At 56.2% G+C, this 56,415-nt stretch carries 56 protein-coding genes (1 of these 56 only partly in view); 32 read left to right on the forward strand and 24 right to left on the reverse strand.

Annotated elements, in window-relative coordinates; translation table 11 throughout:
- From BLR97_RS10735 to BLR97_RS10765, 6 genes are all read left to right on the forward strand, one after another.
- On the forward strand, positions 1-267 hold a 267-nt coding region (locus tag BLR97_RS10735), incomplete at its 5' end, for a methionine adenosyltransferase domain-containing protein (protein WP_170833015.1).
- 29 nt (positions 268-296) lie between these two features.
- Positions 297-641, forward strand: coding sequence for a putative quinol monooxygenase (locus BLR97_RS10740; protein WP_089706195.1), 345 nt, complete (start codon positions 297-299; stop codon positions 639-641).
- 77 nt (positions 642-718) lie between these two features.
- Positions 719-1,186, forward strand: a complete 468-nt coding sequence (locus tag BLR97_RS10745) for an S-ribosylhomocysteine lyase (RefSeq protein WP_089706198.1) — start codon at positions 719-721, stop codon at positions 1,184-1,186.
- 658 nt (positions 1,187-1,844) lie between these two features.
- On the forward strand, positions 1,845-2,078 hold the full coding sequence (locus BLR97_RS10755) for a hypothetical protein (RefSeq protein WP_089706204.1): 234 nt from the start codon (positions 1,845-1,847) through the stop codon (positions 2,076-2,078).
- A gap of 56 nt (positions 2,079-2,134) precedes the next feature.
- Positions 2,135-3,751, forward strand: a complete 1,617-nt coding sequence (locus BLR97_RS10760) for a peptide chain release factor 3 (protein ID WP_089706207.1) — start codon at positions 2,135-2,137, stop codon at positions 3,749-3,751.
- A gap of 52 nt (positions 3,752-3,803) precedes the next feature.
- Positions 3,804-5,879: a HelD family protein gene (locus BLR97_RS10765; RefSeq protein WP_089706210.1), complete on the forward strand. Its 2,076-nt coding sequence runs from the start codon at positions 3,804-3,806 to the stop codon at positions 5,877-5,879.
- Here BLR97_RS10765 and BLR97_RS10770 read toward each other — a convergent pair.
- From BLR97_RS10770 to BLR97_RS10785, 4 genes are all read right to left on the reverse strand, one after another.
- Positions 5,876-6,331, reverse strand: a complete 456-nt coding sequence (locus BLR97_RS10770; RefSeq protein WP_139172933.1) for a hypothetical protein — start codon at positions 6,329-6,331, stop codon at positions 5,876-5,878. The two genes, BLR97_RS10765 and BLR97_RS10770, sit on opposite strands and share 4 nt — an antisense overlap.
- Positions 6,332-6,377: 46 nt before the next feature.
- Positions 6,378-7,538 (reverse strand): cyclopropane fatty acyl phospholipid synthase, encoded by a 1,161-nt coding sequence (cfa, locus tag BLR97_RS10775; RefSeq protein WP_089706216.1) that lies wholly within the window; start codon positions 7,536-7,538, stop codon positions 6,378-6,380.
- A 157-nt stretch (positions 7,539-7,695) separates the two neighbouring features.
- Positions 7,696-8,556, reverse strand: coding sequence for a universal stress protein (locus tag BLR97_RS10780; protein WP_089706219.1), 861 nt, complete (start codon positions 8,554-8,556; stop codon positions 7,696-7,698).
- A gap of 18 nt (positions 8,557-8,574) precedes the next feature.
- Positions 8,575-10,065 carry a SulP family inorganic anion transporter gene (locus BLR97_RS10785; protein ID WP_089706222.1) on the reverse strand — a complete coding sequence of 497 codons (1,491 nt, stop codon included), beginning with the start codon at positions 10,063-10,065 and terminating at the stop codon, positions 8,575-8,577.
- 513 nt (positions 10,066-10,578) lie between these two features.
- Here BLR97_RS10785 and BLR97_RS10790 point away from each other — a divergent pair.
- Positions 10,579-11,592, forward strand: a complete 1,014-nt coding sequence (locus BLR97_RS10790) for an isocitrate dehydrogenase (protein ID WP_089706225.1) — start codon at positions 10,579-10,581, stop codon at positions 11,590-11,592.
- 78 nt (positions 11,593-11,670) lie between these two features.
- Here BLR97_RS10790 and BLR97_RS10795 read toward each other — a convergent pair whose 3' ends face one another.
- Positions 11,671-13,776 carry a heavy metal translocating P-type ATPase gene (locus BLR97_RS10795; protein WP_089706228.1) on the reverse strand — a complete coding sequence of 702 codons (2,106 nt, stop codon included), beginning with the start codon at positions 13,774-13,776 and terminating at the stop codon, positions 11,671-11,673.
- Between the two features lie 68 nt (positions 13,777-13,844).
- Between BLR97_RS10795 and BLR97_RS10800 the strand changes: the two genes are divergently transcribed.
- The gene (locus BLR97_RS10800; protein ID WP_089706231.1) at positions 13,845-14,309 is read left to right on the forward strand and encodes a MerR family transcriptional regulator; all 465 of its coding nucleotides are present in this window, start codon (positions 13,845-13,847) and stop codon (positions 14,307-14,309) included.
- A 14-nt stretch (positions 14,310-14,323) separates the two neighbouring features.
- Here BLR97_RS10800 and BLR97_RS10805 read toward each other — a convergent pair whose 3' ends face one another.
- The 3 genes from BLR97_RS10805 to BLR97_RS10815 form a co-directional block, all read right to left on the reverse strand.
- Positions 14,324-15,103 carry a ZIP family metal transporter gene (locus BLR97_RS10805; protein ID WP_089706234.1) on the reverse strand — a complete coding sequence of 260 codons (780 nt, stop codon included), beginning with the start codon at positions 15,101-15,103 and terminating at the stop codon, positions 14,324-14,326.
- A gap of 52 nt (positions 15,104-15,155) precedes the next feature.
- Positions 15,156-15,740: a TetR/AcrR family transcriptional regulator gene (locus BLR97_RS10810; RefSeq protein WP_089706237.1), complete on the reverse strand. Its 585-nt coding sequence runs from the start codon at positions 15,738-15,740 to the stop codon at positions 15,156-15,158.
- Positions 15,741-15,954: 214 nt separating this feature from the next.
- Entirely contained in the window at positions 15,955-16,911 is a 957-nt protein-coding gene (locus BLR97_RS10815) for a sulfurtransferase (protein WP_089706240.1), read from the reverse strand.
- 253 nt (positions 16,912-17,164) lie between these two features.
- Here BLR97_RS10815 and BLR97_RS10820 point away from each other — a divergent pair, with 253 nt between their 5' ends.
- The 5 genes from BLR97_RS10820 (at position 17,165) to BLR97_RS10840 (ending at position 21,504) form a co-directional block, all read left to right on the forward strand.
- The gene (locus BLR97_RS10820; protein WP_089706242.1) at positions 17,165-19,456 is read left to right on the forward strand and encodes a PqqD family peptide modification chaperone; all 2,292 of its coding nucleotides are present in this window, start codon (positions 17,165-17,167) and stop codon (positions 19,454-19,456) included.
- Positions 19,457-19,513: 57 nt separating this feature from the next.
- Positions 19,514-19,765 carry a hypothetical protein gene (locus tag BLR97_RS10825; protein ID WP_089706244.1) on the forward strand — a complete coding sequence of 84 codons (252 nt, stop codon included), beginning with the start codon at positions 19,514-19,516 and terminating at the stop codon, positions 19,763-19,765.
- Between the two features lie 77 nt (positions 19,766-19,842).
- On the forward strand, positions 19,843-20,394 hold the full coding sequence (locus BLR97_RS10830; protein WP_089706247.1) for a DinB family protein: 552 nt from the start codon (positions 19,843-19,845) through the stop codon (positions 20,392-20,394).
- A 109-nt stretch (positions 20,395-20,503) separates the two neighbouring features.
- Positions 20,504-21,058, forward strand: coding sequence for a DUF302 domain-containing protein (locus tag BLR97_RS10835; protein WP_211605117.1), 555 nt, complete (start codon positions 20,504-20,506; stop codon positions 21,056-21,058).
- Positions 21,059-21,069: 11 nt separating this feature from the next.
- Complete coding sequence (locus BLR97_RS10840; protein ID WP_089706254.1) at positions 21,070-21,504, forward strand: DoxX family protein; 435 nt, start codon at positions 21,070-21,072, stop codon at positions 21,502-21,504.
- Positions 21,505-21,624: 120 nt separating this feature from the next.
- Here the strand turns inward: BLR97_RS10840 and BLR97_RS10845 are convergent, their stop codons facing one another.
- The gene (locus tag BLR97_RS10845; protein ID WP_089706257.1) at positions 21,625-22,407 is read right to left on the reverse strand and encodes a YiiX/YebB-like N1pC/P60 family cysteine hydrolase; all 783 of its coding nucleotides are present in this window, start codon (positions 22,405-22,407) and stop codon (positions 21,625-21,627) included.
- A gap of 196 nt (positions 22,408-22,603) precedes the next feature.
- Between BLR97_RS10845 and BLR97_RS10850 the strand changes: the two genes are divergently transcribed.
- From BLR97_RS10850 to BLR97_RS10890, 9 genes are all read left to right on the forward strand, one after another.
- Complete coding sequence (locus BLR97_RS10850; protein WP_089706258.1) at positions 22,604-23,161, forward strand: carboxymuconolactone decarboxylase family protein; 558 nt, start codon at positions 22,604-22,606, stop codon at positions 23,159-23,161.
- A 60-nt stretch (positions 23,162-23,221) separates the two neighbouring features.
- On the forward strand, positions 23,222-23,530 hold the full coding sequence (locus tag BLR97_RS10855; RefSeq protein ID WP_089706263.1) for an EthD family reductase: 309 nt from the start codon (positions 23,222-23,224) through the stop codon (positions 23,528-23,530).
- Between the two features lie 55 nt (positions 23,531-23,585).
- Complete coding sequence (locus BLR97_RS10860; RefSeq protein WP_089706265.1) at positions 23,586-24,152, forward strand: sigma-70 family RNA polymerase sigma factor; 567 nt, start codon at positions 23,586-23,588, stop codon at positions 24,150-24,152.
- 158 nt (positions 24,153-24,310) lie between these two features.
- Positions 24,311-24,742, forward strand: coding sequence for a DoxX family protein (locus BLR97_RS10865; protein ID WP_089706268.1), 432 nt, complete (start codon positions 24,311-24,313; stop codon positions 24,740-24,742).
- A 42-nt stretch (positions 24,743-24,784) separates the two neighbouring features.
- Positions 24,785-25,003, forward strand: a complete 219-nt coding sequence (locus tag BLR97_RS10870) for a hypothetical protein (protein ID WP_089706271.1) — start codon at positions 24,785-24,787, stop codon at positions 25,001-25,003.
- A gap of 63 nt (positions 25,004-25,066) precedes the next feature.
- A complete protein-coding gene (locus BLR97_RS10875) occupies positions 25,067-25,279 on the forward strand; it encodes a zf-HC2 domain-containing protein (protein WP_089706275.1) in 213 nt (70 codons plus the stop codon).
- Between the two features lie 10 nt (positions 25,280-25,289).
- Positions 25,290-25,946: a DUF3047 domain-containing protein gene (locus BLR97_RS10880; RefSeq protein ID WP_244511288.1), complete on the forward strand. Its 657-nt coding sequence runs from the start codon at positions 25,290-25,292 to the stop codon at positions 25,944-25,946.
- 109 nt (positions 25,947-26,055) lie between these two features.
- The gene (locus BLR97_RS10885) at positions 26,056-27,324 is read left to right on the forward strand and encodes a methyl-accepting chemotaxis protein (protein WP_089706281.1); all 1,269 of its coding nucleotides are present in this window, start codon (positions 26,056-26,058) and stop codon (positions 27,322-27,324) included.
- A 71-nt stretch (positions 27,325-27,395) separates the two neighbouring features.
- Entirely contained in the window at positions 27,396-28,430 is a 1,035-nt protein-coding gene (locus BLR97_RS10890) for a sodium:calcium antiporter (RefSeq protein ID WP_089706284.1), read from the forward strand.
- A gap of 146 nt (positions 28,431-28,576) precedes the next feature.
- On the opposite strand, the gene BLR97_RS10895 is transcribed toward BLR97_RS10890, so the two are convergent.
- Both BLR97_RS10895 and BLR97_RS10900 read right to left on the reverse strand, forming a co-directional pair.
- Complete coding sequence (locus BLR97_RS10895; RefSeq protein WP_089706286.1) at positions 28,577-29,227, reverse strand: peroxiredoxin; 651 nt, start codon at positions 29,225-29,227, stop codon at positions 28,577-28,579.
- Positions 29,228-29,395: 168 nt separating this feature from the next.
- Entirely contained in the window at positions 29,396-30,448 is a 1,053-nt protein-coding gene (locus BLR97_RS10900; protein ID WP_089706289.1) for a CNNM domain-containing protein, read from the reverse strand.
- A gap of 207 nt (positions 30,449-30,655) precedes the next feature.
- Between BLR97_RS10900 and BLR97_RS10905 the strand changes: the two genes are divergently transcribed.
- Positions 30,656-32,626 carry a sensor domain-containing diguanylate cyclase gene (locus BLR97_RS10905; RefSeq protein WP_089706291.1) on the forward strand — a complete coding sequence of 657 codons (1,971 nt, stop codon included), beginning with the start codon at positions 30,656-30,658 and terminating at the stop codon, positions 32,624-32,626.
- A gap of 80 nt (positions 32,627-32,706) precedes the next feature.
- Here the strand turns inward: BLR97_RS10905 and BLR97_RS10910 are convergent, their stop codons facing one another.
- From BLR97_RS10910 to BLR97_RS10930, 5 genes are all read right to left on the reverse strand, one after another.
- The gene (locus BLR97_RS10910) at positions 32,707-33,174 is read right to left on the reverse strand and encodes an S-ribosylhomocysteine lyase (protein WP_089706294.1); all 468 of its coding nucleotides are present in this window, start codon (positions 33,172-33,174) and stop codon (positions 32,707-32,709) included.
- Positions 33,175-33,228: 54 nt separating this feature from the next.
- Entirely contained in the window at positions 33,229-33,576 is a 348-nt protein-coding gene (locus tag BLR97_RS10915; protein ID WP_089706297.1) for a putative quinol monooxygenase, read from the reverse strand.
- A gap of 61 nt (positions 33,577-33,637) precedes the next feature.
- Positions 33,638-34,315 carry a haloacid dehalogenase type II gene (locus tag BLR97_RS10920; RefSeq protein ID WP_089706300.1) on the reverse strand — a complete coding sequence of 226 codons (678 nt, stop codon included), beginning with the start codon at positions 34,313-34,315 and terminating at the stop codon, positions 33,638-33,640.
- Positions 34,316-34,424: 109 nt separating this feature from the next.
- Positions 34,425-35,858, reverse strand: coding sequence for an aspartate aminotransferase family protein (locus tag BLR97_RS10925; protein ID WP_089706303.1), 1,434 nt, complete (start codon positions 35,856-35,858; stop codon positions 34,425-34,427).
- 84 nt (positions 35,859-35,942) lie between these two features.
- Entirely contained in the window at positions 35,943-37,439 is a 1,497-nt protein-coding gene (locus BLR97_RS10930; protein ID WP_089706306.1) for an NAD-dependent succinate-semialdehyde dehydrogenase, read from the reverse strand.
- Between the two features lie 362 nt (positions 37,440-37,801).
- On the opposite strand from BLR97_RS10930, the gene BLR97_RS10935 reads away from it, so the two are divergent.
- Positions 37,802-39,028 carry a GGDEF domain-containing protein gene (locus tag BLR97_RS10935; protein ID WP_089706309.1) on the forward strand — a complete coding sequence of 409 codons (1,227 nt, stop codon included), beginning with the start codon at positions 37,802-37,804 and terminating at the stop codon, positions 39,026-39,028.
- 5 nt (positions 39,029-39,033) lie between these two features.
- Here the strand turns inward: BLR97_RS10935 and BLR97_RS10940 are convergent, their stop codons facing one another.
- The 3 genes from BLR97_RS10940 to doeA are packed head-to-tail and all read right to left on the reverse strand — an operon-like array spanning position 39,034 to position 41,757.
- Positions 39,034-39,504, reverse strand: coding sequence for an Lrp/AsnC family transcriptional regulator (locus BLR97_RS10940; RefSeq protein ID WP_089706313.1), 471 nt, complete (start codon positions 39,502-39,504; stop codon positions 39,034-39,036).
- An 8-nt stretch (positions 39,505-39,512) separates the two neighbouring features.
- Positions 39,513-40,544 carry a N(2)-acetyl-L-2,4-diaminobutanoate deacetylase DoeB gene (gene doeB, locus BLR97_RS10945; protein WP_089706316.1) on the reverse strand — a complete coding sequence of 344 codons (1,032 nt, stop codon included), beginning with the start codon at positions 40,542-40,544 and terminating at the stop codon, positions 39,513-39,515.
- Positions 40,545-40,557: 13 nt separating this feature from the next.
- On the reverse strand, positions 40,558-41,757 hold the full coding sequence (doeA, locus tag BLR97_RS10950) for an ectoine hydrolase DoeA (protein ID WP_089706319.1): 1,200 nt from the start codon (positions 41,755-41,757) through the stop codon (positions 40,558-40,560).
- Between the two features lie 263 nt (positions 41,758-42,020).
- Between doeA and BLR97_RS10955 the strand changes: the two genes are divergently transcribed.
- The 5 genes from BLR97_RS10955 to BLR97_RS10975 all read left to right on the forward strand — a co-directional run bounded on the left by BLR97_RS10955 (position 42,021) and on the right by BLR97_RS10975 (position 46,675).
- Positions 42,021-42,956: a 2-hydroxyacid dehydrogenase gene (locus BLR97_RS10955; RefSeq protein ID WP_089706322.1), complete on the forward strand. Its 936-nt coding sequence runs from the start codon at positions 42,021-42,023 to the stop codon at positions 42,954-42,956.
- Between the two features lie 80 nt (positions 42,957-43,036).
- Entirely contained in the window at positions 43,037-43,603 is a 567-nt protein-coding gene (locus BLR97_RS10960; protein WP_089706325.1) for a nicotinamidase, read from the forward strand.
- A complete protein-coding gene (locus tag BLR97_RS10965) occupies positions 43,600-44,949 on the forward strand; it encodes a nicotinate phosphoribosyltransferase (protein WP_089706327.1) in 1,350 nt (449 codons plus the stop codon). Before BLR97_RS10960 ends, BLR97_RS10965 begins: the two co-directional genes overlap by 4 nt.
- A 79-nt stretch (positions 44,950-45,028) precedes the next feature.
- A complete protein-coding gene (locus tag BLR97_RS10970) occupies positions 45,029-45,742 on the forward strand; it encodes a hypothetical protein (RefSeq protein ID WP_244511289.1) in 714 nt (237 codons plus the stop codon).
- Positions 45,743-46,675 carry a LysO family transporter gene (locus BLR97_RS10975; protein ID WP_089706330.1) on the forward strand — a complete coding sequence of 311 codons (933 nt, stop codon included), beginning with the start codon at positions 45,743-45,745 and terminating at the stop codon, positions 46,673-46,675.
- A 148-nt stretch (positions 46,676-46,823) separates the two neighbouring features.
- On the opposite strand, the gene BLR97_RS10980 is transcribed toward BLR97_RS10975, so the two are convergent.
- The 4 genes from BLR97_RS10980 to BLR97_RS10995 form a co-directional block, all read right to left on the reverse strand.
- Positions 46,824-47,837, reverse strand: a complete 1,014-nt coding sequence (locus BLR97_RS10980) for an asparaginase domain-containing protein (protein ID WP_089706333.1) — start codon at positions 47,835-47,837, stop codon at positions 46,824-46,826.
- A gap of 24 nt (positions 47,838-47,861) precedes the next feature.
- Positions 47,862-49,325 (reverse strand): alanine/glycine:cation symporter family protein, encoded by a 1,464-nt coding sequence (locus BLR97_RS10985; protein ID WP_089706336.1) that lies wholly within the window; start codon positions 49,323-49,325, stop codon positions 47,862-47,864.
- 249 nt (positions 49,326-49,574) lie between these two features.
- On the reverse strand, positions 49,575-51,758 hold the full coding sequence (locus BLR97_RS10990; protein WP_089706339.1) for an OsmC domain/YcaO domain-containing protein: 2,184 nt from the start codon (positions 51,756-51,758) through the stop codon (positions 49,575-49,577).
- Between the two features lie 186 nt (positions 51,759-51,944).
- Positions 51,945-52,586, reverse strand: a complete 642-nt coding sequence (locus BLR97_RS10995; RefSeq protein ID WP_089706342.1) for a TetR/AcrR family transcriptional regulator — start codon at positions 52,584-52,586, stop codon at positions 51,945-51,947.
- Between the two features lie 81 nt (positions 52,587-52,667).
- Between BLR97_RS10995 and fabF the strand changes: the two genes are divergently transcribed.
- Positions 52,668-53,939, forward strand: coding sequence for a beta-ketoacyl-ACP synthase II (fabF, locus tag BLR97_RS11000; RefSeq protein WP_089706345.1), 1,272 nt, complete (start codon positions 52,668-52,670; stop codon positions 53,937-53,939).
- 57 nt (positions 53,940-53,996) lie between these two features.
- Here the strand turns inward: fabF and BLR97_RS11005 are convergent, their stop codons facing one another.
- Positions 53,997-54,881: a LysR family transcriptional regulator gene (locus BLR97_RS11005; RefSeq protein WP_089706348.1), complete on the reverse strand. Its 885-nt coding sequence runs from the start codon at positions 54,879-54,881 to the stop codon at positions 53,997-53,999.
- Positions 54,882-55,003: 122 nt separating this feature from the next.
- Here BLR97_RS11005 and BLR97_RS11010 point away from each other — a divergent pair, with 122 nt between their 5' ends.
- Both BLR97_RS11010 and BLR97_RS11015 read left to right on the forward strand, forming a co-directional pair.
- Complete coding sequence (locus BLR97_RS11010; protein WP_089706351.1) at positions 55,004-56,014, forward strand: zinc-binding alcohol dehydrogenase family protein; 1,011 nt, start codon at positions 55,004-55,006, stop codon at positions 56,012-56,014.
- A 108-nt stretch (positions 56,015-56,122) separates the two neighbouring features.
- Positions 56,123-56,415 carry the 5' end (the start) of a helix-turn-helix domain-containing protein gene (locus BLR97_RS11015; protein WP_089706354.1) on the forward strand. The gene runs 511 nt beyond the window's last position, so only the first 293 of its 804 coding nucleotides appear in the window; it begins with the start codon at positions 56,123-56,125; its stop codon lies off the right edge, out of view.

Below are 56,415 nucleotides of genomic sequence, written 5' to 3' on the forward strand. Positions count from 1 at the left end.
GGCACCGGTAAGGTGAGCGACGCACACATAGTCGATCTGGTACGCGAGCACTTTGACCTGCGTCCCTACGCGATCACCAAGATGCTTGACCTGCTGCACCCGATGTATCAACTGACCGCTGCCTATGGGCATTTCGGTCGTGCACCGTTTGAGCACAGCTACACCTGGGTAGACGACAAAGGCGAAGCGCGCAAAGAGACCTTTATGGCCTTCCCGTGGGAAAGCACCGACAAAGCCGACGCACTACATCGGGCAGCCGCGCAGTAATTTACCCCGCGACGCCACAGGAGAAATTTATGTCGAGTAAGATTTACTGTATTGCCAACTTTAAACCTAAGCCTGGCAAGGAAAAAGATGTATTCAAGTCGTTACAAGTGTTAGAAGCTAACACCCGGCGTGAAGACGGCTGCTTGCAGTACACCGTCACAAGACACATTGATCACCCTAACGCCAAAGGGGCGAGCTACCCGATCGTCTTTCACGAGATTTGGGCCAGTCGAGGCGCGTTTGAGGCTCACTGCAACCGGCAGGAGATTAAGCAATTTTTTGCAGACCAGGTAGAAGCAGAAGACGGAAACATCGACCACGCCAATGTATGCGTGTACACCGATGAACCGCACAATTTTGATGCGCCTCGGTAAAAAAATACTGCTCGCCAATTTACCGCTGAAGAGTTATCAACATTTTCTACGCACACTAACCACAGGATACCCACAGCATGACCGAGCAAAAAATGAACGTTGAGAGCTTTAATCTGAACCACACTAAGGTAAAAGCGCCCTATGTACGCTTAGCCGATATTAAAGCCGGGCAAAACGGCGACCGCATTCATAAATACGATCTACGAATTTGCCAACCTAATCGTGCTCACATGGAAATGCCCGCCCTGCACTCCCTAGAGCATTTAATGGCAGAGCTTTCGCGTAATCATTCAGATAAGGTCGTGGACATCAGCCCCATGGGTTGCCAAACCGGTTTCTACATCGCAATGATTAATCATGACAACTATGATGACGTCTTAACTATTATTGAAAGAACATTGAACGACGTACTAGATGCTGAAGAAGTACCCGCTTGTAACGAAATGCAATGCGGTTGGGCGGCAAGCCATAGTTTAGACGGTGCTCAGGCACTCGCCCGTGACCTGCTCAGCAAGCGAAACGAGTGGACAAGCGTATTCGCTTGAACATCGCAAAAATAGCGGCGGCGAAAATCATCTACTCAAGAGACGGAAAAGTCATTAAGGTAATGATGTGTTAGGTAAGTAAACTAATAGCTAGCCCAATGAACCATCCCGACATCAATGCCGCAAAATGATCATACGCCTTGAAGATATTCGCGCCGCGCTTATCGAGGAACACTTCGATATAGCCACGCAATCGCCTAAAGTTATGCTTGAGGGGCCTTATCTAGGCCCGTTACTGCGTAATTCAATTGGCTTCCAGACAGCTGACATAGCACCGCAAAACAAACAGGATGTCCTACGCTCTATTGATGAAACTTTGCATCAGCTTGACCAGGGCCGATATGGTCAATGCCTGACGTGCCACGAATGGATACCCCTGGCACAGTTGCAGCTGGAGCGGCGCTGCTTGGATTGCGCGCTGGCTTGAACAGCCCAGCAAACGCGTCAAGGAACACCAATGAACAACCACGGTCTACGTAGTCTGGATACTAGGCGTTAACCCCCAGATACCTTAATTCCAAGGTCGCTGGTAACTGTAGAGGTTATTTATGATTCAGTTACAGCTCATCCCCATTACCTCCCGCCCCCATTGCCCTCCTTCACCACCCTAGACATCGTTTTTCCTTTTGCTATTTCATTTTTTGATTAAGGAAAACGCATGTATAGCCACACAACTATCGTTCCCGATGTGGGCGAGCTTTCATCTCAAGATGGATGGATTAGCGTTCATCATCATTTACCTATTGATCCGCGTGCTCACCTACTAGTGGTCTATCAAGACATTCACGGTTCGGGCGTTACCTCAGCTATTTTAGAAAAAGGTCGGTTCCTCAGCACCACTAATCGAGCACTGGTGCGCGGCGTGAAGACTTGGCGGTACATGCACGATTAGAGCAGCTTTTACCTCGTCGCATTGATGAATATTCACCCAAGCTGGTCTGATCCAATATGCCTCTAGAAAATACGAACCACAGCGATACTATTTTACAGCGTGAAGTAAAGCGTCGACGCACTTTCGCAATCATTTCGCACCCTGACGCCGGTAAAACCACTCTGACTGAAAAGCTTTTAATGTATGGCGGCGCAATACGCTCTGCGGGTACGGTAAAAGCCAAGAAAAGCCAGCAATTTGCAACGTCAGACTGGATGGAAGTAGAAAAGCAGCGCGGTATTTCTGTCGCCAGCTCTGTCATGCAATTCGAGCACCAGAATTGTGTCATTAACCTGTTGGATACCCCCGGTCACCAAGACTTTTCCGAAGATACCTATCGCGTACTTACCGCAGTCGATGCGGCGTTAATGGTGATTGATGCCGCCAAGGGCGTCGAAGCGCAAACCATTAAGCTGCTCGAAGTCTGTCGTCTGCGTAAAACACCGGTCATTACGTTCATCAATAAAATGGATCGCGAAGTTCGCGACCCTTTAGAGCTAATTGACGAAATTGAAAATATTCTGAAGCTATCGTGCGCCCCCATTACTTGGCCGGTGGGCATGGGCAAGGACTTTGCGGGTGTCTACGACCTGCAACAGGCCCAAATGCTTAAATTTACACCCGGTGAAAATCAGCGGGATCAGGAAGAAATAGAAGTGCTGGATGGTGCCGATCACCCCTATCTACGCAACCACTATCCAATCGCCCACGCCACTTTTAAAGAAGAATTAGACATTATAGAAGCCGCCGCCACCCCATTCGATCAACAGTCCTTTTTAGATGGCGATGTTTCGCCTGTCTTTTTTGGCTCGGCAATCAATAATTTCGGCGTCCGCGATATTTTAAAAGCATTAGTTGAATGGGCACCCTCACCGCGCCCTCGCCCAGCACGTCAGCGTATTGTTTATCCAGACGCCACCGATTTCACGGGCATCGTGTTCAAAATACAAGCCAATATGAACCCGCAACATCGTGATCGTATCGCCTTTCTACGTATTTGCTCAGGCGAATATCAACAAGGTTTGAAAGTTAAACATGTACGCAGCGCAAAGCCTATTCGTCTTGATCACGCCATTACCTTTATGGCCCAAGAACGTGCTCATCTTTCCAGTGCCTACGCGGGGGATATTATTGGCATTCCCAATCACGGAAAGCTGCGTATCGGAGACGTTCTTACCCAAGGCGAAATGGTTGAGTTAGAGGGCATACCTCACTTTTCACCAGAGATTTTCAAAGTTGCCCGGCTCAACGACCCCCTTCGAGCAAAACAGCTTAATAAAGCCCTAAAAGAACTTGGTGAGGAAGGCACCATCCAGGTCTTTGACCCTCTGGAAAAAACCGGCATTGTACTAGGAGCAGTTGGCCAGTTGCAGTTTGAAACTGTGGCGCATCGCTTGCTGACCGAATACAAAATTGATGCAACGTTTGAAACCGTGCCCATCAAAAAAGCGTTCTGGATAGACGGACAAGACGCTCATGTAAAAAGGTTTTCTCAAGCCAACACCAATCGTTTAGCGCGCGATGCGTCAGGTGCACTGGCCTTCATGTCACCCAACAATGCGGTACTGGAAGTTACCATGGAAAAATGGCCGGATATTACCTTCCAAAGCACACGAGAAATCGGTGCCGTATAACGATAACGGCACATGTCACACACTTAACTGACGAATCCCGCGTACAGATACCATGACGACTTCCAATGACCAACCCCAGCGCGACGCCGAGCAGCGTCATCTTCACGATATTCTGCAGCGCATCCGCGCCAATATCAGCGAGCTTGATGAGCGACTCACCGCCTACGCAGACGATATTCAGTCGCAAAAAGAGTATCTGTGGAACAGCCGCGACGAGATGGATCACATTGAAAAGATCTCGGCACGCGAATCCATTCAACAGTCGGTGATGACCGGCGACAACGCGTTAACACGACGCAAACGGCTGGAAAAGCTTAAGGATTCGCCCTACTTTGGGCGCTTCGACTTTACCCGCCACGGTAGTCAGGAACCCATTTACATTGGCGTCCATCACTTTCGCGACGATCTGGCTGGACAAAACCGCGTCTATGACTGGCGCGCGCCTATCGCCTCGCTGTTCTACGACTACGAAACCGGCCCGGCGGTCTACGCAAGCCCGGAGGGCAACGTGGCGGGGGAAATTACCCTTAAGCGCCAGTTTCGCATCAAGGGCAGCGCTATTGAGCTGATGATCGACAGCGCGGTTCACGTGGTGGACGATGTACTGCAGGACGAGCTGAGTCGCGCCTCGGACGAGGGCATGAAGAACATTGTTGCCACGATCCAGCGCGACCAGAATGCCATTATCCGTAACGACGAAGCCAATGTGCTGATCATTCAGGGTGTAGCGGGATCGGGCAAAACATCCATTGCGCTGCACCGGATTGCCTATCTGCTCTACCGCTTCAAGGATACTCTGTCGTCTGAAGACATTCTGATCATTTCGCCCAACCGCGTGTTTGCCGATTACATTTCCAACGTACTGCCGGAACTTGGCGAGGAAACGGTCAACGAAATCGGCATGGAAGACCTGGCAGACGAGCTGCTTGACGGCCAATACCGATTTGAGACCTTTTTCGAGCAGACCACCGCCCTGCTGGAAAAAAACGACGAAGCGATGAAAGCACGCCTGCGCTTCAAGGCCTCGACAGACTTTCTCGCCCAGCTGGATCAGTATGCTGCCCACGTTGAGGCAAACCGTTTCAGCGCCGAGGACATATGGATCGCCCGGCGTCTTGTGCCCGCCTGGCTGCTGGAGGAGGTATTTCGCAAGCACCGCCACCTCCCGACCAACGAGCGGGTTAAGCAGGTCTGCTGGGAAATTGAGCGAAAAATCGGCAATCAGTACAACTACGACCTGGAGCGCGAGGAGCGCAATACGCTGAAGGCAGCGGTCAAGAACATGCTTAAGCAGTCCACCCTGCGCGAGACCTACAAAGGCTTTTACCAATGGCTCGGGCAGCCCGAGATGTTCAAGACCGCGTCGCGCGGGCGGCTTGAGTATGCCGATGTCTTTCCGCTGATCTATCTGAAAATGCGTCTGGAGAGCGTGCAGTCAACGTGGCGTAACGTTAAACACCTGCTGATCGATGAAATGCAGGACTACACGCCAGTGCAATATGCCGTGATTGGGCGACTGTTCTCATGCAAGAAAACCATCCTGGGCGATGCCTACCAGTCGGTGAACCCTTACAGCGCCTCTAAAGCAGAGGAAATTCGACAGGTGCTACGCCAGGCTATGTGCGTCACGCTCAACAAGAGCTACCGCTCCAGCATCGAGATCACCCACTTCGCCCAGCAAATTGCTTATAACCCCGATCTTGAAGCGATTGAGCGCCACGGCGAGCCGCCTAGTGTCAAGCGCTATGCTAATCGCCAGGCAGAACTTGCCGCGATTGCCGACATGGCTCGTGCGTTTACAAAATCCGACCACAACACGCTGGGGATTGTGTGCAAAACCCAGAAACAGGCGCGCAAAGTGTTTGACGCTCTGAATGGCGAGTTTGACCGTTTGCAGCTGTTAAGCGAACAGAGTGCCGCCTTTGGTCAGGGGATTATCATCTGTACCGCGCACATGGCCAAGGGACTGGAATTTGACCGGGTGATTGTGCCGGACGTTAGCGAAAAAAATTACGCCACCGACATGGAACGCAACTTACTATACGTCGCTTGCACAAGGGCAATGCACCGCTTAGACCTGACCCATACCGGCCTACCAACGGCATTTCTCGCAAGAGAAATAGCCTAGCTAGACTGAAAAAGATCGTGTGCACGAATTTCATCATCAACTACTAACTGTAAGTGGCGTAAATGACGTAGATGGGGCAGCGCCTCGTCGACGCCAGCCAACGCATAGGATAATGCATCAGCGCTGGCTACTAGACCGTCAGCGCTTCCTGGCATGGAGAGCGATAATGAGACGAGTTCTTTCTGATCGGCAACAGTTAACACTCTTCGGTAACACTGCTGCTGCTGCCACTGCGCCTCCGCATCTACTGTCTCAGGAGGCGCGAATTTAATCGTTTTTGGCCCTTGCTGGAAATGTGACGACAATCCCCACGCTTCACCAATCACCTCGTTTCCTAAAGAAGCGATTTGTTGAGGTGTCGCGGGTATCGCCGTTGCCGACATTTTAGTGAACTCATGGTCTGAGGATTGAATCTCAACGTTAACCGCAGAACGTTTTAACGAAAGCATCATTTTCCTCTGTAATGGTTAATTGAGCTGCGAGGCTGACCTTCCATAACTAACTCACGCGTTCGTAACCACCCGCTACGCCTTTTTTACTGAACACAAACTGCCAAAGCTGGATTTCACGGGCGCGGAAGGCGCCCGCACAGCTAAGCAAGTAGTAGCGCCACATGCGGTAAAAGGTGTAATCAAAACGGTCACGAAACGCGGGCCAGTTGGCTTCAAAATTGGCATGCCAAGCCATGAGCGTCTTGTCGTAGTCGGCCCCAAAGTTGTGGACGTCTTCTACGACAAACAACCCTTCCGCCGCATCGGTGACTTGACCCAAGACCGGCAACTCACCATTGGGAAAAATATACTTATCAATCCACGGGTCGCACGCCGTGGCGCGTAGATTTTTACCAATGGTGTGAAGCAGAAAAAGGCCATCGTCTTTCAGGCAGCGATGAGCAACGTCCATAAATTCGCGATAGTTTTTATGCCCAACATGCTCGAACATGCCAATACTCACGATACGATCAAACTGTTCGGTTTCGTCACGGTAATCTTTCAGACGAAACTCGACGGGCAAGCCATTTTGCATCAGGCTCTTTCCGTATTCTGCCTGCTCCCGAGAGATGGTCAACCCGACGCATTCAACCCCGTAATGCTCGGCGGCGTAAGCCATAAAACTGCCCCAACCGCAGCCGATATCCAGCACCCGCATGCCGGGCTCTAACTGCAATTTACGGCAGATCAGGTCGAGCTTAGCCTCTTGCGCTTCATCGAGGGTGTTGGCGTTTTTCCAATAACCGCAAGTGTAGGTCATGCGCTGATCGAGCATAGCGGCATAAAAGTCGTTGCCTAGATCGTAATGCTTTTCGCCCACTTCCCAGGCGCGTTTAGCACTCTGACGATTAAGCAGCCTAGCCCGCAGTGCATGATAAGTTAACTGCATTGGCTTAATCCGTTGGTGAAGCTGAGCACGCATCAAGCGATAAAAGAATTGATCCAGCGACTCGGCGTCCCAATCGCCATTCATGTAGCTCTCGCCGAAGCCTAAATTACCTCGCGAGAGTGCAGTATCGATAACGCCTGGCGCTTTTAGTTGAATATCCCACGGCCGTTCGCCGTTGATCTCAATCTCCGCTTGTTTAAATAAATGAGCGAAGAAGCGATGGGAAGATAAGCGCTCGTCAAAAACCACGCGTGTTTTTTCTAAGGTTGGTAAATTCAAGGTAACACCCCTCGTATCCCCGTGAGTGAATCCGTAACACCTTTTCTTTAAGCATAGAACCATCTACGACGTTGGTGAAATATCCTGCACGATCAATGACTCCACAATGGCCAAAAAAAAGCCGGCCCTCATGAAGAGGGCCGGCTTTTGGGGAGAACTAGCGCAATATCAGTACAGGAATAGTGCTCTTACGCAGCATCTCCGTGGTGGTACTGCCCACCAACAGGTGGCGAATGCGTGAATGCCCGTAGGCCCCCATGATCATCATGTCGATGTCGTTATCTTTTGCGTAGGCGTGAAGCGTGGTTTCCACTTCACCAGCACGAATTGCTCCTTCAGCCTCATGCCCGGCGTCGCGCAACGTGGTTAATGCCCACTCCAATTGCGAGCTATGTTCGCCGGTATTCGCGCCTACGATTACCACATGGCAGGCGATACCGTTAAACAACGGGCTCTTGGCCAACATTTCGATGCCCGTACGTGCTGTTTTGCTGCCGTCGAAGGCCATCATCACCTTCTCCGGGGTTTTAAAGCCGCCCCGGGGCACCATCAAAATAGGCCGATGCATTTCGCGCACCACGCGCTCAAGGTTTGAGCCCAGGTGCCCGCTGGCCTGGTCGGCGGTTTCGCCGCGTTTTCCCATGACCAATAAGCGTACGTCTTTTTCGAGCTCAACCAAGGTTTCCACCAGCGTGCCATTACGCTGACGCGTGGCGGGGTCGGCAATGCCGTCTTCGATCGCACGCGCCTTGGCTGCGTCCAGCATCAACTTGCCTTGCTCGCGGTTAATTTTGGCCCGCTGCTCGTCAAGGTCGGAAAGCTCCTCCATGAGCTTTTCCCGTGCGCCGAGGCGCAGACTCCCTGACAGGTTGGCGTCTTCGCTGGTTTGCGGATGGTTGTCCACCACGTGGACGAACACCAGCGGTGCGTTCAGCGCCTGGCTGGCCCAGGCGGCATAGTCGCATACGCTTTCAGAAAACTGTGAACCGTCGATCGCGGCTAATACTTGTTCAGACATTGTGTGCTCCTTGCCTTGTTAGTGACCGCCCATGAGTTTTTCAACCGCGACGGGGTCATCGTGTACAGCGTAACGATCCACTACGGTGGCGCTGGCTTCATTGAGGCCAATCAACTCAACCTCGGTACCTTCCCGGCGGAATTTGATCACCACCCGATCCAGCGCTTGGACAGCGGTGATATCCCAGAAGTGAGCACGAGACAGATTGATAGTCACCTTATCGACGCTTTCTTTAAAATCGAAAGCCCCAATGAAGCGCTCAGAAGAGGCGAAGAATACTTGGCCCACGACTTGATATTCGCGCTCTGTGCCGGGCTCTACTTCCTTGGAGCCGATGTACATGATGTTGCCGACCTTGTTGGCGAAGAACATCGCTGCCAACAGCACGCCCACGAATACGCCAATTGCCAAGTTATGGGTACCCACAGTGACCACCACAGTGGCGACCATGACAAAGTTGGTACTCATCGGGTGTTTCTTCAGGTCGCGAATCGACTCCCAGCTAAAGGTGCCCACGGCCACCATAATCATGACCGCTACCAGCGCCGCCATAGGGATTTGCGAGACCCAGTCCGCGAGGAACACCACCATCAGCAACAACGCAATCCCTGCAATTAGCGTTGAGGTGCGACGACGACCGCCGGATTTAATGTTGATCACCGATTGGCCGATCATCGCACAACCCGCCATGCCGCCAATCAGGCCCGAACCAATATTGGCAATGCCCTGGCCTTTACACTCGCGGTTTTTATCGCTTTTAGTATCAGTTAAATCGTCGATGATCGTGGCGGTCATCATTGATTCCAACAGCCCGACAACGGTCAGCATCAACGCGGTAGGTAAAATAATCATCAAGGTTTCAAAGTTCAGCGGTACGTCTGGCCACAGGAAGATAGGCAGGCTATCGGGGAGCTCGCCCATATCGCCCACGCTACGAATCTCCATGCCGGTCATCATATATACCGCCGTCAGCACAACGATGCACACCAGCGGCGACGGAATCATTTTGCCGAGCACCGGTACATAGGGAAAGCCGTAGATAATCGCCAAGCCTGCGGCGGTCATCGCATAGACGTGCCAGGTAACATCGGTTAATTCAGGCAGCTGCGCCATAAAAATCAGAATCGCCAGCGCATTTACGAACCCGGTCACCACCGACCGCGAGACAAAGCGCATCAGGTCGGCAAGTTTTAAATACCCGGCGACGATTTGCAGCACACCTGTTAACAGGGTCGTGGCTAATAGATACTCAAGGCCATGCTCTTTGACCAGCGTAATCATCAACAGCGCCATGGCCCCCGTAGCAGCCGAAACCATGCCTGAGCGGCCGCCGGCAAAGGCAATAATCACACAAATTGCAAAAGACGCGTAAAGCCCGACTTTGGGGTCTACCCCCGCAATGATAGAGAACGCAATCGCCTCGGGAATCAGGGCTAGCGCAACGACGATACCTGCCAGGGTGTCACCCTTCAGGTTCGAGAGCCAAGACTGTTTAAATTTTTCGTACATGCGGGGGATCCATAGTTGAGGGTTAACCACAGGCCGCTATCGTGAGGCGTAAAACGTCCCAGGGCGGCACACGAAGCTTGTCGATTGAATAGATAGTGACGCGCGATGACGTCAAGTCACGGCGAAAGCGGTATGTAAGTATACCGTTTGGCGATGACAGCTCAGTGAAGGTGCCATGCGCACAAAATAGGAAGGGTAGCCTAGGGTGGAGTCATCAGCCCTGAGGTGGCAAATGCCGGTAACGTCATAAAAAGGTCACTGTGTGTTAACACGATTCAGCAATGTGGTCGCCATCGGCGCGCCACAGGCCATGGCAGAAAGCGCAGTATACTAACAGTAATTTTACAACGCTGCACCCGTCAGAGTCTTGTCACACAGTGTTAGGGGGCGTGTTCGACCACCGCAGGGTGCCCAAGCCCATCACTTTGGCGTACCATTATAACGTGAATATCAACTAATCAAGTCCCAACTTTCCACGTTGAAGCGGCAATCCGCCGAGTAGAGGAGCAGTAGATGAGCCAATCCATAGCAGTGATCAAAGGCGACGGTATCGGCCCCGAAATCATGGACGCCACACTCCGCGTCTTGGACGCCCTTGACTGTGGTTTGCAGTATGAATTTGTCGACGCCGGGCTGGGCGCGCTGGAGAAGCACGGCACGCTGATTCCTAAGGAATCGTTGGATGCCATCGAAAAGCACAGCATTGCGTTGAAAGGCCCCCTCACCACGCCGATCGGCAAAGGCTTCTCCTCGATCAACGTGCAACTACGTCGCCACTTTGACCTCTACGCCAACGTGCGCCCAGCCATCAGCTTCCCCGGCACGCGTTCGCGCTACGACGATATCGACATGATTACCGTGCGCGAAAACACCGAAGGTGCTTACCTCGCCGATGGCCAGGAATATACCGATGATGGCAACACCGCACTGTCGGTCATCAAGGTGACCCGCAAGGGCTCCGAGCGCATCGTACGCTACGCCTTTGAACTGGCGCGCAGCCAGAACCGCAAGAAGGTCACGGCGGTGCACAAGGCCAACATCATCAAAACCAGCTCGGGGCTGTTTTTGGATATCGCCCGTGAAATCGCCGAGGAATATCCGGAAATCGAATTCCAGGAAATGATCGTCGATAACGCCTGCATGCAGTTGGTCATGAACCCGCACCAGTTCGACGTGGTGGTGACCACCAACCTGTTTGGCGATATTATTTCTGACCTCTGCGCAGGCCTGGTCGGTGGCTTGGGCCTGGCTCCGGGCGCCAACATCGGCGAGAAAGCAGCGATTTTTGAAGCGGTACACGGCTCGGCGCCGGACATTACCGGCAAGAAAATTGCCAACCCGTGCGCCCTGCTGCTCGCCGCCGCGCAAATGCTCGACCATCTGGGCATGCCCGAGAAAGGCACCGCCATCCGCCAAGGGATTCGTACCGTGCTGGAAACCCGCAACGACATGGTCACCCCGGATATGGGCGGCACCGGCAATACCGATTCCTTCGCAGAGGCGCTGGTCGAGTACGTCGGCCGTTAACACTCAAGGCCTCTCGATCACGACCTTGCTACCTGGCCGCCCGCGGGCGGCCAGTGCTTTACGCCATGATCCGCTTGATTAACGGAACCGGTAGCCGAGCAGACGCATCGCATTGAGCGTCACCAGCACGGTGGCACCGGTGTCCGCCATGACCGCCACCCACATCCCGGTCACGCCCAACAGCGTCGACACCAGAAATATCGCTTTGAAGCCCAACGCCAGCACCACGTTGGTCTTGACGTTGCGTAGCGTGGCTCGCGATAGCCCGACCAGCTCGGCGACGCCCATCACGCGATTTTTGAGCAGCGCCGCATCGGCGGTCTCAAGCGCCACGTCGGTACCGCCACCCATGGCAATCCCCACGTCGGCGGCCGCCAGCGCCGGGGCATCGTTGATACCATCACCCACTTTTCCCACCGGCCCCAGGCCCTGCGCCTGCCAGTCCCGCACCCGCTGCGCCTTGTCCTCGGGCATCAGCTCGCCTTCGGCTTCAATACCCAACTGCTCGCCCATCGCCGACACCGTACGGGCGTTGTCGCCGCTGAGCATCACCACGCTAATCCCCAGACGGTTGAGCGCGTCGATCGCGGCGGGGGTATCCTCGCGGGGTTCGTCGCGCAACGCCAGCATGCCCAGGGCACGCTCGCCGTCAAGCAGCAAGACAACCGTTTTGCCCTGCGCCTCCAGCGCGGCGATTCGCGCTGTCTGGGCCTGCCCGCCTTGCCACTGGCGCGGGCTCATCAGGGTTAACTCCCGGCCCTCGAACCGACCGCTGACGCCCTGTCCGACCTGAGCTTGGCCCTCGGATGCTCTGCCCAGCGGCACGCCCGACCGTTCGGCATGCTCGACAATCGCCACCGCCATCGGGTGGCTCGAGTCCTGCTCCAGCGCGGCGGCCAGGCGGACAACCTCTTGTTCACTGGGCTCGTCCCAGCCTTCCACGTCGGTCACGCTGGGCGCCCCTGCCGTCAGAGTGCCGGTTTTATCCACGGCTACGCGCTTCAGTTTTCCCAGCTGTTCGAGCACCGCGCCGCCCTTGATCAGCAGCCCACGACGCGCCGCGGTGGAAAGCCCGGCGGCGATGGCGGCGGGCGTCGAGATGACCAGCGCGCACGGGCAGGCAATCAGCAGCAACGCCAGCGCCCGATAGACCGACTCGGACCAGGCCAGGTCGGTCAGCCAGGGCGGCACCACCGCCACCAACAGCGCAACGCCCACCACCAACGGCATGTACCAGCGAGCAAAGCGATCGATAAAGCGCGCCACGGGGGCTTTGGCGGCCTGGGCCTCTTCTACCAGATGGATAATCCGCGCGATGGTGTTATCGGCGGCCCCGCGGGTCACTTCGAGTTCCAGCGCCGCGTCGAGATTGACCGTACCCGCCCAGACGTTATCGTTGGCGGCGCGCTGCCGAGGCACGGACTCACCGTTGATCGGCGACTCGTCGAGGTGCGAGGTTCCCGAGACTATCCGCCCGTCGCAGGGCACGCGATCGCCCGGCCGCACCAGAACCCGCTGGCCGGGCGTTAACGTATCCGCCGGCACGTCACGGATGGCGTCACCCTCGAGCAGCCGCGCCGTGGCCGGGGCCAGATTGGCAAGGGCAGCAATGCGCCGACGCGCCTGCCCGGCGGCCACGCCCTCGAGCAGCTCGCCCACAGCAAACAGAAACACCACCACGGCCGCCTCGGCCGCTGCGCCGATGGTTAACGCTCCGAGGGCCGCAATGCTCATCAGCATTTCAATGGTCAGCGGGTTACCCATGCGCAGCGCGCGCCAGGCGGCCTGCCCGATCGGCACCCAGCCCACCAGCGTCGCCACAACAAACGGCCAGCTACCCACTTCCGGGAAGCTCATCGTCAGCAGCCCCGCGACCAGCAGCAGCGCCCCGCTAAACACCACCAGTTGCCCTTTGGGCGTGCGCCACCAGGGTGGCGACGATGATGCCTTGGGCGAGGCGTCCACCACCGGGTAGCCCAGCTTTGCCAGCGTTTGCGACAGGGTGTCGTGATCCAGCGCATGACCGGTAACGCTCACCGTTCCGTTCATGCTTGAGGCGCTGACCTGCTCCACCTGGGGCAGGCGGTTAAGCGCCGTTTCGACGTTACGTTCGCAGCCACCACAGTCCATGCCCTGAACGTTCAGGCGCAGGGTATCGCGGGGGGTATCCTGACGGGTTGTCATGGCATCGTCCTTCCCAGTCGGTTATCTTGGGAATAGCCTAATACCTGTAGTCACTAGAGGTTCAAGCCATGACCAGCACGTCCAGCCATGCCGCTATTGGCATCGGCGAACTCGCCAGCCGGACCCACTGCAAGCCGGAGACCGTGCGCTATTACGAGAAGATCGGCCTGCTGCCCGCCGCCCTGCGTAATGAGGGCAACCAGCGGCGTTACAGCGAGGCAACGGTGCAGCGGTTGATGTTTATTCGTCACGCGCGGGACTTTGGTTTTTCAGTGGACGCCGTGCGGGAGCTACTCGATATGGCCGACCACCCTACCCAACCCTGTCAACAGGTGGATAGCCTGGCACGGCGACATTTGGCCGAGGTGGAGTCGCGCATTCAGCGGCTGACGGTGCTGCGCGACGAGTTACAGCGCACGGTGGCGCAGTGCGATGGGGGGAGCGTTGAGCAGTGCCGGATTATTGAAGTATTGAGCGACCACCGTTTGTGCAGCCACAACACCGCCCACGGCGGCGCTGAGGCACTGCGCTAGCGTCTGGGGCGTCGTTACGCCCCCAGCCAAACGTCGAGAAATAACATAATGACCAGGCCAATCGCCAGGCCAAACGTAGCCTTCTTCTGATGCCCGCTACGGTGGGTTTCAGGGATAATTTCGTGGCTAATGACATAGAGCATAGCGCCTGCTGCAAAGGCCATACCCCAAGGCATTAATACCTGCGACACCGAGACAATGCTCGCCCCAAACAGCCCGCCGATGGGCTCGATTAAACCAGTAAGCGCGGCAATCGACCACGACCGCCACCGGGAATACCCCTCACCCATTAACGCAATGGCCACGGCCAAGCCTTCCGGCATATTCTGCAGGCCAATGCCAATCGCCAGTGGCATGCCGCCTTCCAGGCCATTCGCGCCAAAGCCAACGCCTACCGCCATGCCTTCCGGCAAATTATGAATGGCGATGGCAAACACAAATAGCCATACCCGCCGAAGTGCTGCGGCTTCAGGACCTTCCCGCCCTTGCTGAAAATGTTCATGGGGTAAGCGTTCGTTAAGCAACGCAATTGCCCCCATACCCAGCAAAATCGCCACACAGACGATCGCGGCGGGAATCGGGCCGCCCGGATAAAAGACTTCGGCTGCATCCAGCGCCGGGAGTATTAGCGAGAAAAACGACGCCGACAACATCACGCCGGCAGCGAAGCCAAGCGAGAGATCCCGAAACGCACGATTGGGGGTTTTACCCAGCAAGACCGGCAGCGCGCCGACGGCGGTCAACGACCCCGCGATAAGGCTGCCCAAAAAACCTAATAAAAAAGTATTTTCCATGCGTCAAGAAAGCCTTGTGTCAGTAGGGATGTCATACGCTTACAGGGGCAATCTACCTTAACCCGCGCAGAATATAGTCAACGGTATGTTGGGCTTGTTGCTTGGAGGCTCCGCTCTTCATCAACAGACGCAGCCCGGACATCGACATGGTTAAAAACTGCGCGGCGCTTTGGGGGTCGTGTGCTTCGGAGATGCTGCCTTCCTGCTGAGCGCGCTTGATGACGTCATGAAAGAAGGCGGTAACGCTCGCCACGCTGTCGCGGGCGGTCTGCGCTGGCCGCGAATCCTCACCGCCCAGTTCAGTGGCGGAATTGAACAGCAGGCAGCCAAGCGCTGCCTGTTGGCTGTCGGTATCGGCGGCTGAATATAGAAGCTGCTCGATAAACGACCAGGCGTTATCGGCGGCGTCTAACTGTTCGGAAAGCGTCGCCAACAGCTCTTCGCGGTAATTCTGCAGCGCTAACAGAAACAGCGCCTCTTTATTACCGAACGCCTGGTACAGACTGCTGCGCGACAGCGCCATGGCGTCCAGCAGGTCACGCATGGAGGTATGATAGTAGCCAGAGCGCCAGAAGGTGTTAACCGCGGCCTTTAGCGCTTCCTCTGGCTGATGCTGTAGGGGTCTGCCGATGGTCATCGTCACCACTCTTGGAATCTGTTGCCCAGTGGGGCAATCACTATCTAGGACGCTAATTTAACATGCCGCAGGGGCATTAGGGGAGCCAGCCGCCCTTCGCGACAACTGGGCAAAGAAAAAGCTGCACGTAGCAGCCAATGAGAAACAGCTACGCTCATCCCTGGCGCGGCCTAGCCGAACCAGGGGTGAGACGCATGATGAAAAAGCTTAAGGCTTAGTTCAGCAGTTCTCTAACCTGCTTGATGCCTTCACGGGCGAGCTGCACCGGGCGGGAATCGCTGATAGTCCAGGCGGCCATCGAGCCGTCATACATGGCGATGTTGTCGAACTCGGCGACTTCGCTGAGCACAAACCAGTCGGTAGCGGCCCAGTGACCGGTGTTGCAGAAGGCGATCGTGCGCTCGCTGCTATCCAGCTCCACGGCATTGATGCGCGACTGCAGACCGTCGACGTCCAGATAGTAAGCGCCGTTCTGGTCATTCAGGTGCGACTGGTGGGGCAGGCTCCGCGCGCCCGGAATCGTACCGGCCACTCGTGCCGCGGGTGATTGGTTGTCACCGGCGAAATAGTCGGCGGGCCGGGCGTCGACCAGCTGCGCCTGGCTTTCCCGGGCGGCTTCCACGTCCTCGGTTGACGCAATCAGCTCCTCGCGAAGCGTGGCATCAAATTCCGCGGCATCGTAAGGCTCGGGCTCGCCGCTTGCCACGTCAAAACCCTGCTGCTCCCAGCCCGCAAAGCCACCGTTGAGGATGGCAACATCGTCGTGGCCGAGGACTTTAAGCGTCCAATACACCCGCGCCGCACTGCCGAAGTCGGTGGCGCCGGTACCGGCGGGCACAATCACCACCGCGCTGTCGTTATCGATACCCAGGTCGCCAATCAGCGTTTCCAGATCGCTCACCTCGGGCATCAAGCCCGCAACGCTGTCGCGGGTTTCGCGCCAGCCGTCATCGGTGTAGCTTGAATAGCGGCTGCCCGGAATGCGGGCCTCGGCAAAGCTTTCAGCATCGCCACCCTCATTGATGGACGAGCGCACGTCCAATACCACCAGCTCCTCTTGATCAAGGTGTTCGTTCAGCCACTGGGCATCCACCAGCGGTGTCATTTCAAGCGCATAGGCCTGGGCGGAAAACCCCAGAACGCCGACCAGGCCCAATAGTAAGCGGGACATGAAACCTCCATCGCGGTCGCGAACAAAGCTCATCGACCTGAGTAAAACAGGTAAAAGAACGATTGGTACATTAATATGATAATGGGTGATATAAAACCATTATTAAAATGCTTTTTTGGCATAACCGTATAGATAAACGTCCCCGTGGTCGTGGCAGCGGTGCAAGGTTTGCTTTTGGCGATCGCTGAAAATTTTGTGTAAGCAATCTCGCGGATCGACCACTCACTGGTATTGACCCAATAAGGAGCCCAGGATGAGCGCGCACTCAACTCCCCCACCACGCTTTTGGCTGAGCGGCAAACGCCATGCCGAGCAGGATGTTTTTTTCCGCCAGACGCTGGAAGCCAAGGGCTGGCAGCAAGGCGACGAAGCACAGTGGCAGGCAGCCTGGGTTACCGGCATGCCGCCCAGGGCGGCATTCAAGGCAACATCCCCCAGTCGGATGATGAACCACATTCCCGGCAACGCCGCGCTCACGGTCAAAAGCCGCCTGCATGCGGTGTTGAGAGCGCTGCGCGAACGCACCCGGCGCCACTACGGTGAGCCGCATCCCAATACGGAACGGCTGAATTTCTTCCCGCGCGCCTATGAAATGCCCCACGACTACCCGGCGCTGGTCGAGGACGCCGCCGCGCATCCTGAAAAGCGCTGGATTCTGAAGCCGACCAATGCGTCCAAGGGCCAAGGGGTTCAGGTGCTGCGCGACCCAACCACCGCACCGCTGGCTCCCAACTGGCTGGTGCAGGAGTACGTTGCCAACCCGCACACCATCCGCGGCCACAAGTACGTGCTGCGCCTTTATATGCTGATTGCCAGCATTGACCCGCTACGCGTGTACCTCTACGACCAGGGCTTTGCCAAGCTAGCCTCGGCGCCGTGGAGCCCGGATGACATCGACAATCCCTTTAGCCAGTTGACCAACCCCGACATCAACGCGCTCAACGTGGACGCCGAGATTCCAGTAGAGTTTATCGACCTTGACCGCTATCGCCACTGGCTTCGCGAACAGGGCCACGACGACAAGGCGCTGTTTAGCCAGCTTCAGGATCTGGCCACGCTGACCGCGCTCTCCGGCATCGAGGCGATGCGCGCCCGTTCCCGGGAAGACGGCGCCGACCCGCGAGGCTGCTACGAGCTGATCGGCCTGGACTGCCTGGTCGACGACCAGCTCAAGCCCTGGATTCTGGAGTGCAACCTGAGCCCATCGCTGGGCACCTGCGCCAAGCCCGAGCACGGCGGCGTGGTCGAAGAAGCCGTCAAAACCGGCCTGGTGCAGGACATGATCGCCCTGACCGGGCTTGATCAACCGCCTCGCGACGCGACGACCTTCGATGCCGCGGCACTGGCGGCCGAGCGTGAACGGGCCGGTGGCTTTGTGCCGCTCTACCCGACCCAGGATGCCAATCGCTACCTGCCCTTTGTCGGGCTACCCAGCCTTGCCGATTACCGTTTGGCGGCCGAGCTCGCCCCGCTGAGCCTGTCTTTCCACGGCCAGGACGTCAGCGAGCTGATCGACGGCGAGCGGCTGGCGCTTTACCACCACCCCAGCGGGCGCTACTTCCAGCTTAACGACAGCGCGGCGCTGATCTGGCTGCTGGTCAGCGAAGGCGCGCCGATCGAGACCGTGCTCGAGCAGCTCCAGGCGGCTAGCGGCGGGCAGGTCGATGCCGACACCCTTGCCGGCGATCTGTGGTCGACACTCTCGCTATGGTGGCAGCACGGCCTGCTGGCGCCTGGGGATCACGACACCGCCGAGCCCGACACGGCGTCTCCCGCTCGCGAGCATCCCGCCACCTGGCGCAGTACGCTGTTCTTTGATCAGCGCCGCTGGTCGATCAGCGCACCTCAGGGCCCCGTGGCAGAGCGTATTGCCGATACGCTGGCGCCGCTGCTGGACGCCGACGGCAATGCCCCCGACACGTCACTGCATGTCCTGGAAAGCGCCAACGGCTATTGCCTGACCAGCGACAGCCGGGTGATTCGCTCGCGCCTACACCTCGACGACATCGTCCCCGCCATCACCCAGCACTGCTTGTCCCACGCCACCAGGGACGGGCAGTTGGTACTCGACGTTGTCCTGCTGAGTCGGCCGGAGGGACATGCCGTCTGCGTTGTGCCCATCCAGCAGTCTGCCCAGGCGATGGGCACGCTGAAGGCGGTGGCGGCACAGAACGGCCTTGCCCTGACGCGCGGGGCACGCCTCTCACTGGCCGCACCGGACACCCTGGAACCGCTTAATCTACCGCTTGGGGATGCCGGGTTCCTGCTTCAGGAACGCGGCCCTTGCGTTGGGCTTTTATGGCTTGATGCCGACCCGAGCGACAGCCCGGAGGCGCCGTCGTCACTCGAGTTACTCGGCGCCCTGCTCCCCGCGGCCCTGGAAACAGCAGAACACCCACAAGGATTAAGCCCTGACGCCTTGACCGCGCTGCAGCATATGACCCAGGGCGCGCATTGTGCGCGGCTAGCCAGCACGCAGATCAAGGCCGTAGGTCAGTGGCTTGACCGGACACCGCTTTTACCCTCTTCCCACGCCGCGGTATAGCGGCAGGAAGTCGCGCCATCTGGCGCATTTGCTTGTCACACCAAAAGGAGAAGCCTCATGTCTCAACACGAAGCTAAACGTCGTTTACTGAGCCGCCTTAGCCGCCAGTTCGGCTATACCGCCCCCGCGCTTGCGCTGGTAGCGGGTGGTCTAGCCTTTCAGGCCCAGGCCGACGAACCCACCGAAGGGTTCACCTCGATGCAGGAAGCCCCCATGATGCTGGCGGAAGGCAGCGCTGAGGGCGCCGAAGAGGAAGAAATGGAAGGTGAAGGTGAAGCGGAAGGCGAAGGCGGTGCCGAAGCCGGTTAACACCGGCCTTGCCCGCTAAGATAACTGCTTCTGTGCCGGTGTCCGCACCGGCACACTTCAAGAGGAGGCTAACGACTATGTCGACATCATCACTGTCACTACTGATTGACGAAAACGTGCAAACCCTCGCCCAGCTCGCCCAACTGCTGGGCCGCGTGTCGGCACAGGATTACCAGCGCCCGCTCGGCACCAAGAGCACCCAGTCGCTGGGCAAGCATGCTCGCCACATCCTTGAACACTACCAAACCCTGCAGGATGCCTGCGCGACGGCACCTAACCAGGCAACCTTTGACTATGAAAATCGTCAGCGGGAAGCAGCACTGGAAACCCAGCCCGGCTATGCGGTTGAGCGCGCCGAAGCGCTGCAGGCGGGACTCAAGGCATTAGCGACGATGCAGCACAATGCCGCCCTGACGCTGAGCTACCCGGTTGAGGTGGGTGACGTTGACGATTTGGTGGCACTGCCCACCAGCCTGGGCCGGGAACTGGCGTTTTTAACCAGCCACAGCATTCATCATATGGCGCTGCTGGGTATGCTCTGCGAACAGTTGGGCATCGCGCTACCCGAGCACTTCGGCGTTCATCCCTCAACGCTGCGCTACTGGGCGGGGCAGCGTTTCGCTTCTTGAAAACACTCGTCCCTTTTAACTGATAAACAATGAGGCTGTAAGGGTTGGCCCCTACTAGTCACTTATCCTCGACCAGATCAAAAAAATGCAGACTGTGGGAGGATTCCTCATGCCTACTTTGCCTACTCGTGAGTCAGGTGCCTGGCGTCGCAATCAAGGATTGCTTGCTGGTGCAAGGCAACGATTATCAACCCTTTTCATGGCGTTTTTACTGTTCAGTTTTTCACTCACCTCGAATGCCGATACGGCTGTCGAATGGCCGCAGGAAGGCTGGAACGTGGTAGCAACCGATAAAACCTATGCCGACCTGGTGGACGATCTGCGCCGCGCCGTTGAACAGGCCGATATGCTGGTGGTTACCGAAGCCAGCCCAACCGACGCCGCCGCCCGGCGCGGCGAAACGATTCCCGGCAACCGGGTCATCGGCGTGTTTCGTAACGATTTTGCCGTGCGCATTATCCGCGAAAGCGTCCCCGCCATGATTGAAGCGCCACTGCGCTTTTACGTAACCGAAAATGACTCAGAGAGCGCCACGCTGTCGTGGAAGACGCCCAGCGCCGTCTTCGCTCCCTATGGGCAGGGTGACGATGATGAATTAGCGGATATTGCCAGTGAACTGGATGAGTTATTCACACGCATAGCCAACAACGCAACCGACAACTAAGGATAATTCGAATGAAAGCACTAACGCTGCTGTTCCTGCGCATCTCACTTTCCGGGCTGATGCTATTCTGGGGCGCCAACAAGCTGCTCAACACCGAAGGTAGCGCGGCAATCAGCGAAAAATACTACCTTTCGTTCATGTCCGCAGAGGCGCTTTTGTACCTTTTCGGCGCGGTACAAATCGTGATCGGATTATTGGTACTGGTGGGGCTGATGCGCCGCTGGGTACTTCCTCTACAGGTGGCGATTAACGGGGCCTCTCTGGTTGCCGTTTTCCCCTCGATCATTGACCCGCTGGGCTGGTACCTGGAAGGCACTAACTTGCTGTTCTACCCTTCGCTAATTATCTTTGCGGCCAGTTTGTTGCTTATCGCGTTTCAGCGCGAAGATCGTTGGGCGCTGGATGCCATGCATCATGACAATCGACGTACAGTACAGGCCGGTTAGGCGCTTTTACCATCGCGTAGCGATTAACGACGCCGACTGCATCAGATCCCATTGAGCCTTTGCTCAATGGGATGGTCAACGGCTGACGCGGCTACCTGTTAGCAGCTTGCCGCTGTTGGCTCATCCAGAAAGCGATAAACCGTCATGGCGCTGGTCTCGCCAGTGCAGCCGGTGCGGGTCAAAACCACTCGCCAAACGCGGTTTAATAATGTCGAAATAGGGCGATAGGTCAAAATCGCGCGGAGTAAACAACGAATAATGGCGCTGAGTCATCAGCTGATCGCTACCATCAGCTTGCGAGGTTGACGATGGATCACCCTCCTCGATGGGCAAGATCGGATAAAGCACCGATTGAAACGCCTGGGCGATCAGCGTGGAGCAGATGGCTCGGGTAGGATCACCACTCCCCAGCGTTAGGAAGCGCTTTCGAAAGCGCTGTGGCACAGGCGGCAAGGGGAAGAAATAACGTGCCAGATCAATAATATTGTGCAGATCGTAACGCTGACCAAGACGCTGGCCAACATACGCCATCAACGCCGCTATTTCTCTGTCGTTTAAACCTACCGGACGGCAGATACGCAAATGACACCCCTTGAATTCGCTTAATCCCACCAGGCGGATGCCTTCGGCGACGTCGGCTTCGACAAAGCATTCCTGTCCTTGAGCGCCGAGGCGCCGGGCTTGCTCGGCGCCCACATATAGTGCCGCATGGGACCATGACGACTGGGTCAGGTATTGGATGACCACGCTCAGTCGTGATGAACCCTCGACGAGCAAGACATCGCCCGGCTCCAACAACGACGCCACGTGCTCATCGCTTGGCCCTGAACTCAGCTGGTCATGGCGTGGGCAGGACAACCAGCAACCCATCATGTAACCCATGCGATGCAGTATTGCTTTCATCTCAGCCCCTCCCCGCCTTATCGCCATAGAGATTGGTGGGATATCCGGTCAAAACTTTACAGTTTTTTTCAACAACGGCGACGATCAGGATTTTTCGCATTGACCATTGCCATTTTTGAACCAATTGTTCCATAATCAAGAAACACAATGCAGCGATCCTGCATCAACCGTTTTTTATCGATTCAAGGAGAGTGAAATGGCCGATTTTCCATTACACAACGCAGACAGCGCACCTGAAGCCGCACAAGCAAACCTGAAAGCCGCAGAAAAGAAAATGGGCTTCCTGCCGAATCTTTTTGCCAAGATGGCCGAAGCGCCGACGCTTCTCGAAGCGTATATGACGCTTGATGGCATTTATGCCAAGACCAGCCTGAGCCCGGTGGAACAGCAGGCGGCCCTGCTGGCCATCAGCGCTGATAACCGCTGTGCGTTTTGCGTCGCTGCCCATACCGGTGGCATCAAACAAGCCGGTGCCGACGACGAGATCGTCAAGGATCTGCGCGACCGCAAGACGCCCAACGATGCCAAACTGGCCGCCGTTACGCGTTTTGCACGTCACTTGAATGCTCAGCGTGGCTGGGCCGAGCAGCCGGAGCTAGACGCCTTTATTGAAGCGGGCTTCACCCATCAGCAGGTGCTTGAGCTGGTCATTGCCTGTGCGCTGAAAACGCTCTCGAACTACACCAACCACATTGCCGGCACACCGCTCAACGAAGAGCTCAAGCCGCTTGCGTGGGAAGCACCCGCGTCATAAACCGCGTTGACTTGTGGTCGCGAATGCGGCCACAAGCCTATTTTATAGCTGGAGAAATTGATGATTGACGTCATGGTTGCCTACCCGAACACCGACACGCTGTCTTTTGACGATGACTACTATCTGGAAAAACACGCGCCGCTAGTAAGTTCACTGCTTGAAGAGCGCGGTTTGCGCTATCTTCGTGTCCACCGCCAGATCGACCCCAAGGCGCCCTATCACCTTGTGGCGCATCTGGGATTTGACTCGGCGCAACGCTTTGAAACAGCGTTTGCAGAGGTCGGTGATCAGTTGCTGGCCGACATCGCCAACTTCACCAACGTGGAGCCGGTTCTACAGGCTAACGACGTTATCGATACACCGGTCTAGACTGGCGTATAAGATTGGCCATTTCTGCCATCAGATCTTGTCGTTGAGGACTAACGTGACAACCGCCACGCACTCACCCGATGAACATATTGCGGCGCTGCGACCGAAGCTAGTCGCCTTTGCTCGCCTACAGCTACGCGATAATGCTGCGGCAGAGGATACCGTGCAGGACACGCTGGTCACCGCACTGGAAAAGCACGACACCTTTGCGGGGCGCTCCGCGTTCGAGACCTGGGTCTTCGGCATACTCAAAAACAAGATGCTCGAAAGACTCCGCCAGCAAGGTCGTTACGTGGCGTGGCAAAGCGACGACCAGAGCGACGAAGACGCGCTGGACAGCCTGTTTCAGGACAATGGGCGATGGCAGGCGTCGACTCGACCCAAGCCCTGGGGCGATCCCGATCAAGTGCTCGAAAACAAAGCCTTCTGGAAAGTGCTGGATACCTGCCTGATTGCACTACCTGACAATACCGCCCGCGTGTTCACGATGCGTGAACTGATGGGGCTTTCAACGCCGGAGATCTGTGACGTCCTCGAGATCACCGAGGCCAACTGCTGGGTCATCCTGCACCGCGCGCGGCTGAAGCTGCGCCACTGTATCGAGAAAGGCTGGTTAGCCTAACGTTTTCCTCCCCCCTCAAAAATATTCGATCCGCTGTAAAGTTTTATGCCTCTCCACCACTAAGACCTGTAAAGCACGGGTTGATAGCTTTTGAAGGCCAGTAGCTAACAATATCTAAAAGGCCAATAAGACTTGGCATTGGGGGAGGAAACAATCAAATGCAAAACGACACTACCACACGCTCCTTAGAGGCATCTGGAATAGAACGCCATGCGCACTGGCTGTTGCGCCTGGGCCTTGCAAGTGTCTTTCTTTACATGGGGATCGACAAATTCATGGGCTCAGGGGTCGCCGCGTTTTCGACCATGATGAACCTACCGGTCTTTCTTGGCATTCTTGTGGCCTTAGGTGAGATTGGAACCGGTTTGCTTGTCGTCCTGGGTGGGCTGATGAAGAGTCGCTTGGGCGATGTTATTACTCGCCTGGGAGCGCTTGGCATGGTGCCCATCCTGCTCGGCGCAATCTTCATGGTGCACTGGGGACAATGGCACTTTATGTCCACCGATTCACACCCCTTGGGAGGCATGATGTTTCAGGTGATGCTGGCGATGGTGGCCATTTATTTGCTAGCCAAAGGTAATAGCGCTTAACAACTTAACCTAATAAACCTATGCCCTTGCGAAGGAGGCTTTATGTCGGACGATAAACGACAAACGTTACTGGATAGCCTGACCAAAGGGTTCGCCTATGCAGTCCCCGTTCTGGCCCTGGTCGCCGGTGGCTCAGCGCTACATGCCGTCTACTCTGACGTCACCACGGAAACAGGCTACTACATGATGGCTGAAGCCGAAGGTGAGGCCGAAGGCGAAGCTGAAGGCGAAGCTGAAGGTGAAGCTGAAGCCGCCTCATAACGAGTAAGCTCACCGCCCCTATACACTTTTATTTTGCTAGTTTTGCTAGCTGAGGAGTTAGCTATGCTGATGTGCCGTGAAGCGACGCGCCTGATGTCGTTAAAACAGGATAGATCGCTGACACTACGCGAGAGAGCAGCACTACGTTTCCATCTGTCCATGTGCGGCGCCTGTCGGGCTTGTGCACGTCAGTTTGACCTTCTGCACACCATCGGTGAACACCATCCCGCGGCGTTACAAACACCGCACACGCCCGACGATGACCGTACGCATTAGGAGTAACGCTATGCGCCCATTACAGCACGCGGTGGTGATCGCAGGTCTGGTACTGGTTAGCGACGCGGCCATGGCCGATATCCGCCTGACGCCCAACCAGATCATGACCTGGCCCACCCGCAACTTTGACGGCGAGAGTCGCTACGCCATCGTCGAAAAAGACGGGACGCAGGTACTCGAAGCCCAGTCCCAGGGGCAGGCGTCTGCCCGCTATCTGGAGCGCGAGATCAACCTTGACGAAACACCCTACCTTCACTGGTGCTGGCAGGTCAGCACCACCTATCCCGGGCTGGACGAAACCACCAAGGCGGGCGACGACTACCCTGCCCGCGTCTATGTGGCTCGCAAAACGGGGCTGCTGCCCTGGCAGGTACAATCTGTCAACTACGTATGGTCGTCCACGCAAGACGCCGGAAGCACCTGGATCAATGCATTTACCGACCGTGCCGAACTGATGGCCCTGCAAGGCGGCACCTCAAAGGTGGGCGAATGGGTCGCTGAAGTACGCGACGTGCGCGCCGACTTTGCCACCTTGTTTGGCGACACGGTGACCACCATCGACGGCGTGGCCTTGATGAGCGACGGCGATAACTCAGGCAGTCATGCCACCGCTTGGTTCTCCAAACTGGGATTCTCAGATAACAACACACCCCCAAGCTGCCCTTAACGGATCGACGGCTCCCATTGGCCGTATAGCTTTTGTACAAAAATTTGATTTATTTGTACAAACAGCTAATATCTCGCCAATGACAATTAAAGTAGTGGAGCTTCACGCCATGTTTTTAACCGCTCAAAAATCACCGCTTCGCCAGGCCCTGATGCAACACACGGCCTGTATCGAATTCACACCAACGGGCATCATCAAAACCGCTAGCGAGCGCTTTCTAGAGGCCATGGGCTATCGACTATCGGAAATCGAGGGGCAGCATCATCGCGTATTTTGCGACAGCGACGAGGCCTACTCACCCGAATATGCGGCGTTCTGGGACGCACTTGCCCGGGGTGAAAGCTTTCAAGGCAAGTTTAAGCGCATGAACGCCGATGGTATGGAAGTATGGCTTGAGGCGAGTTACTTTCCCATTTGCAACCGCCGTGGCCGGGTAACCAGCGTGTTTAAGGTCGCTAACGACATCACCCAGGCCCATCAGGAAGCCGAACGTAAAGATGCGGTGCTACAGGCGCTTAATAGTTCGATGGCCGTCATTGAGTTCACCCCAACGGGCGAAATCATTAATGCCAATGCCAATTTCGAAAAGACCATGGGCTATCGCAACGAACAGTTGGTCGGCACGCATCACCAACAGTTTTGCCATCCGTCGTTTTATCAGCAGCATCCGCACTTTTGGGAAGAGTTGGCCAGAGGTGAATTAAAGCAAGGCAAGTTTGAGCGACTAGACGCGGATGGCCGCAGCGTTTGGTTAGAGGCCACCTACAATCCCATTGCCGATACCGAGGGTCAGGTCTACAAGGTCGTCAAGTTTGCCACCGACATCACCCCCGCCGTACGGGAGTCCAATGCGGCGAAGGAAGCGGTGTTGGCGGCCCAGTCGACCTCTTCGCAAACCGAGCAAATTGCGCAGAATGGGCTATCCCATTTACAGCACGTGCTGGACGACGCCCAACAATCGGCCCAGGCGCTGAAAGAAGCCCAGCAATTAGTTGAATCGCTTAACGAACAGGCAAAAAGCATCAACATGATAACCGATGCCATCGCCAAGATTGCCAATCAAACCAACCTGCTGTCGCTGAATGCCGCCGTCGAGGCAGCACGCGCCGGCGAGCAAGGGCGCGGCTTCGCTGTCGTCGCCAACGAAGTCCGACAACTGGCCAAAGGATCAAACGATGCCGTGGGCGAGATCACGCGAGTGCTAAAGGAAAATAGTGATCTGGTAAACCGTACCACTCAGACCATGAAGCAGGTGATTGACCGTAGCCAGTCCAGCCAGGCAAGCGTCAGCGAAATTGAAACGATCGTGAATGAAATACTGACCGGCTCGCGTAATGTCTCGACATCCATCGACCAGTTAGCGCTTGAATCCGCTTGATCATCAACGCTTATTGAGTAAATCTCTGATTTAATAGGAATGAGACCGATGTTCTAGCAGCAGGGTGCCCGATGATTCCATCACTTAACAATATGTCGCTATCGTTAGCCCTGGTGTTGTTTGGCCTTTGTACCGTCATTATTGGTCTCATCGGCACTCGACTGGCCCGAGTTGTCGATGACCTTGCTGACCGCACCGGCTTGGGAGAAGCTATAGCGGGCGCCGTGTTACTCGGCATGGCAACCTCGCTGTCAGGGATTGTCGTTTCTGTGTCGTCTGCCTGGACCGACAAACCCGAGCTGGCAATGAGTAACGCTCTAGGCGGCATTGCCATTCAGACGCTATTTCTGACCATTGCCGATATGGCACACCGACGCGCCAACTTAGAGCACGCCGCTGCTTCGCTGGGAAACTTAATTCAGGCAACGCTGCTGTTATGTCTGCTGAGTTTATTGCTGGTAGGACACTTTGCGCCAGCGTGGACCGTTTGGCATGTGCATCCCATAACCCCGCTGCTATTTATTGCTTACTTGTTCGGCTTAAAGTTGGTTAAAAACGCCCAACAGCACCCTATGTGGAGCCCCGCACGCACCCGCGAAACACGCGAGGACGTACCGGAAGACAACACGGGCAAACTATCTTTAATGCGGCTATGGCTGGGATTTGTAGGGCTCGCTATTGTTATTGGCGTCACAGGCTGGTTACTCGAACGAAGCGCTAGCATCATTGCGGCTGAAACGGGCCTTAGCCATGCAGCTGTGGGCGTACTACTTACTGCTGTGGTGACATCGCTACCCGAGCTGGTAACAACGGTCGCTGCGGTTCGGCGGGGTGCGTTAACGCTTGCCGTGGCCGGCATTATTGGCGGTAATGCGTTTGATACCTTGTTTGCTGGCGCTGCAGATGTGGCTTATCGAGGCGGCTCTATTTATCACGCCATACCCAGCCATGTTTTGTTATGGGTGGCGATATCAGCGTTAATGACTGGCGTCTTGATGCTGGGCTTGTTGCAACGTCAAGAGCAGGGGCCAGGACGTATTGGCTTTGAAAGCACGGTCATCATCGGCCTCTACCTGGCGGGAATAGTCATGCTAATGATGGCCTAGCCACTTGGCAGTGTTTCAACCTCGATGGCGCCATTAACCTCAGCACTAGAGGCTACGCGCTAAAAAAAGCCAGCACCGAGGCGCTGGCTTTGTTGATCAAACGATGTGTCTTACGGTAACCGTTGCGTCTCTACACTAAAGCTTTTTTAGCGCAGCGGCGTCTTGCGCAGATAGGGTAAGACCGTTTCGTATTCACCGTACTTTTGCTTGGCGTCTTCATCAGAAACGCTTGGCGGAATGATGACGTCTTGCCCGACGGTCCAGTCAGCCGGTGTTGCCACGCCGTGCTGAGTGGTCGCTTGAAGGGCGTCCAGCGCACGCAGGATTTCGGCGAAATTACGACCGACGGTCATGGGATAGGTCATGGACAGCTTGAGCTGCTTGTCCGGGCCGATGATAAACACCGAGCGAACCGTGGCGCTGTCGGCAGGAGTCCGGCCGTCCGGCAGGTAGGCATCTTCGGGCAGCATGTCGTACAGCTTGGACACCTTGAGCCCGTCGTCGGCGATGATCGGAAAGTCAACGTCGCTGCCGCTGACGGTTTTGATATCGTCGCCCCAGCGCTTGTGGTCTTCGACACCGTCTACCGACACACCAATCACCTTGGTGCCGCGCTTCTTCCACTCATCGCTTAGCGTCGCCACGGCGCCAAACTCAGTCGTGCAGACCGGGGTGAAATCTTTCGGGTGAGAAAACAGGATCGCCCAGCTATCGCCGATCCAATCATGGAAGCGGATCGTGCCGTGGCTGGTTTCAGCCTCGAAATCGGGAACCACTGCATTGATACGTAATGACATGTTTTCCTCCTGTGGGTCAAAATACCCTAATGCCTTATGCGTCTTTCAGACCCTTCACTATAGAACATAAAGTGCTAAGCAAGCCAATCCCAAACCGGCTAACCGCCATAAAAAAATGCCCACCGCCGAACATAGCGTGGGCAACGGTTCGCTGGGTCGATAAATTGACTAGGCGCTGTCGGGCCCCGCCGGTTTTGGATCACCTTTATTTTCACGCTTGACCCGCTTGAGCCACACTTGTTTGGCGTAGCTGCGCAGGTTATCGACGTTGTCGGTTTCGTCGACAATGTCCTGCCCCAGAATCGTTTCGATGATGTCTTCCAGGGTAATCAGGCCCACAAAGGTACCGTGCTCATCGTAAATTACCCGCATGTGCAGTCGGTCATGCAGCATTGAAGCGAATACCTGTTCTACATTGTGCGATACATCCACGCTGGCGATGGGGTACATCATCTCCTTCATGGTTTTGTGCTCGTCCGCGTGGTACATATCGGCTTTGTGCACGTAACCAAAGGCCTGTTCACCGTTGTCCATTACCGGAAAGCGGGAAAATGGCGTCTTACTGTACGCTTCTTCAAACTCCGCCACCGTCAGATGCGGCAGCACCGTCAGGCAGACGGTACGCGGGGTCATCGCCTTGCCCACTTTAATATCGTGCAGATTAAGCATATTAACGATGGTGCGGGTTTCATCGGCATCCAGCACTTTTTCTTCCAACCCCACTCGCGCCAAGACCTTGATTTCATCGCGCAGATCAACGTCGTGCTCTGACTTACCCAGGCGGCGGGTAATTTGCTCAGACATCCAGATAAACGGCAGCAGAATGATGATCATCGGTTTGAGAAAACGCGGCAACAACGGCGACAAGCCACGCCAGTATGTCGCACCAATCGTTTTGGGAATAATCTCAGAGAGAATCAGGATCAGCATGGTCATCACCGCCGACACAATGCCGATAGACGATTCACCAAACACCACCGCCGCCTGCGCACCTACCGCCGTTGCCCCGACCGTATGCGCAATGGTGTTGAGGGTTAAAATCGCTGCCAGCGGGCGGTCAACGTTGTCTTTTAACTGGGCCAATGAAGCGTGAAGTCTAGGTTTCTCTTCCTTCTGCTTGGCAATATAGCTGGGCGTGATAGACAGCAGCGCCGCCTCGAGAACAGAGCACAAAAATGAAAGTGCAATAGAAACCGTGGCGATGATAATAAGAAGAAACATGAGAACCTGAGGTAATGGATGGTCAGGGGTTTATAGGGACATGGTATGTCAAAGTCAATGGGCATTAGTCTGGTTAACACAGGATCAGTCGACGCTGCGTTAGCTCAACCTTTAAACGGGAGTTGACGCGTATTTTGCGGCGTTCTTTAACTCTCTATACTATTGGCAGTATTTATCCCCCAACTGGCCACCCCATCACAGGAAAACATGCGATCGATCTTGCCGCGCCTCTACCTTCGCTTGTTATTGGCCGTAATTCTACCGTTAATCTTAGTGACATCCACCTTATGGCCTGTGCTGTATGTGCACATGGAGACGCGCCTGGACGGCGTTCGGAGTGAGGCAAATGCCGTTTTGAGAGTCGGCGAAGACGCCTTGACCCGAGATATCAATGAAACGCTTAACTACGCGCTCGCCATTGCGGAAATGCCCGCCCTCCAGCAGCAGCTAGCCGCTCAACAGCCCCCTTTTGAAGATAGTTTTTCACCTGACGATTCATCACGACTGGCGACTTTTTTAAGCACGTTAATGAATCACTCACCGCGCTATACCAAGCTCGTACTCATCGATAACGAGGGTAACGAGGTATTACGCGCGTCTCAGGGCATCGGGGCCGACCCTCGCTTTGAAACCCTCAACCACGCCCATACGGATTATTTCAAGGGATCCAGCCAGTTACGCTCCCGTGAGTTGTACATATCACCGCCCGGACGCAATTTGCAGTACGAACTGTTTAGTGGCGAGGTGGTTCCTGTCGTCAACGTCACCACCCCTGTGATCGACACTGACGGCAAGCGTCAAGGCATCGTGTTGCTTAGCCTTAATTGGCCACACCTTACTCGTGCTTTGCATCAGTCAATGCAGGTCGACCCAGAAGCCAAGGTGTTATTGGTCGATGCCCAAGGGCGATGGTTGCTAACCCAAAGCACTCAGCAGTTTCCGGATATAGGCTTCGGTGGTGATTTCACTAAGGAGGCCCCTGAAGCATGGCAATTGCTCAGCCGCCAAGACGAGGGCTACGTTAGCCTGGACGACCACTTACTCCGCTTTCAATCACCCGATATTCGTACCCAATTATACAGTGGCTTGGCGGGGCATATATTCAGCGCCGATGAAACGCTCCCATGGATGCTAGGAGTAAGCTTTCCCACACCGAGCTGGTATTCGTTGTTAAAGGAAGAAACCACCGTGCTGTGGTTTTTGATACTTATCTATGCAATAGCCGCTGCCTTTGGTGTGTTTTGGGCGTTCACCAATCACCAGCAGCGTAAGCTACGCAAGAATACTCAACAGCAGGCCGCCGAAGTGCGAAGCCTGTATGAGAACGCCCCCTGCGGATACCATTCGTTAGACGAAGACGGCACCGTCATCAAAATGAATCAGACCGAGCTGGATTGGTTGGGCTATAACGCTGAGGAGGTAATAGGCCGTCTTCAATACCGGGAGGTTATTTCGCACGATACGCGTGACGCCTTCGATGCAGCCTTTGCTAACGTCAAAAAAGGTCAGAAAGACGAGGCAGAATGCACACTGCTGACTCACCGTGGCCATGCCCGTCATGTGGTGATTCAAGCGTCAGGTTATCGGCACAACGGCCGCTTTATCTACTCCCGAGCGTCCGTATTTGACCTCACCGAGCGAAAACAACTCGAAGAACAACTCCGCGCCCAGGCGATGACCGACCCGCTAACCGGCGTTTTCAACCGACGCTATTTGCAGTCACAGGCAGCGATTGAAATGTCGCGCGGGCTCAGGCACAGCACACCGCTCTCGTTAATTGCCATTGATATCGACCATTTCAAGCGTATTAATGATGAGTACGGTCACGATACTGGGGATGAAGTGCTAAAACGCTTTACCCACGTCATGAAGGGGCTACTACGCCAGGAAGACCTGCTATGCCGAGTAGGCGGCGAAGAGTTTGCCATTCTGCTGCCCAACACCGCGATTCCCCAGGCGCAGCACATAGCCGAGCGCATACGGGCCACCGTGGAGCACACACAAGTGTCCATTGACCACGAAACCGCTGGCCAAACCCTGCGCATCACTGCCTCGTTCGGGGTGACCCATATCTTGCCTCATGAAACCACGTTAAAGGCCGCGCTCAAGCGCGCCGACACGGGCCTTTACGAAGCCAAAGAGGCTGGACGCAATCGCATTGTGGTCAAAGATAATTGACGACGTCTCAAGCGCCAGAAACACCAACGCCTCCCAATGGGAGGCGTTGTCAAACGTGCCTAGTTAGCGCTGAGCGCTAATCAGGCAAACACTTCTGTCCACTCATTGCGCTTAGCCAGCAGGGCTTTGGCGAGCTCCTGAGCGCCCTCTAGGCTGTGACTCGCCGCCCAGCCACACTGCATTTCGTTGCAGGCGGGGACTTCGGTGGCATTGACGACGTCATTCAGGGTTTTCTCAAGGATATCGAGCACGGCGTCGTAATCGTCGTGGTTGATCATCGCGATATAGAAACCTGTTTGGCAGCCCATCGGGCTGATGTCGACCACTTTATCCGTGTGGTTACGCGACATCTCGGCCATCAAGTGCTCAAGCGAGTGTAGCGCCGGCATATCCATGTGGCCTTTGTTCGGCTGGCAAATGCGCAAATCGTATTTATGAATCCGGTCGCCATTCTGGCCTTCTTTAATATCGGCCAAACGGACGTAAGGGGCTTTTACCTTGGTGTGATCCAGGTTAAAGCTCTCGACGTTCATCTTTTGCTCGGTCATCTTGGCTCCTTTCCGCTGTACGTATCTGACTTGGCCCTATTGTACACCTTTGAATTACACCTTGGGCGCGTCGAAATTCCAGGGTTCATCGGTGTAGACACAGACGTTGGCGTCTTCGATATCGCCATCGGGCGCTTCAACGTGCTGGGCAAAGAAGTCTTGAATCTCTTTGCGCTGGCAGTGGGCTTCAAACTCTTCGCGACTCGCCCAGATTTCATGAAAAACAATCGGGTAACTGGTGCCTTGGGCGAAGGGGTTATCGATTTGCCGCGTCACGGTGTAATGAATACACGCATCTTCACGATGAGCATTCGGCTCTAGTGACTGAAGCGCTTTAAAGACGGCTTCGTCTTTACCCGGTTTGGGCTTAAAGCTAGCGACGCAATAGATTTTTTCTGACATGTTTATATCCTAAGTCGTTATGCGTGGCCCATTATGCGGCCTGTGTGGCCGGGTTCACAACCTAGCGAATGATGCGCTCGGCCAGTGCTTCCAAATCAGTAACCGTCATGTCGGGCTCGCCTCCCCAGGGGTCAAAGGGGGCATCAGAACTGCGCCGTACCCAGGCGCTTCGTAACCCCGCGTGGGTGGCACCAATCACATCGAAGGGGTTGCTGGAAATCAGCCAGGTTTGCTCGGGGCGGGTTTCCAGACGCGTACGTAAAAACGCATAAACCGACGGGTCGGGTTTGAAGCGTTTTATATCGTCAACGCTGACCACGTCGTCCATGTGCTGATCGACCCCCGCGCGCTTCAGCAAGCCGGAGACCGCATCGGCGGTGCCGTTGGAAAACGCCACGCAGCGCATTCCCGCATCACGCAGTTGATCAAGCGCAGGCACTACATCGGCAAAAGCGGGAAGCTCGGCATACACGGCCATCAGGTGATCCTGGTCGTTATCCGAAAGCCCTGTCTGTAGGGCCCGGTCGGTGAATACCAGGGCTTCCCGGGTGCACTGCGAGAATGGCACATAGGCACCCATCAGGCCGTGGCGAAAACTGTACTCCAGCTGCTTATCGCGCCAACGGCGGGCAAATTCAGCGGCTTTATCCGGCTCGGTCAAGCGTCGCTCAAGCTCGACCTTGACCCCTTGGGTATCAATCAGCGTGCCATACACATCAAACGCCAGTACGGGCTGCATGGAAACTCCTCGGATTTATGGAACGTGGGGCCTATTAAGCATAGTCGAGGCGTTGAAAAACAAAAACGCCGCTGCACAGGCAGCGGCGTTAATCCGGAAAGGGCTCGCTTCACACCGTGAACGCGGCTTCTTTCTCGCCGGTTTTCAGGTCGCCCGCCCGCACCAGTTCGTCGGTGACTCGGTCGATGGCACGCTTGGCACGACCAATCATGTCGTCGATTTCGCCACGATTGATGGTCAGCGGCGGCGCAAAGCCAAGGATATCGCCCTGCGGCATGGCTCGGGCGATGAGGTTCTCTTCCATGGCCGCGGCGGCCACACGAGGACCGACCTTGAGCGCCGGGTCGAAGTGCAGGCGCTGCTTGGCATCCGGCGAGAACTCGAGCGCCGCCATCAGGCCAACGCCGCGCACGTCGCCCAGCAGTGGGTGGCCTTCAAAGGTGGCCTTGAGCTGCTGCTGGAAGTAGCCGCCGGTTTCCGCCGCGTTACCCACCAGGTTTTCCCGCTCGATGATATCCAGGTTGGCAAGCCCGGCCGCACAGCCCAGAGCGTGGCCGGAGTAGGTCCAGCCGTGACCGATGGGGCCGTATTCGCCGGTGCCCTGCTCGAGCACCTGCCAGACTTTCTCGCCAACGATGACGCCGGATAGCGGCTGATAGGCGCTGGTGAGGCCTTTGGCGATGGTGATCAGGTCAGGCTTCATGTGGTAGTGGTGGCTACCAAAATCGGAGCCGGTACGGCCAAAGCCACAGACCACTTCGTCGGCGATCAACAGCACATCGTACTTGGCCAACACCGCCTGAATCGCCGCCCAGTAGCCTTCCGGCGGCGGTACGATGCCGCCGGTACCGAGTACCGGCTCGCCGATAAAGGCCGCCACGGTATCCGGACCTTCTTCCAGGATCATCGCTTCCAGCTTGTCGGCGCAGAAAGCAGAAAACTCAAGCTCGCTCATACCGTGCTGCTCGGCCGCCCGTAGGTAATAGTGCGGCGCTTCGGTATGCCGAATGGTGTCGATGGGCAGATCGAAATGGTCGTGAAAGGCTTTCAGACCGGTCAGCGATCCCGACGCAATGCCGGAGCCGTGATAGCCGCGCATCCGCGAGATAACCTTTTTCTTCTGCGGGCGGCCCAGCACATTGTTGTAGTAACGCACAATCTTGAGCTGGGTTTCGTTGGCATCCGACCCTGACATGCCGTAGTACACTTTGGACATGTTCATGCCGGCGATTTTCAGAATGCGCTCGGAAAGCTCGATCTGCGGCTCGTTCGAGTGGCCCACATATGTATGGTAGTAAGAGAGTTCCAGGGCCTGCTTGTAGATCGCCTCGGCCACTTCGGTGCGGCCATAGCCGATGTTGACGCAGTAAAGCCCGGCAAAGCCATCGATAAACTCGCGGCCGTCCTTGTCCACGATATTGATGCCTTGGCCACCGGTAATCACCCGACCTGGTGCATCGCCATGGGCGAAGTCACGCAGGTGGGTAGAGGCGTGGAAGGTGACGTTACGATCACGTTCGATCAGATCCTGATGCAAGCTCATGGCGTTCTCTCTAAACGGTAAACCTCCCCGCATCGCGGGGAGGGTATTTATAATGGTGGCTTACGGCTGGGTAGCAAAGTGCCGTTAGCTGCCAGAAACAGACCCCAGCGCGCCGAGGCAGTAATACTTCGTTTCCAGGTATTCATCGATACCCGTGGCACCGCCTTCACGGCCGAGGCCGGACTGTTTCACGCCGCCGAAGGGCACTGGCGGGCCGGTCATTTTCACCGAATTGACGCTGACCATGCCGTATTCCAGGGCGCGCATCAGCTTCCAGATACGCCGAATATCGTGGGTGTAAATATACGCCGCCAGACCGTATTCGGTGTCGTTGGCCATTTCGATCACTTCATCGTCGCTGGAATACTTGGTGATCCCGGCAACCGGCGCGAAGTTTTCCTCCCGCCATACTTTCATGTTCGCGGTGACGTTAGTGAGCAGCACCGGCATGAAGAAGTTCTCGCCGGGCGCCTGGCTCTGGTCGCCTGCAATCATGGTGGCGCCTTTTGACACCGCGTCGTCGACGATCGAGGCGGCTTTATCGACCGCCTGGCGGTGAATCAGCGGACCCAAATCGACTTCACTCTCCAGCCCGTTACCCACGGTCAGGGCAGACATACGCTCGGCAAACTGCTCGACGAATTCATCGTGGATGGATTCGTGCACCAGAATACGGTTAGCCGCCAGACAATCCTGACCTGCGGTCTGGAACTTGGCCGCCACCGCCGCATAGGCGGCTTCCTTGGGATCCATATCCGGGCCCACGATAAACGGCGCGTTGCCGCCCAACTCCAATGCGAGCCGCTTGACGGTATTGGCGCTCTGCTCGATCAGGATGCGCCCGACACGGGTGGAGCCGGTGAACGACAGCGCGCGGATACGCGGCTCGGAACACAGGATCTTGGATACCTCGGGCGGATCGCCCAGCACGACGTTGAAGATGCCTTCCGGAATACCGGCCCGCTCGGCCAGCTCCGCCAGCGCCAGCGCTGAGAACGGCGTTTCGTTGGCTGGCTTGATGATCACCGGGCAGCCGGCCGCCAGTGCCGCTGCGGCTTTACGGGTAATCATCGCCAGTGGAAAGTTCCACGGCGTGATCATTGCCGAAATACCCACCGGCTCCTTGAGAGTGCCAAGCGAGGCATTGGGGATCGGGCTCGGGATGGTGTCGCCGTAGGTACGCTTGCCTTCTTCGGCGAACCAACGCACGAAGCTGGCACCGTATTGCACCTCACCGCGGGAATCGGGCAACGGCTTGCCCTGCTCCAGCGTCATAATGGTGGCAAGGTCTTCGCGGTTGGCTTGAATCAGGTCGTACCACGCCAACAATTTCTCGCAGCGCTCATCGGCACGCAGCGCCCGCCACTGTACAAAAGCTTCTTCGGCAGCATCCACAGCGGCGGTAATCTGATTAGCTTCCAACAGCGGGATATGACCAATGGCTTCGTTGGTCGCCGGGTCGTAGACCGCTTCTTCACGGCCACCTTCGCCATGGGTCCATTTGCCATTCACATAGGCGTACTGGCGGAACAGGCGCGGATCTTCCAGGCGTTTAGCAAGCGTCGTCGATAGTGTGGTCATAGGCACCTCCCCGGGTTGCACGCCTTGGCAGGCGACAACCGATTGAACATTGAAAAGGACGGCTGAGCCGTCGTGTTTCGATGTGTCTAGCCTAGAGGAGATAGCGCACGAAGTGTTTTTGAATGGCGGACACTTTACGTCGACTTTTTTGGCGACTCCCACTTAAAATGTGATTTTTTTTGGCAGTCAGCGCGCATGAATCATGTGGTGGCACCTTGGACGTCCCTGAGGAAGGCGCAATTTTACTCCCTGCCAGACGAGGATTATCAGCTAAACTAGCGTATTATCAATACTAATTTTAACATGCCAACTACTCAGCCTACCCTCTGATAGTTAGGCCGGGTCTGCTGAGAGACACCAACGTGTACCGACTCACACCCTACTACCGGCAGCTTTCACAACCCGCTGGCGACAGCACGGTTCGCCAACAGTACGACCTCGACCGCCACGACGAGCGCCTGCGCTCGCTCAAACGTGTTTGCGCATGGCTGGCGCTGTTTTATTTCACCTACACGCTGGTGGATATTTATCTGCTGCCCGAAGCGGCCTGGCGCTCGATCGTGTTGCGCTTTGGTCTGGTCGGCCCGCCTACCCTACTGCTCTTTGCGTATTTCAAACGCCCGGTCTCGATTCGTCGCAAGGAACTGGCCGCCGTCTGCCAAGGCTGTCTGGGCACGCTGGTCTGGTGCATGATTCTCATCAGTGCCAATACGCCCGATGTTTTGAATTATTACTACGCGGGGCTGGTATTTATTTTGGTGTTGACCATCGTGGCAACCCCTCCCTTCGAGCAGAGCTTATATGGCACGCTATTTGTATTTGCTACGCTTTACATCACGATCTGGTTCTTGCCGGAGGTGACGCTTCATTACATCCTTTTGCATCTTTCGGTGGGTATACCGATACTGGTACTTTCACTGATGGCCAATTACCGTTTTTCTGCCGAGTCGCTCAGGCTTTATCTGGAAAAAAACAGCGTGGATGCGCTTCGCCAGGAACTCGCCAAGCGTAATACCGAACTGGAAAGAATCTCCTACATTGACCCGCTGACAGGGCTTGCCAACCGCAGAGTCCTCGCCCGCCACGCTGACGAACTCCATAAAAAAATAGAACCCAATCAAATTATTACGATTATCATTGCCGATGTAGACCATTTTAAAGCCTTCAATGACTACTACGGTCATGCCGAGGGAGACAGTTGCTTACGCGCCGTGGCCAAGGCGATTAGCGCTGCCTGCGACAAGGAGGATGTCGTGTGCCGCTTTGGCGGTGAAGAATTCCTGGTGTTGCGATCAGAACACAGCCCGCAGATGGACAGCGCTATCGATACAGCGGAGAACATCCGCCAGGCGGTCGCCGATCTGGCGATTCCCCACCAGGCTGCTCAGGAGGGCAAGGTCACCTTGAGCATAGGCGTATGCACCGGCCCACTCGACCCAGGAGTGGGACTCAACAGCTTGATCAATGCGGCTGACGTTGCCCTCTATGCGGCCAAACGCGAGGGACGCAACCGAGTGCGCTACGGCAACCCTTCTGATGCTGCTCTCGCCTTGCTTGCTCCCCAAAGCCCTGTCACGCCAACTATTTAGCGCTGCTAAACATCGATATCGATGCCGATGGGCTCGCGCTTGACGGTTTTGGTCACGATATAGGTGAAATAGCGCTCGATACCCGCGTCGGACACCAGCCACTTGTCCATCAGGCGCTGGTAGCTGTCGATGGTGCGAGCTTCAAACTTGACCAGGTAGTCCACACCGCCGCCCACCGCCACGCACTCAGTGACTTCCGGCGTTTGCATCACCAGCGCTTCAAAGCGCGTAAAGCTGTCAGCATTGTGCTGTTTGAGCTCAATTTGCACCCAAACAGGATTGCGCGGCACCAACACCTCGGTATTGATGCGCGCGCTATAACCCTGAATAATCCCGGCATTCTCCAGGCGTTTTACCCGCTCCCAACAAGGGCTGACCGAGAGGTTGATCGCTTCGGCCAGCTTCGACTTGGTAATCCGCCCATCGCGGGAGAGAATATCGAGAATTTTCAGATCGTATCGGTCAAGTTTCATCACGGCAGGGGTTACGCCTCCAGACGCTCAACCACATCGGCAATCACCGCGAGGGTGTCGCCCATATTGATTAACGACGGCGCGCGGCGGGCCATCAGAATGCCGTCGCGCTCCGCTTTGTAAGCAACCGGCTCAGTACCGCTGCGGGTCATGTCGTAGACAAAGGCAATGGTTTGGCCTTTTGTCACTTCATCACCCAACGCCACCAGTAACTCGAGCACGCCGGAATGCTGGCTTTGCACGTAGCAGCTGGCATCGGGCATATCCAGATACACCTGCCCGCCAGCGGGCATGTCCACCTTGCCTTCCACCAAACCGTAATGGATTAAGAAGTTACGCACGCCGCGCTCGGCAATCGCGATACTCTGGGGCGTAGAAGTGCCGCCACCGCCAAGCTCGGTGGCCACAAACACTTTGCCCTGGCGCTCGCAGGCGGTGTCGAACAGTTTTTCGGCGTCCAGTTCAAACATCACCATAGCGTAGGGTGCGCCGAAGGCTTTGGCACCTTCCAGGGCGGACTGCTGCTGCGCTTTATTGTCCAGTACGTGGGACGCGCCAAACGGCAGGATATCCAGCGTACGGCCGCCCGAGTGCAGGTCGAGCACCACATCGCTCATCGGCACCAGCACGCGGGTAAAGTAGTCGGCAATTTGCGGCGTAACGCTGCCGTTGGGGTCGCCGGGAAAGCTGCGGTTCAGGTTGCCTTTATCCATCGGCGAAGTGCGCTTGCCTGCCATGACCGCCGGAGTGTTCATACACGGCACGATAATCACCCGCCCGGTGACGTCTTCAGCCTTGAGCGTTGAAGACAGCTTGAGCAGCGAGGTGATGCCCTCGTACTCGTCGCCGTGGTTGCCGCCGGTGAGCAACGCCGTGGGGCCATCACCGTTCTTAACCACGGTGATAGGAATCATCACCGCGCCCCAAGCAGACTCGTCGGTGGAGATCGGCAGTTTCAAAAAGCCGTGTTGTACGCCATCGGCGTCGAAATCCACGGTGGCAGAGATGGGGCTAGGCCGCAGGTCGCGAGAGGTTGTCGTCATCAGGTGTTCCTTTTTACTTAACAAACAGCTGGCGCGGGAAATTGGCCAACGTTTCGCAGCCGTCTTCGGTGATCAAGATGCTTTCGGTGATTTCCAAGCCCCAGTCTTCCACCCATAGGCCTGGCATAAAGTGAAACGTCATGCCGGGTTGCAGGATGGTTTCATCCGAAGGGCGCAGACTCATGGTGCGCTCGCCCCAGTCGGGCGGATAGGAAATACCGATGGGGTAACCACAACGCGCACCGCCACGGTCAAAGCCATATTTGTCCATCGCCGCCCCCAGTGCCATGGCAATATCCGCCGTGCGATTGCCGGGCTTGGCCACCGCCAAACCGTTATCGATGCCCTCGAGGAGCGCCGACTCCGCGCGGATAAAATCCATCGGCGGCTTGCCCAGAAACACGGTACGCGACATAGGCGCATGATAGCGCTTAAACACGCCGGCAATCTCAAAAAAGGTGCCTTCGCCTTCCCGAAACGGCGTGTCGTCCCAGGTCAGGTGAGGAGCCGCCGCGTCTTTGCCGGTAGGCAGCATAGGGACAATGGCGGGATAGTCGCCGCCAAACACTTTGCCGTTTTCGTCCACAAAGCCTTCAATTCCGACACGATAAATCTCCGACACCAGCTTGCTTTTGGGTAAGCCTGGCTCGATGACTTCCAGAATCCGCGTGTGCATGCCTTCGACGATTTTCGCGGCCGTGCGCATGTAGCTGATTTCCTGCGGCGACTTGATCGCTCGGCACCAGTTAACCAGCGCGTTGGCATCCATAAAACGTGCGTGAGGCAGCTCGCGCAGTAAGCTTTGGTAGGCCTTGGCGGAAAAGTAATAGTTATCCATTTCCATGCCCACTACGCCAAGGTGCCAGCCACGGTCGGGCATAATCGACTGGGCCAGGTATTCCATCGGGTGCATATCCGGATTCTGTACATAGTAGTCCGGATAATAGGTAATGTTGTCAGGGTGGATCCAGCAAGTGCGCAGCGCGCCGTTGGCATCCATACGCCGCCCGAACCATACGGGTTCACCTTCGAGGCCCACCAGTACGCACTGATGCACATAAAACGACCAGCCGTCGTAACCGGTCAGCCACGCCATGTTAGAGGGGTCACTGACGATCAATACGTCAATGCCGCGACCGGCCATTTCAGCACGCACCTTCCAGAGGCGGTTTGCATACTCTTCACGAGTGAAAGGCAGGGACACCTGATTCATCGGGCAACTCGCCATTAAAGATCACTAAGAACCAGCGCTTTTCAAGTCAAGCTGCTGGGACGCAGGATCGACCTGGCCACCGCCACAGTAGGCCCGCCAATGTCGTCTTGAGCCGATACTAGCACCCACCCTTGGTTGCCGGTCAAAGTCTTTATTGCAAAATCTGTATGCAGCATCATTATTTACGCTTAACGAGTCTGCTGCGGCGTTCATCGCTTACCATGATAGCCTGCCAAGAGGGCGCGTTAGCCCAAGGAGATCCCATGAAGATTGTCGTACACATTGACGAGGCCACACAGTGGCAACAAGCATTGGCGAAAGCCTTTCCCAAGGCCCGCGTAATCACCAGCGATGCACCTGCCGAAGAACGCCAAAACGCCGACTACCTAGCGGTGTGGAAAGCACCGGCGCATCTGCTTGAGGAGCAAACCCAGCTCAAAGGCATTGTTAACCTAGGCGCAGGGGTGGATTACCTGCTGAAAACGCCGGGATTGCCAAGCGATGTACCGATTGTCAAATTGCGCGATGCGGGTATGGGCGAGCTGATGGCAGATTACGTGCTTTACGGCGTACTGCATTTCTACCGTAGTATGGATCGCTATACCGTCCAGCAGCAGAGCGCCACCTGGCAACCCCAGAGCGTGGTGGAAAAATCCCAGTGGCCGGTGGGCGTTTTAGGCTTAGGCGCCATTGGACGCTTTGTGGCAAGTGAGCTTAGCCAAGCCGGCTTTCCGGTGCTGGGCTGGAGCCGGTCGGCCAAGCAGTTAGATGGTGTGCACTGTTTTAACGGGGAAGAGGGTCTCCGCGAGCTTCTTGGGCAAATTCAAACAGTGGTGACAATTCTACCTGACACGCCAGCCACTCGGCATGTGCTTAACGCCCAGCGGCTCGCACAACTACCCGAAGGCGCCAGCATCATTAACCCTGGCCGGGGCAGCTTGATTGATCAATCGGCACTGCTCGAGGCGCTGGGCAACGAACAGCGGCCAGGACATATACGCGGTGCATTGCTAGACGTGTTTGAAGAAGAACCGCTATCCGCCGACCACCCGCTGTGGCACCATCCCAGGGTGTTCATCACGCCGCACATGGCAGCCCCCACACCGCTAAATGACGCTATCGACCAAGTTGTGGCCTATTTGCAGGCTTTTGAAGCGGGCGAAGCCGTCACCACCATTGACCCAAAGGCAGGCTATTAAGCGCTGCAACGTCACGTTTGGCAGCTTGTCTATATGGACAATTGGTTATTAACTCTTTGGAAACGAAGGAGAAACGCATTATGACGTCCTCCCTCCATTATCAACGCCAAGACGCGCTGCTGGTGGTCGACATGCAGAACGACTTCTGTGAAGGCGGCTCGCTTGCGATTAACGGTGGCAATGCCTTGGTGCCCGGTATCAACGCCGAAATCGCCGCTGCGCTCGACGCTGGTGCTCTCGTCGTGGCTTCCCGCGACTGGCATCCGGTGGATCATATCAGTTTCGACCACCGGGGCGGCCCGTGGCCGACTCACTGTGTGCAGGATACGCCAGGGGCCGAGTTTCATCCCGACCTCAATTTGCCCGACGAAGTCATTCGCGTCAGCAAAGCCACGGCGTTTAATGCGGATGCCTACTCAGCATTCGACGGCACGGGGCTAGGCGACTACCTGCGCGAAAAAGGCATTAAGCGCGTGGTAGTCTGCGGTTTGGCGCTGGATGTTTGCGTCCACGCTACCGTGCTGGCCGCCTGCCGCGAAGGCTTCACCACCCTACTGTTAGAAACATTATCCGCCGCTGCCGACCCTGATGCCATCGAGCGTTGCCGCCATGACATGCAGGATGCCGGGGCGGAGGTACATGCATGAAGGAACCGTTGACGCTGAGCGTGGCTGATGACGAGCTAGCACTACTCACCGACCTATACCAGTTGACCATGACCCAGGCCTACTGGAAAGAGGGGATGCACGACACGCCCGCTACGTTCAGCCTGTTTTTCCGCCAACTCCCCCCATCGCGGCGATTTATCCTCGCCTGCGGCCAGCAGCACGCGGCAGCCACGCTTAGCCAACTGCACTTTAACGATAGCGCGATTGAAAAGCTGGCCTCGACCGGGCGGTTTGATGACGACTTCCTCAACTGGTTATCGAACTGGCGTTTTTCAGGTGATATCTGGACGGTGCCCGAAGGCACCCCTGTCTTCCCTCATCAGCCGCTGCTTGAAGTAGACGCACCGATTGCCGAAGCGCAGCTGCTCGAGAGTCTCATCATGAACCTTGTGCAGTTGGAAACCGTCCTCGCCTCGAAAGCCGTGCGCATGGCGTGGGCCGCCGGCGACCGCCCGGTGGTGGATTTTGGCATGCGCCGGGTGCACGGTATTGATGCGGCGGTGCGTGGGGTACGCGCCTACAAAACGGCCGGTCTTAGCGGTACCAGCAACGTGCTCGGCGGGCTGCGCCATGGCCTGGCGCTCAATGGCACCATGGCGCATAGCTATATCCTTGCCCACGACGATGAATTATCAGCCTTCCGGGCGTTTGCTCGCCACTATCCCAACACCACGCTGCTCGTTGACACATACGACACCCTGCAAGGGGTCAAAAACGTCATTGAAATACTCAGCGATTCGCCAAGCTTGAGCGTTAGCTCGATTCGCCTCGATTCGGGCGATTTAGGCAGCCTCGCCAAACGCGCGCGTACGCTGCTGGACGACGCGGGTTATTCCGCAATCAAAATTATTGCCAGCAGTGGACTGGATGAAGTTAGCATTGCCGACCTGATCGCCCAAGGCGCGCCGATCGACGCCTTTGGCGTCGGCACCCAAATGGGCGTCTCGGCAGATGCCCCGGTGATCGATATGTCCTATAAACTGGTCGAATACGCGGGTGAGCCGCGCATTAAACACTCCCCTGGCAAAACCAATCTGCCTGGGCGTAAACAAATTTATCGTCGCCGGGATACCCAAGGTCAGTACTTGGGCGATACCATTGCCCAACGCGATGAAACAGGAATCGACGGCGAAGCGCTATTGGTGCCGACGGTTACTCGCGGGGCCATCAACCGCGACGTGATGGACGATGCCGAGCACGCCCGCACTCGTGTAGCCGAGGCCCTACCCTGCTTTCCTGGCACGGTGACCTCGCTGGCGGATGGCGAAAGCGATTACCCAGTGGAACTGAGTGACGCCCTGGCACATCTATCATCCAAGGTGTAAGCACGACATACGGCCCAGGCACTCTACCAGGACTCTGTAGAGTAATGCCTTGGGCTACCGCTCGTCAGGGAGACTCATTATGCGATATGTCCGATGGCAACCATTTCAAACTTTGTGCCGACTGGCTGGTGCAGCGATGCTCTGCCTTACCGGCCTGATGGTCACCAACGCCGCAGCGTCCACCCCGGCGCTCACCGCGCCGCAGCCCTTTGAAGCCCAGTATCGCCTAAGCGTCAGCGGTTGGCCAAGCGCGACCATTACCCACCACCTAAGTCGCGAAAACAACCATTGGCGCAGCGACATGCGTTTTTCGATTGCGGTGGTAAGCGGTGAAGAACGCAGCCGCTTCAGCATTGCTGATGACACCACCCGCGCGCTGCTTTATAACAGCAGCTACTCGCTTTTTGGCATTGGCAACCGCTATCAGCTCGAGGAAGGCGACCTCTCAACCCTTGACCGGCAAACCGCCCTGTTCGATCTTTCCCGCCGTGCGGGTAACGAAAACTGTACCGAGATAGCGCCCTGTGAAGTCCGCTTTCTCGACCATGAAGGCGAGGAAGAACACTATCAATACTATTTGGATAGCCAAGCACCCATCAACGTCCCCGCCGGTGAGTTCGAGGCACTAAATATCGTCATGCTCAATGCCGACAAACAACACCGCGAGCTTCACTTAAGCTTCCATCCTGACTGGCCTGGACTGTTACTTTCGGCGCAATACTATAAAAACGGCGAACGTGAAACGCAGGTGGCCTTAACCCAATTCAACCCAAACGGGGGCACTCCGCCGTAAATGCTCTACGGATTATTGATTGTTCTTCTCCCGCTGCTGCTGGGTTACCTGGTTCGCGTTCCCTCGTCACGATGGCAGCAACGCATCAACCACGCCGTTAACAGCGCCGTTTACGCCATTCTGCTGCTCATGGGCATTAGCCTTGCCGGGCTTGAAAACCTCTCAAGCCAGCTTTCCAAACTAGGCGGCAACGCCTTGCTGCTGTTTAGCATTACCACGCTGTTTAACTTAGCGGCACTGTGGTGGCTATCTCGCCGCGTAGCATTAAAGGCAGGCGACTCGCCGGTGGTCAAAGACGCCCCGACCAGCAAGCTCGCCGCGATGCAAGGATCGCTGCTCTTAGTCGTTGTCGTCGCTGTGGGTATCTTGTTGGGCTTGTTAGCCGGCCCACGCCTGGGGGAAGGTCTGTTCACAGCAGCAGATTTATTAGCCGAATGGGCGCTGTATTGTCTGTTGGCGCTGATCGGCTGTCAGTTGCGTAACTCCGGCATGCCGCTCAAGCAGATCCTGCTCAACCGATTGGGGCTTGCTATTGCGATTACACTAGCGCTTAGCTCGCTGCTGGCGGGCTTAGCTGCCGCCCCCCTCCTTTCGCTGAGCTGGAACGAAGGCTTGGCCATGGCGTCAGGCTTTGGCTGGTATTCGCTCTCGGCCATTCTGATCGGCGACCAGTTGGGCCCGCTGATGGGTGGCGTGGCGTTTTTCAACGACCTTACCCGGGAGCTGCTAGCGTTTATCCTGATACCACTGGTCATCCACCGCCATACCGCGCTGGCGATTGGCTACGGCGGCGCCACTTCCATGGATTTCACTCTGCCCGTGATTCAGCAACACGGCGGCATCGCCTGCGTGCCCATCGCCGTGGTCAGCGGGTTTATTCTCTCGCTGCTTTCCCCGCCGCTGATTCTGTTCTTTCTCTCGTTGTCGGGTTAGCCAACCTGTGGCGTCAGATAATTGACATGGCTACGGTGGTCAGCGTCTGGCATTAGAACAATTGCATGCCGTCTACATGTGTGGAGGTTAGATAAGCGCCTTGCAGATATGGCAGTGAGGATCGGTGCAGGCTATCAGGTGGCGTTTTTCACGTTCTACACTCTCCCCTTACCGCACTCTTCAGTGCTTGTCGCAGAGCCCCACCCTCTAACCCACGGCCGATCAATACGGTGAGCTTAGCGATAGCGGCTTCCAGCGTGATGTCGCCGCCCGCGATAACACCGGCCTTATTGAGCGCGGCTCCGGTGGCGTAAGCGCCCTGCACCACCTCGCCCTGGGCACACTGCGTCACGTTGAGCAGCGCCACGCCCCGCTCGTTGGCAGCCGTCAAGGCGCTTAGCAGCTCGCCTTCAAAGCTGGGTGGGTTGCCTACGCCGTAGCTGTAAAGCACCAGACCCTTTAATGTATCATCGGCTAGCAGCGCCTTGGCACGACGCAGCGACATCCCCGGGTACAGCGGCAGCACCGCTACCGCCTCGTCGTCTACTTCAATCGGCGCGAAGTTGGGTATACCGCTTAGCAACGCCGAGGGCTGGGGGAAGTTTATACCAATGCCAATCTCGGCAAGCCAGGGGAGGTTGGGTGAGTCGAAGGCATCTAAGCCTTGAGTTCGCACCTTGCACGCGCGATTACCGCGCAGCAACCGGTCGTGAAATACCAGACTTACTTCGCAAGGTGTCGCAGGGTGAGCCGCAAGCTGAAGCGCGCTGATTACATTATTCAGCGCGTCGCTTCTTGGCTCACCCAGTGGAATTTGGGAGCCGGTGAAGATCACCGGCTTGTTCAGCGCACCGAGCATAAACGAAAGCGCGGCGGCGCTGTACGCCATGGTATCGGTGCCGTGGAGCACTACAAACGCATCGTAGTGCTGCCAATGGCTTTCCAGCAGTGCTACCAGACGGTTCCAGGACGCTGGCATTAGCTCGGCGCTATCAATCAGCGGCTGCATTTCAATCACATCAAACGCTGGCAGCCGGTAAGGATCGCCCAGCGCCAAGTGCGCCGCCAGGCGTTCGGCCAGCCCCGCGCAGGGCACATAGCCTTGTGTCGATGGCTGCATACCAATCGTCCCGCCGGTATAGAGCATCAGTACGCGGGGCATGGGCGCTCCTTTCCTTATCACGACTTACTTCGCAGGCGCGCCTTCCAGGCGCTGTTTTAACGCTTCGGCCTCTTCAGGATCTAGCTCCCAGGCTTTCGGGTCCAGGTCGAGATCCGGATGCTGATTAGCATCAAAAATCGGCTGTTTGATTCCCTGCCGACGCTGAACATCGAAGTCTTTCAAAATGCGTAGACCGCAGTTGAACAGCATGATCAGCGCAATCAGGTTGACCACTGCCAGAAGGCCCATGGTGACATCGGCAAAACCGAACACGGTGCCCAAATCAGTCGTCGCACCCCAGCAAACCAGCAGCACAATGGCGACGCGGAAGGCGTTAAACAGATTCTGGTTATCGCGGCTAAAAAAGTTCAGGCTGTTCTCGCCCAGGTAGTAGTTGTACAAAATGGTGCTGAAGGCAAACAGCAACAGCGCCAGGCTGACAAAGGTGCGGCCCCACTCGCCGACGTGGTCGGCCAACGCCGCCTGGGTAAGCGCAATGCCTTCAACGCCGCCAGCGACGGAGGGGTCGTATGCACCGCTAAGCAGAATCACGAATGCGGTGGAGGAGCAGATAATCACCGTATCGATGAACACCGAAAACGCCTGCACAATACCCTGGTTAGCCGGGTGCGGCACATAGGCCACCGCCGCCACGTTGGGCGCACTGCCCAGGCCCGCTTCATTGGAGAACAGGCCGCGCTTCAAGCCCATCATGATCGCCGCGCCAATGCCGCCACCGACGACTGGCTCAAGACCGAAGGCACTTTTCACGATCAAGGCAACAATCCCGGGGATCTCACCAATGTTCATGGCGATGACCAGCAGCGCGATAGCGATATAGCTCACCGCCATAAAAGGCACCAACACCTCAGAGATACGCGCGATGCGCTTAATACCACCGAAGATAATCAGCCCGACAAGCATCGCCAGGGCAATACCGCTATACAGCACCGGCACGCCGAAAGCGTCGCCGAAGGAGGTTGCCACTGCATAGGATTGCAGCGCGGTAAAAGCAAAGCCGAAGGTCAACAGCAGCAGTATCGAGTAGAACGCTGCCAGCCAGCGCCACTGCTTACCCAGCCCTTTAACAATGTAGTACGCCGGGCCGCCGCGATAGGTGCCGTCACCCTCGGCCTCTTTATAGGTCTGCGCCAGGGTGCATTCCAAAAAGCTGGTGGCCATGCCCATCAAACCGACTAACCACATCCAGAAAATCGCCCCTGGGCCACCCAGCGTAATCGCGACCGCCACGCCAGCGATGTTGCCACCGCCTACGCGCCCGGCGACCGACAGCACCAGAGCCTGAAACGAGCTTAAATGGCCGTGTTTGTTGCGCTTAAAGGCTTGGCCGGAACCAAGGATACGAAACATCTCACCGAAATAGCGAAACTGCACAAAGCGGGACGCAACGGTAAAACCGATGCCAACGCCCACCAGCAGCACTAGCAGAACCTTTCCCCACAGGAGGTCATTGAGCATATCGAGCATGTGATTCTCTCCGCGTTTTTGTATTAGCGTTATGTTTGAATTCGCGTCGTTTGCTATCGCGCTTTAGGAATTCACGCCGCGGAGAACGTTTTACCAAGCGTGGAACAGGATTGAATTTGGCGCAGCGGTGCAGTTGTGTGCACTCGCTGCATCAGCGGGTGCACCAGAGTGCATCACCCATAAAAAAACGGCGCGCCTCCGTTAAAGAGGCGCGCCGTTTGATTAGCGATCTGTTAATTGTTGGGTAGTTCACATATCGGCACTTGCCGCCCGGGCCGCGTGGAGCTTCTTATAGCTTTCGATCAAGCGCTGGTGGCGCTCCAGGCCTTCCAGCTGCATGTTCGTTGGCGTTAAGCCGTGGAAGCGCACTTCGCCACTCACCGAGCCCACCACGGCGGCCATGGTTTCCTCGCCGAACATACGCTGGAAGTTGTGCAGGTAATCACCCAATTCAAGTTCATCATCCAAGACAATTTCAAGCACCGCGTTCACCGCCTGGAAGAACAGGCCGCGCTCGACGGTGTTGTCGTTGTACTGCAAGAACATCTGGACGCAATCCAGCGCCTCTTCGTGGCGTTGCAGCGCCAGATAGACTAAAAGCTTCAGCTCCAGAATGGTCAGTTGCCCCCACTCGGTGTTCTCGTCGAACTCGATCCCGATCAACGTGATGATATCGGTGTGGTCGTCCATCTGACTGTCTTCCAGCCGCTCGACCAGATCAGTGAGTTGATCGTCATCAAGGCGATGCAGGTTGAGAATATCCTCGCGGTAATCCAGCGCTTTGTTGGTGTTATCCCAGATCAGATCCTCGATCGGGTACACCTCTGAGTAGCCCGGCACCAGAATGCGGCACACCGGTGCGCCCAAGTCTTCGTGTATCGCCACATACACTTCGGCACCCAACTCCTCAAAAATGCCAAACAGCGTTTCGGCCTCTTCCTGATTGGTGCCGGAGAAGTCCCATTCGCTGAACTCAAAGTCTGGCTTGGCGCTAAAGAAGCGCCAGGAGACCACGCCCACCGAGTCGATAAAGTGTTCAACAAAGTTGTTGGGCTCGGCCACAGTTTGCGAGTTAAAGGTCGGCAGTGGCAGGTCGTTCAAGCCCTCAAAACTGCGGCCTTGCAGTAGCTCGGTCAAGCTACGCTCCAGCGCCACTTCAAAGCTTGGGTGCGCGCCAAAGGAGGCAAACACACCGCCGGTACGTGGGTTCATCAAAGTGACGCACATCACAGGGAACTGCCCGCCCATGGAGGCATCTTTGACCAACACCGGGAAACCCTGGGCTTCCAAGGCATTAATGCCCTCTTCAATGCTGGGGTACTTCGCTAACACTTCCTGCGGCACATCCGGCAGGGTTAGCTCCTGCTCGAGGATTTCTCGCTTCACCGCCCGCTCAAAAATTTCCGACAGGCACTGCACCTGGGCTTCCACCAGGGTGTTACCCGCGCTCATGCCGTTACTCAGGAACAGGTTTTCAATCAGGTTGGAGGGGAAATAGATCGTTTCGCCGTCCGACTGACGCACAAACGGCAGCGAGACGATACCGCGGTCTTCACGTCCCGAGTTGGTATCGATCAGGTTCGAGCCGCACAACTCACCTTCCGGGTTGTAGATCGCCAGGCAGTGCTCGTCGAGGATATCGGCAGGCAGCTCATCATTTGGCCCCGGTTTGAACCATTTCTCATTGGGGTAGTGAACAAACTCACTATTGGCGATCTCTTCGCCAAAGAACTGATCATTATAGAAGAAGTTGCAGCTCAGGCGTTCAATAAACTCGCCCAAGGCCGAGCACAGCGCGCTCTCTTTGGTCGCGCCTTTGCCGTTGGTAAAGCACATGGGCGAGGCCGCATCGCGAATATGTAGCGACCAGACGTGAGGCACGATATTGCGCCAGGAGGCGATCTCGATCTTCATGCCCAGGTCGGCAAGTATCGCGCTCATATTGGCGATGGTCTGCTCCAGCGGCAGATCTTTGCCCTCGATATAGGTGCGGCTACCTTCCGGCGCGCCCATCAACAGCGCCTGGGCGTCCTCGTCGATGTTCTCGACCACCTCAATTTGGAACTCGGGGCCGGTTTGCACGACCTTCTTCACCGTGCAGCGATCGATGGAGCGCAGCATGCCTTCTCGATCTTTTTCCGAGATATCTTCCGGCAGCTCGACCTGAATCTTGAAAATCTGCTTGTAGCGGTTTTCCGGGTCAACGATGTTGTTCTGCGACAGGCGGATGTTCTCGGTGGGAATATTGCGTGCGTTGCAGTACACCTTGACGAAGTAGGCAGCGCACATGGCCGAGGAGGCAAGGAAGTAATCAAAGGGGCCAGGCGCCGAGCCGTCGCCTTTGTAGCGGATCGGCTGGTCAGAGATGACGTTGAAGTCGTCGAACTTGGCCTCGAGCCGGAGGTTGTCGAGGTAATTGACTTTGATTTCCATGAGAAGCTGCCCGGATAGGTAAATGTGCTAGCTGAAGGCCTTAGGGCCATAGGCTGATGGCGGCCATTATCCAGCTTTTTACCCGCTTCGTCTTGGGCAGTCGCCGAATCATCTACCAAACGTCGTGCAAAAATGACTGTGCTGGCTACAGCAGCAATTCAGGGTTCTCTTCAGTAAATGGCCGAACTACTGTGCTTGCATCATACGTTCTGCCTCAGCTTCGCTAACCCCAAGCATCAGCAAAATCTGGCGTTGGGTTGCTATCAACACCTGCTTTCGCTCTGCCTCCCCCGGCAAGCTTTTGGCAATGGCGACGGCCCCTACCAGGGAGGCCAATATGACTCGGGATTTATCAGCAATCGCTTTTCGGTCATTGGCAAACGGAAGTTGTTTCAACTTACTCAGTGCTATCAACCGCGTTTCAAGCATCTTTTTCATACTCATATATGACGCTTCAAACAGGGTGCGGATTTCCGCTTTTTCACTGCCTATTTCGTTGAACAGTACCGCTTCAGGCCCAGGCCTGTCCTTAGCTTCCAGCTCTTGGAGGTTGCAGTAGTTGGCGACTAATTCGGTTAGGTGTTGTAACGAAAGCGGCCCTTTTACCAGCCTGGCCGCCCGGCTGTTATCAATGGTCAGGCGCACAGACTCATTGTAGAGGGCCTCTTTCGAAGCGAAATGTGCATAAAAGGCGCCATGCGTCATCTTGGCTAGCTTCATAATCTGACCGATCGATACCTTGTGAAACCCATTGCGGCTGAATAGCTCTGTCGCCGAAGCCAAAATGCGCTCTTTGGTTTTCGATTTATGGCTCTTGGGGTAAGGCATATCTACCTCGTCAGCTAAATATTATCTTGATCATATATTGCCCATTGCTAGGGTGACCATATCAAAAACTCAGGAGTCACTATGCACTCACCTATTGTGATTACCGGCATGGGCATGGTCAGCCCGCTAGGCAACAGCGTCAATACAAGTTGGCAGCGACTAGTTAACGGCCAGTCTGGCATCAGCACCATTGACCGCTTCGACACAAGCAATATCCCGATCAAAATTGCCGGGGTGGTGCCGAGCATTAACCACGACCCCACCGGCGGTATCGACCTGAATGCGATAGCCGACCCCAAAGAGCAGCGCAAAATGGATCTGTTCAGCCTTTATGCGTTAGCAGCAGCCCATGAGGCACTGTCACAGGCCAACTGGTTCCCCGTTGAGCAGGCTCAAAAACGCAGAACGGCCACCATTATTGGCTCTGGCATTGGCGGCTTCCCTACCATTACTCAAGCCCAAAAAACCCTTGCTGAGCGCGGCTATCGCAAACTCTCCCCCTTTACTGTGCCCGCCTTTCTGGCCAATTTGGCGGCTGGCAATCTCTCCATTCGCTATGGCTTTCAAGGCCCTCTGGGATGCCCGGTTACAGCTTGCGCGGCAGGTCTACAGGCCATTGGTGACGGTATGCGCATCATACGCAATGGAGAAGCCGATGTTGCCCTGGTCGGCGGCGCCGAGGCATGTATTGATCCACTTTCACTGGCTAGCTTTAACGCCTTGAAGGCCGTTTCCACAGAAGCAGACCACCCTGAACGCGCGTCCAGACCCTTTGATAAAGCCCGTAACGGTTTTGTGATGGGAGAAGGCGCTGGCGTGATGGTGATCGAAACGCTTGACCATGCGGTCGCGCGGGGTGCAACGCCGTTAGCGGTAATTAGCGGCTATGGCACCAGCGCGGATGCCTACCACCTGACGGCAGGCCCGAAGGATGGGGCCGGCGCAGCAGCTGCGATTCAAGCGGCGCTGGGCATGGCGAACCTTACCACTGATGACATTGACCACATCAATGCCCATGCCACCTCTACGCCCGTTGGTGACCGGGCTGAAATTGCCTCGCTGCGTAACGTCTTCGGTGAGCGCTTGCCCGCCATCCCTATTTCGGCAACCAAAGCCGCCACTGGCCATTTATTAGGCGCAGCGGGAGGCATCGAGAGTATTTTTTCTGTATTAGCCGCCAATACACAGCAACTTCCGCCCACCATCAATCTTGAGCACTGCGATGATGATATGCAGGATTTAACCTTCGTCGCGGCGACTCGCAAGGAGCACAACACTCAGCATGTCTTGTGCAACGGATTTGGTTTTGGTGGCGTCAATGCGGCGCTGATCATTAGCAGTATTGAACGTTAAACGCCTATATCAGTAATTCTCAATGCAAGTTAATGTTGTAAATCCTGACCTCAGTCGCTAGCGGCTGTCACCTTTTAACTGCTGGATAAGAAAGTCTTTTAACGCAATCACAGCAGGCGTCAATGAAAGGCGATGAGGACACACAAGGTAGAGCGGCGTTGGCTCGCTGGGAAACTCCTCCAACATTGCCACTAGGCGACCATTTCGAAGATCTTCTTCAACGTCTAGCCGTGACTTGTAAGCAATGCCCTCGCCAGCCAATGCCCAGCGCCGCACACAATCGGCATCGTCGCTCACCCGATTGCCTTTTACGTTGATGTTGTCACTACCGAACTTCCACTGGTTATGGACACGTTCGCCAAGCACGAAACACAGGCAGTTGTGCTGGTGTAAATCGTCGGGGTAAGCAGGACTGCCATGACGCGTAATATAGTCCGGAGAGGCACATACCACGCGATAGTTATCGCTTTTAAGCGGCAATGCGACGAGGCTGGAGTCTTCCGGAACGCCGTATCGCAAGGCGATTTCTACGGGTTGGCGGAACAGGTCACTCACGCGGTCACTTACTCGCAGGCGTAAATGCAGCTGCGGGTGCTGGGCCATAAAGGTGTCCAACCAACCCAGCAGCACATTGCGACCCAGGTCGGAAGGCATGGCAAGACTGAGCTCTCCAGCGATCTCTTGGCGCTCGCGGTGAAGTTCTTTCTCGCCTTGGTTGAGAGCATTAAGCGCCGCTTTAGCATGCACAAGATAGTGCGCGCCCGCGGTGGTTAGCCGCAAACTGCGGGTGGAGCGCACCAATAGCCGCGTGCCTAGCGCGTCTTCCAAACGTTTGATGGCCACACTGGCCACCGCTGGCGTAATCGCTAACTCCCGCGCAGCGGCAGACAGGCTGCCGTGCTCGGCAGCATAGGTCAGCACTTTTAGATCATCGACACGCATTAAAACCCCTGGCGCCTGCTATTTTCAAAATTTATTAGAAACTTTTAGCAAGATTACCCCTCTTTTTAGCAAAACAACATCCAGGCATGATGGCGCAACCTAAACTCACGAGACTCCCCATTATGAAAGCGATTGCCTTTACCCAGAGCCTGCCTATTGATCACTCTGATGCACTTCAAGAGATTGAGTTACCTATCCCAACCCCAGAGGCCCACGACATTCGCGTTGCGGTTAGCGCCATTTCCGTTAACCCCGTTGATGCCAAAGTGCGCAACAGCGCCCTACCGGAAACCGGCGAGCCGCGCGTGCTGGGTTATGACGCGGTGGGCATTGTGGATGCCGTTGGCAGCGCCGTTACGCGTTTTCAGCCGGGCGACCGGGTCTGGTATGCGGGCAACGTTGCGCGCCAAGGCTCTAACGCCGAGTTTCAACTGGTCGATGAGCGTATCGCCAGCCTGGCGCCAAAAAGCCTTTCTGACACTCAAGCCGCTGCGCTTCCGCTGACCGCCATTACGGCCTGGGAACTGCTATTTGACCGGCTAGAGCTGGGCATGGGCGACACCCAAGGCAAAAGCCTGTTGGTGATTGGCGCAGCGGGGGGCGTGGGCTCAATCCTGGTGCAACTTGCCAAACAGCTCACCGATATTACCGTCATTGGTACGGCGTCTCGGCCCGAAAGCCAAGCCTGGGTGACGTCACTAGGCGCGGACGCAGTGATTGACCACCACCAACCACTTGATCAGGCGCTTAAAGTAGCAGGCTTTGACGGGGTGGATATGGTGATCAGCCTTAACCAAACCGATCACCACTTTGAAGCCATTGTTGAAGCCCTTAAGCCCCAGGGCAAACTGGCACTGATTGATGACCCGGAGCTAATCGATGTACGGAAGCTCAAAATGAAAAGCCTTTCGCTGCATTGGGAGTTGATGTTTACCCGCCCGTTATTCACCACCGACGATCTTGCCAAGCAGCACGACCTGCTCACAGAAGTGGCGGCCATGGTCGATGATGGAAGGCTAATAACAACCTTAGGCGAGGTGTTAGGCCCCATTAATGCTGAGAATCTAAAACGCGCGCACGCACTTATTGAGAGCAACCGCACGATCGGCAAACTGGTCTTGGAAGGTTTTTAAACAAAATACCGCTTAATGGGTGCGACGGCCCTGGCACAAGGCCGTTGCACTCTGAGGCGTGAACCATCACATTAGGCAGCCACGACACCAAGAGAATCGAGTCACTCCATGCATGACGATTTTGTGGCCAACCTACGTCTGCTGTGCAGCTACTATCCATCCATTGCTGAAGTCTGTCGGCGCCTGTCGATCAATCGCGCGCAGTTTAGTCGCTACTTAAGCGGGCGCTACTACCCTAGCCACGCTGCACTTCAGCGCATTTGCCACTTTTTTGGCGTCACGCCAGAAGATATCGCCCTACCCCACCACGATTTTCGTGCCCTGGTGCAAACCGGCCAACTAAAGTCAGAAGCAAGTCCAGCAACACTACCCTGGCCTAACGCGCTGATTCAGCGCGGCAG

Origin of the sequence: Vreelandella arcis, assembly GCF_900103865.1 — a bacterium.
In the GTDB taxonomy this organism is placed as follows: domain Bacteria; phylum Pseudomonadota; class Gammaproteobacteria; order Pseudomonadales; family Halomonadaceae; genus Vreelandella; species Vreelandella arcis.

What these genes read in the sequence shown, in the direction of transcription:
- BLR97_RS10745 (WP_089706198.1), top strand. Translation starts at nt 719, where the DNA reads ATGACCGAGCAAAAAATGAACGTTGAGAGCTTTAATCTGAACCACACT.
- BLR97_RS10905 (WP_089706291.1), top strand. Translation starts at nt 30,656, where the DNA reads ATGCGATCGATCTTGCCGCGCCTCTACCTTCGCTTGTTATTGGCCGTA.
- BLR97_RS11010 (WP_089706351.1), top strand. Translation starts at nt 55,004, where the DNA reads ATGAAAGCGATTGCCTTTACCCAGAGCCTGCCTATTGATCACTCTGAT.
- BLR97_RS10795 (WP_089706228.1), bottom strand. Translation starts at nt 13,776, where the DNA reads ATGACAACCCGTCAGGATACCCCCCGCGATACCCTGCGCCTGAACGTT.
- BLR97_RS10915 (WP_089706297.1), bottom strand. Translation starts at nt 33,576, where the DNA reads ATGTCAGAAAAAATCTATTGCGTCGCTAGCTTTAAGCCCAAACCGGGT.
- BLR97_RS10900 (WP_089706289.1), bottom strand. Translation starts at nt 30,448, where the DNA reads ATGTTTCTTCTTATTATCATCGCCACGGTTTCTATTGCACTTTCATTT.
- BLR97_RS10760 (WP_089706207.1), top strand. Translation starts at nt 2,135, where the DNA reads ATGCCTCTAGAAAATACGAACCACAGCGATACTATTTTACAGCGTGAA.
- BLR97_RS11005 (WP_089706348.1), bottom strand. Translation starts at nt 54,881, where the DNA reads ATGCGTGTCGATGATCTAAAAGTGCTGACCTATGCTGCCGAGCACGGC.
- BLR97_RS10870 (WP_089706271.1), top strand. Translation starts at nt 24,785, where the DNA reads ATGTCGGACGATAAACGACAAACGTTACTGGATAGCCTGACCAAAGGG.
- BLR97_RS10865 (WP_089706268.1), top strand. Translation starts at nt 24,311, where the DNA reads ATGCAAAACGACACTACCACACGCTCCTTAGAGGCATCTGGAATAGAA.
- BLR97_RS10855 (WP_089706263.1), top strand. Translation starts at nt 23,222, where the DNA reads ATGATTGACGTCATGGTTGCCTACCCGAACACCGACACGCTGTCTTTT.
- BLR97_RS10960 (WP_089706325.1), top strand. Translation starts at nt 43,037, where the DNA reads ATGACGTCCTCCCTCCATTATCAACGCCAAGACGCGCTGCTGGTGGTC.
- BLR97_RS10970 (WP_244511289.1), top strand. Translation starts at nt 45,029, where the DNA reads ATGCGATATGTCCGATGGCAACCATTTCAAACTTTGTGCCGACTGGCT.
- BLR97_RS10850 (WP_089706258.1), top strand. Translation starts at nt 22,604, where the DNA reads ATGGCCGATTTTCCATTACACAACGCAGACAGCGCACCTGAAGCCGCA.
- BLR97_RS10920 (WP_089706300.1), bottom strand. Translation starts at nt 34,315, where the DNA reads ATGCAGCCCGTACTGGCGTTTGATGTGTATGGCACGCTGATTGATACC.
- BLR97_RS10910 (WP_089706294.1), bottom strand. Translation starts at nt 33,174, where the DNA reads ATGACCGAGCAAAAGATGAACGTCGAGAGCTTTAACCTGGATCACACC.
- BLR97_RS10965 (WP_089706327.1), top strand. Translation starts at nt 43,600, where the DNA reads ATGAAGGAACCGTTGACGCTGAGCGTGGCTGATGACGAGCTAGCACTA.
- doeB (WP_089706316.1), bottom strand. Translation starts at nt 40,544, where the DNA reads ATGACGACAACCTCTCGCGACCTGCGGCCTAGCCCCATCTCTGCCACC.
- BLR97_RS10995 (WP_089706342.1), bottom strand. Translation starts at nt 52,586, where the DNA reads ATGCCTTACCCCAAGAGCCATAAATCGAAAACCAAAGAGCGCATTTTG.
- BLR97_RS10755 (WP_089706204.1), top strand. Translation starts at nt 1,845, where the DNA reads ATGTATAGCCACACAACTATCGTTCCCGATGTGGGCGAGCTTTCATCT.
- BLR97_RS10875 (WP_089706275.1), top strand. Translation starts at nt 25,067, where the DNA reads ATGCTGATGTGCCGTGAAGCGACGCGCCTGATGTCGTTAAAACAGGAT.
- BLR97_RS10890 (WP_089706284.1), top strand. Translation starts at nt 27,396, where the DNA reads ATGATTCCATCACTTAACAATATGTCGCTATCGTTAGCCCTGGTGTTG.
- BLR97_RS10845 (WP_089706257.1), bottom strand. Translation starts at nt 22,407, where the DNA reads ATGAAAGCAATACTGCATCGCATGGGTTACATGATGGGTTGCTGGTTG.
- BLR97_RS10840 (WP_089706254.1), top strand. Translation starts at nt 21,070, where the DNA reads ATGAAAGCACTAACGCTGCTGTTCCTGCGCATCTCACTTTCCGGGCTG.
- BLR97_RS10985 (WP_089706336.1), bottom strand. Translation starts at nt 49,325, where the DNA reads ATGCTCGATATGCTCAATGACCTCCTGTGGGGAAAGGTTCTGCTAGTG.
- BLR97_RS10820 (WP_089706242.1), top strand. Translation starts at nt 17,165, where the DNA reads ATGAGCGCGCACTCAACTCCCCCACCACGCTTTTGGCTGAGCGGCAAA.
- BLR97_RS10740 (WP_089706195.1), top strand. Translation starts at nt 297, where the DNA reads ATGTCGAGTAAGATTTACTGTATTGCCAACTTTAAACCTAAGCCTGGC.
- BLR97_RS10830 (WP_089706247.1), top strand. Translation starts at nt 19,843, where the DNA reads ATGTCGACATCATCACTGTCACTACTGATTGACGAAAACGTGCAAACC.
- BLR97_RS10790 (WP_089706225.1), top strand. Translation starts at nt 10,579, where the DNA reads ATGAGCCAATCCATAGCAGTGATCAAAGGCGACGGTATCGGCCCCGAA.
- BLR97_RS10955 (WP_089706322.1), top strand. Translation starts at nt 42,021, where the DNA reads ATGAAGATTGTCGTACACATTGACGAGGCCACACAGTGGCAACAAGCA.
- BLR97_RS10765 (WP_089706210.1), top strand. Translation starts at nt 3,804, where the DNA reads ATGACGACTTCCAATGACCAACCCCAGCGCGACGCCGAGCAGCGTCAT.
- BLR97_RS10815 (WP_089706240.1), bottom strand. Translation starts at nt 16,911, where the DNA reads ATGTCCCGCTTACTATTGGGCCTGGTCGGCGTTCTGGGGTTTTCCGCC.
- BLR97_RS10810 (WP_089706237.1), bottom strand. Translation starts at nt 15,740, where the DNA reads ATGACCATCGGCAGACCCCTACAGCATCAGCCAGAGGAAGCGCTAAAG.
- BLR97_RS10930 (WP_089706306.1), bottom strand. Translation starts at nt 37,439, where the DNA reads ATGACCACACTATCGACGACGCTTGCTAAACGCCTGGAAGATCCGCGC.
- BLR97_RS10780 (WP_089706219.1), bottom strand. Translation starts at nt 8,556, where the DNA reads ATGTCTGAACAAGTATTAGCCGCGATCGACGGTTCACAGTTTTCTGAA.
- BLR97_RS10975 (WP_089706330.1), top strand. Translation starts at nt 45,743, where the DNA reads ATGCTCTACGGATTATTGATTGTTCTTCTCCCGCTGCTGCTGGGTTAC.
- BLR97_RS10880 (WP_244511288.1), top strand. Translation starts at nt 25,290, where the DNA reads ATGCGCCCATTACAGCACGCGGTGGTGATCGCAGGTCTGGTACTGGTT.
- BLR97_RS10980 (WP_089706333.1), bottom strand. Translation starts at nt 47,837, where the DNA reads ATGCCCCGCGTACTGATGCTCTATACCGGCGGGACGATTGGTATGCAG.
- BLR97_RS10800 (WP_089706231.1), top strand. Translation starts at nt 13,845, where the DNA reads ATGACCAGCACGTCCAGCCATGCCGCTATTGGCATCGGCGAACTCGCC.
- BLR97_RS10785 (WP_089706222.1), bottom strand. Translation starts at nt 10,065, where the DNA reads ATGTACGAAAAATTTAAACAGTCTTGGCTCTCGAACCTGAAGGGTGAC.
- BLR97_RS10990 (WP_089706339.1), bottom strand. Translation starts at nt 51,758, where the DNA reads ATGGAAATCAAAGTCAATTACCTCGACAACCTCCGGCTCGAGGCCAAG.
- BLR97_RS10835 (WP_211605117.1), top strand. Translation starts at nt 20,504, where the DNA reads ATGCCTACTTTGCCTACTCGTGAGTCAGGTGCCTGGCGTCGCAATCAA.
- BLR97_RS10885 (WP_089706281.1), top strand. Translation starts at nt 26,056, where the DNA reads ATGTTTTTAACCGCTCAAAAATCACCGCTTCGCCAGGCCCTGATGCAA.
- BLR97_RS10925 (WP_089706303.1), bottom strand. Translation starts at nt 35,858, where the DNA reads ATGAGCTTGCATCAGGATCTGATCGAACGTGATCGTAACGTCACCTTC.
- BLR97_RS10895 (WP_089706286.1), bottom strand. Translation starts at nt 29,227, where the DNA reads ATGTCATTACGTATCAATGCAGTGGTTCCCGATTTCGAGGCTGAAACC.
- doeA (WP_089706319.1), bottom strand. Translation starts at nt 41,757, where the DNA reads ATGAATCAGGTGTCCCTGCCTTTCACTCGTGAAGAGTATGCAAACCGC.
- BLR97_RS10805 (WP_089706234.1), bottom strand. Translation starts at nt 15,103, where the DNA reads ATGGAAAATACTTTTTTATTAGGTTTTTTGGGCAGCCTTATCGCGGGG.
- BLR97_RS10825 (WP_089706244.1), top strand. Translation starts at nt 19,514, where the DNA reads ATGTCTCAACACGAAGCTAAACGTCGTTTACTGAGCCGCCTTAGCCGC.
- BLR97_RS10770 (WP_139172933.1), bottom strand. Translation starts at nt 6,331, where the DNA reads ATGATGCTTTCGTTAAAACGTTCTGCGGTTAACGTTGAGATTCAATCC.
- fabF (WP_089706345.1), top strand. Translation starts at nt 52,668, where the DNA reads ATGCACTCACCTATTGTGATTACCGGCATGGGCATGGTCAGCCCGCTA.